Annotated in this window: 51 protein-coding genes (1 of these 51 cut by a window edge); 22 read left to right on the forward strand and 29 right to left on the reverse strand. The window is 63.0% G+C overall.

What is annotated here, in order from left to right; genetic code table 11:
* The first annotated feature begins 666 nt into the window (after positions 1–666).
* Positions 667–1,002, forward strand: a complete 336-nt coding sequence (locus QCE63_RS18270; protein ID WP_309834909.1) for an HdeA/HdeB family chaperone — start codon at positions 667–669, stop codon at positions 1,000–1,002.
* A 31-nt stretch (positions 1,003–1,033) separates the two neighbouring features.
* A complete protein-coding gene (locus QCE63_RS18275) occupies positions 1,034–1,510 on the forward strand; it encodes a cupin domain-containing protein (protein WP_309834912.1) in 477 nt (158 codons plus the stop codon).
* Positions 1,511–1,567: 57 nt separating this feature from the next.
* Here the strand turns inward: QCE63_RS18275 and QCE63_RS18280 are convergent, their stop codons facing one another.
* The 3 genes from QCE63_RS18280 to QCE63_RS18290 form a co-directional block, all read right to left on the reverse strand.
* On the reverse strand, positions 1,568–1,711 hold the full coding sequence (locus tag QCE63_RS18280; RefSeq protein ID WP_309834915.1) for a hypothetical protein: 144 nt from the start codon (positions 1,709–1,711) through the stop codon (positions 1,568–1,570).
* A 2-nt stretch (positions 1,712–1,713) separates the two neighbouring features.
* Positions 1,714–3,003, reverse strand: a complete 1,290-nt coding sequence (locus QCE63_RS18285; protein ID WP_309834917.1) for an MFS transporter — start codon at positions 3,001–3,003, stop codon at positions 1,714–1,716.
* A gap of 233 nt (positions 3,004–3,236) precedes the next feature.
* Positions 3,237–4,133: a LysR family transcriptional regulator gene (locus QCE63_RS18290; RefSeq protein ID WP_309834919.1), complete on the reverse strand. Its 897-nt coding sequence runs from the start codon at positions 4,131–4,133 to the stop codon at positions 3,237–3,239.
* A gap of 105 nt (positions 4,134–4,238) precedes the next feature.
* On the opposite strand from QCE63_RS18290, the gene QCE63_RS18295 reads away from it, so the two are divergent.
* The 10 genes from QCE63_RS18295 (at position 4,239) to QCE63_RS18340 (ending at position 14,820) form a co-directional block, all read left to right on the forward strand.
* Positions 4,239–5,417, forward strand: coding sequence for a TauD/TfdA family dioxygenase (locus tag QCE63_RS18295; protein WP_309834920.1), 1,179 nt, complete (start codon positions 4,239–4,241; stop codon positions 5,415–5,417).
* A complete protein-coding gene (locus tag QCE63_RS18300; protein ID WP_309834922.1) occupies positions 5,404–6,288 on the forward strand; it encodes an isocitrate lyase/phosphoenolpyruvate mutase family protein in 885 nt (294 codons plus the stop codon). Before QCE63_RS18295 ends, QCE63_RS18300 begins: the two co-directional genes overlap by 14 nt.
* Before the next feature lie 97 nt (positions 6,289–6,385).
* Complete coding sequence (locus QCE63_RS18305; RefSeq protein ID WP_309834924.1) at positions 6,386–7,753, forward strand: MFS transporter; 1,368 nt, start codon at positions 6,386–6,388, stop codon at positions 7,751–7,753.
* A gap of 10 nt (positions 7,754–7,763) precedes the next feature.
* Positions 7,764–8,366 (forward strand): carboxymuconolactone decarboxylase family protein, encoded by a 603-nt coding sequence (locus tag QCE63_RS18310; RefSeq protein ID WP_309834926.1) that lies wholly within the window; start codon positions 7,764–7,766, stop codon positions 8,364–8,366.
* A gap of 434 nt (positions 8,367–8,800) precedes the next feature.
* The gene (locus tag QCE63_RS18315) at positions 8,801–9,892 is read left to right on the forward strand and encodes an ABC transporter ATP-binding protein (protein ID WP_309834927.1); all 1,092 of its coding nucleotides are present in this window, start codon (positions 8,801–8,803) and stop codon (positions 9,890–9,892) included.
* Positions 9,879–11,003 carry an ABC transporter ATP-binding protein gene (locus QCE63_RS18320; protein WP_309834928.1) on the forward strand — a complete coding sequence of 375 codons (1,125 nt, stop codon included), beginning with the start codon at positions 9,879–9,881 and terminating at the stop codon, positions 11,001–11,003. Before QCE63_RS18315 ends, QCE63_RS18320 begins: the two co-directional genes overlap by 14 nt.
* Positions 11,000–11,896 (forward strand): sugar ABC transporter permease, encoded by an 897-nt coding sequence (locus tag QCE63_RS18325; protein WP_309834931.1) that lies wholly within the window; start codon positions 11,000–11,002, stop codon positions 11,894–11,896. Before QCE63_RS18320 ends, QCE63_RS18325 begins: the two co-directional genes overlap by 4 nt.
* Positions 11,886–12,698 carry a carbohydrate ABC transporter permease gene (locus QCE63_RS18330; RefSeq protein ID WP_309834933.1) on the forward strand — a complete coding sequence of 271 codons (813 nt, stop codon included), beginning with the start codon at positions 11,886–11,888 and terminating at the stop codon, positions 12,696–12,698. Before QCE63_RS18325 ends, QCE63_RS18330 begins: the two co-directional genes overlap by 11 nt.
* The gene (locus tag QCE63_RS18335) at positions 12,698–12,979 is read left to right on the forward strand and encodes a DUF2160 domain-containing protein (protein ID WP_309834934.1); all 282 of its coding nucleotides are present in this window, start codon (positions 12,698–12,700) and stop codon (positions 12,977–12,979) included. The genes QCE63_RS18330 and QCE63_RS18335 overlap by 1 nt, the downstream gene beginning before the upstream one ends.
* Before the next feature lie 101 nt (positions 12,980–13,080).
* Positions 13,081–14,820, forward strand: a complete 1,740-nt coding sequence (locus tag QCE63_RS18340) for an ABC transporter substrate-binding protein (RefSeq protein ID WP_309834935.1) — start codon at positions 13,081–13,083, stop codon at positions 14,818–14,820.
* A gap of 326 nt (positions 14,821–15,146) precedes the next feature.
* Here QCE63_RS18340 and QCE63_RS18345 read toward each other — a convergent pair whose 3' ends face one another.
* The 4 genes from QCE63_RS18345 to QCE63_RS18360 all read right to left on the reverse strand — a co-directional run bounded on the left by QCE63_RS18345 (position 15,147) and on the right by QCE63_RS18360 (position 18,791).
* Positions 15,147–15,980: a hypothetical protein gene (locus QCE63_RS18345; protein WP_309834936.1), complete on the reverse strand. Its 834-nt coding sequence runs from the start codon at positions 15,978–15,980 to the stop codon at positions 15,147–15,149.
* Between the two features lie 53 nt (positions 15,981–16,033).
* Entirely contained in the window at positions 16,034–17,161 is a 1,128-nt protein-coding gene (locus tag QCE63_RS18350) for a TlpA disulfide reductase family protein (protein WP_309834938.1), read from the reverse strand.
* Positions 17,162–17,850: 689 nt separating this feature from the next.
* Entirely contained in the window at positions 17,851–18,354 is a 504-nt protein-coding gene (locus QCE63_RS18355) for a substrate-binding domain-containing protein (protein WP_309834939.1), read from the reverse strand.
* 104 nt (positions 18,355–18,458) lie between these two features.
* Positions 18,459–18,791 (reverse strand): LysR family transcriptional regulator, encoded by a 333-nt coding sequence (locus QCE63_RS18360; protein ID WP_309834940.1) that lies wholly within the window; start codon positions 18,789–18,791, stop codon positions 18,459–18,461.
* A 388-nt stretch (positions 18,792–19,179) separates the two neighbouring features.
* On the opposite strand from QCE63_RS18360, the gene QCE63_RS18365 reads away from it, so the two are divergent.
* On the forward strand, positions 19,180–19,521 hold the full coding sequence (locus QCE63_RS18365) for a hypothetical protein (RefSeq protein WP_309834941.1): 342 nt from the start codon (positions 19,180–19,182) through the stop codon (positions 19,519–19,521).
* A 131-nt stretch (positions 19,522–19,652) separates the two neighbouring features.
* On the opposite strand, the gene QCE63_RS18370 is transcribed toward QCE63_RS18365, so the two are convergent.
* The 3 genes from QCE63_RS18370 to QCE63_RS18380 all read right to left on the reverse strand — a co-directional run bounded on the left by QCE63_RS18370 (position 19,653) and on the right by QCE63_RS18380 (position 22,105).
* Complete coding sequence (locus QCE63_RS18370; protein ID WP_309834942.1) at positions 19,653–19,982, reverse strand: YciI family protein; 330 nt, start codon at positions 19,980–19,982, stop codon at positions 19,653–19,655.
* A gap of 161 nt (positions 19,983–20,143) precedes the next feature.
* A complete protein-coding gene (locus QCE63_RS18375) occupies positions 20,144–21,151 on the reverse strand; it encodes a LysR family transcriptional regulator (RefSeq protein ID WP_309834943.1) in 1,008 nt (335 codons plus the stop codon).
* A 204-nt stretch (positions 21,152–21,355) separates the two neighbouring features.
* Positions 21,356–22,105, reverse strand: coding sequence for an SDR family oxidoreductase (locus tag QCE63_RS18380; protein WP_309834944.1), 750 nt, complete (start codon positions 22,103–22,105; stop codon positions 21,356–21,358).
* Positions 22,106–22,358: 253 nt separating this feature from the next.
* On the opposite strand from QCE63_RS18380, the gene QCE63_RS18385 reads away from it, so the two are divergent.
* Together QCE63_RS18385 and QCE63_RS18390 are read left to right on the forward strand one after the other, a co-directional pair.
* Positions 22,359–23,483: an ABC transporter substrate-binding protein gene (locus QCE63_RS18385; protein ID WP_309834945.1), complete on the forward strand. Its 1,125-nt coding sequence runs from the start codon at positions 22,359–22,361 to the stop codon at positions 23,481–23,483.
* A gap of 26 nt (positions 23,484–23,509) precedes the next feature.
* Positions 23,510–24,688: a CaiB/BaiF CoA-transferase family protein gene (locus QCE63_RS18390; protein WP_309834946.1), complete on the forward strand. Its 1,179-nt coding sequence runs from the start codon at positions 23,510–23,512 to the stop codon at positions 24,686–24,688.
* 19 nt (positions 24,689–24,707) lie between these two features.
* On the opposite strand, the gene QCE63_RS18395 is transcribed toward QCE63_RS18390, so the two are convergent.
* From QCE63_RS18395 to QCE63_RS18470, 16 genes are all read right to left on the reverse strand, one after another.
* Complete coding sequence (locus QCE63_RS18395; RefSeq protein ID WP_309834947.1) at positions 24,708–25,775, reverse strand: Gfo/Idh/MocA family oxidoreductase; 1,068 nt, start codon at positions 25,773–25,775, stop codon at positions 24,708–24,710.
* Positions 25,772–26,965 carry an extracellular solute-binding protein gene (locus QCE63_RS18400; protein WP_309834948.1) on the reverse strand — a complete coding sequence of 398 codons (1,194 nt, stop codon included), beginning with the start codon at positions 26,963–26,965 and terminating at the stop codon, positions 25,772–25,774. The genes QCE63_RS18395 and QCE63_RS18400 overlap by 4 nt, the downstream gene beginning before the upstream one ends.
* Positions 26,962–27,801, reverse strand: a complete 840-nt coding sequence (locus tag QCE63_RS18405) for an IclR family transcriptional regulator (RefSeq protein WP_309834949.1) — start codon at positions 27,799–27,801, stop codon at positions 26,962–26,964. The genes QCE63_RS18400 and QCE63_RS18405 overlap by 4 nt, the downstream gene beginning before the upstream one ends.
* A 27-nt stretch (positions 27,802–27,828) precedes the next feature.
* Positions 27,829–29,043 (reverse strand): ABC transporter permease subunit, encoded by a 1,215-nt coding sequence (locus QCE63_RS18410; protein ID WP_309834950.1) that lies wholly within the window; start codon positions 29,041–29,043, stop codon positions 27,829–27,831.
* Positions 29,040–30,581, reverse strand: a complete 1,542-nt coding sequence (locus tag QCE63_RS18415; RefSeq protein ID WP_309834951.1) for a sugar ABC transporter ATP-binding protein — start codon at positions 30,579–30,581, stop codon at positions 29,040–29,042. Before QCE63_RS18415 ends, QCE63_RS18410 begins: the two co-directional genes overlap by 4 nt.
* Positions 30,581–31,537 (reverse strand): sugar ABC transporter substrate-binding protein, encoded by a 957-nt coding sequence (locus QCE63_RS18420; protein WP_309834952.1) that lies wholly within the window; start codon positions 31,535–31,537, stop codon positions 30,581–30,583. Before QCE63_RS18420 ends, QCE63_RS18415 begins: the two co-directional genes overlap by 1 nt.
* A gap of 46 nt (positions 31,538–31,583) precedes the next feature.
* Positions 31,584–32,042, reverse strand: coding sequence for a MaoC/PaaZ C-terminal domain-containing protein (locus QCE63_RS18425; protein WP_309834953.1), 459 nt, complete (start codon positions 32,040–32,042; stop codon positions 31,584–31,586).
* Positions 32,039–33,256: a CaiB/BaiF CoA-transferase family protein gene (locus QCE63_RS18430; protein ID WP_309834954.1), complete on the reverse strand. Its 1,218-nt coding sequence runs from the start codon at positions 33,254–33,256 to the stop codon at positions 32,039–32,041. The genes QCE63_RS18425 and QCE63_RS18430 overlap by 4 nt, the downstream gene beginning before the upstream one ends.
* A 60-nt stretch (positions 33,257–33,316) precedes the next feature.
* On the reverse strand, positions 33,317–33,484 hold the full coding sequence (locus tag QCE63_RS18435) for a hypothetical protein (RefSeq protein WP_309834956.1): 168 nt from the start codon (positions 33,482–33,484) through the stop codon (positions 33,317–33,319).
* Between the two features lie 484 nt (positions 33,485–33,968).
* Positions 33,969–35,669, reverse strand: a complete 1,701-nt coding sequence (gene aspT, locus QCE63_RS18440) for an aspartate-alanine antiporter (RefSeq protein WP_309834957.1) — start codon at positions 35,667–35,669, stop codon at positions 33,969–33,971.
* 178 nt (positions 35,670–35,847) lie between these two features.
* Entirely contained in the window at positions 35,848–36,612 is a 765-nt protein-coding gene (locus QCE63_RS18445) for a hypothetical protein (RefSeq protein WP_309834958.1), read from the reverse strand.
* 137 nt (positions 36,613–36,749) lie between these two features.
* Positions 36,750–38,717, reverse strand: coding sequence for an alkyl sulfatase dimerization domain-containing protein (locus tag QCE63_RS18450; protein WP_309834959.1), 1,968 nt, complete (start codon positions 38,715–38,717; stop codon positions 36,750–36,752).
* Between the two features lie 64 nt (positions 38,718–38,781).
* Complete coding sequence (locus tag QCE63_RS18455; RefSeq protein WP_309834960.1) at positions 38,782–40,803, reverse strand: cation-translocating P-type ATPase; 2,022 nt, start codon at positions 40,801–40,803, stop codon at positions 38,782–38,784.
* Positions 40,800–41,930: an SPFH domain-containing protein gene (locus QCE63_RS18460; RefSeq protein WP_309834961.1), complete on the reverse strand. Its 1,131-nt coding sequence runs from the start codon at positions 41,928–41,930 to the stop codon at positions 40,800–40,802. The genes QCE63_RS18455 and QCE63_RS18460 overlap by 4 nt, the downstream gene beginning before the upstream one ends.
* A complete protein-coding gene (locus tag QCE63_RS18465) occupies positions 41,927–42,985 on the reverse strand; it encodes a protease modulator HflC (protein WP_309834962.1) in 1,059 nt (352 codons plus the stop codon). Before QCE63_RS18465 ends, QCE63_RS18460 begins: the two co-directional genes overlap by 4 nt.
* A gap of 34 nt (positions 42,986–43,019) precedes the next feature.
* Complete coding sequence (locus QCE63_RS18470) at positions 43,020–44,534, reverse strand: SPFH domain-containing protein (protein WP_309834964.1); 1,515 nt, start codon at positions 44,532–44,534, stop codon at positions 43,020–43,022.
* A gap of 719 nt (positions 44,535–45,253) precedes the next feature.
* Here QCE63_RS18470 and QCE63_RS18475 point away from each other — a divergent pair.
* Both QCE63_RS18475 and QCE63_RS18480 read left to right on the forward strand, forming a co-directional pair.
* The gene (locus QCE63_RS18475; protein ID WP_309834965.1) at positions 45,254–45,766 is read left to right on the forward strand and encodes a hypothetical protein; all 513 of its coding nucleotides are present in this window, start codon (positions 45,254–45,256) and stop codon (positions 45,764–45,766) included.
* 172 nt (positions 45,767–45,938) lie between these two features.
* Positions 45,939–47,351 (forward strand): DUF2252 domain-containing protein, encoded by a 1,413-nt coding sequence (locus tag QCE63_RS18480; protein ID WP_309834967.1) that lies wholly within the window; start codon positions 45,939–45,941, stop codon positions 47,349–47,351.
* A gap of 103 nt (positions 47,352–47,454) precedes the next feature.
* Here QCE63_RS18480 and QCE63_RS18485 read toward each other — a convergent pair whose 3' ends face one another.
* Both QCE63_RS18485 and QCE63_RS18490 read right to left on the reverse strand, forming a co-directional pair.
* On the reverse strand, positions 47,455–50,622 hold the full coding sequence (locus tag QCE63_RS18485) for a PAS domain S-box protein (RefSeq protein WP_309834968.1): 3,168 nt from the start codon (positions 50,620–50,622) through the stop codon (positions 47,455–47,457).
* A gap of 178 nt (positions 50,623–50,800) precedes the next feature.
* Positions 50,801–51,295, reverse strand: a complete 495-nt coding sequence (locus tag QCE63_RS18490) for a VOC family protein (protein WP_309834969.1) — start codon at positions 51,293–51,295, stop codon at positions 50,801–50,803.
* Here QCE63_RS18490 and QCE63_RS18495 point away from each other — a divergent pair.
* The 4 genes from QCE63_RS18495 to QCE63_RS18510 all read left to right on the forward strand — a co-directional run bounded on the left by QCE63_RS18495 (position 51,294) and on the right by QCE63_RS18510 (position 55,485).
* On the forward strand, positions 51,294–51,998 hold the full coding sequence (locus tag QCE63_RS18495; RefSeq protein ID WP_309834971.1) for a YafY family protein: 705 nt from the start codon (positions 51,294–51,296) through the stop codon (positions 51,996–51,998). The two genes, QCE63_RS18490 and QCE63_RS18495, sit on opposite strands and share 2 nt — an antisense overlap.
* A gap of 259 nt (positions 51,999–52,257) precedes the next feature.
* On the forward strand, positions 52,258–53,274 hold the full coding sequence (locus tag QCE63_RS18500; protein ID WP_309834972.1) for a porin: 1,017 nt from the start codon (positions 52,258–52,260) through the stop codon (positions 53,272–53,274).
* A gap of 27 nt (positions 53,275–53,301) precedes the next feature.
* Positions 53,302–54,624, forward strand: a complete 1,323-nt coding sequence (locus QCE63_RS18505; protein WP_309834974.1) for an MFS transporter — start codon at positions 53,302–53,304, stop codon at positions 54,622–54,624.
* A 3-nt stretch (positions 54,625–54,627) separates the two neighbouring features.
* On the forward strand, positions 54,628–55,485 hold the full coding sequence (locus tag QCE63_RS18510) for an amidohydrolase family protein (protein WP_309834975.1): 858 nt from the start codon (positions 54,628–54,630) through the stop codon (positions 55,483–55,485).
* A gap of 19 nt (positions 55,486–55,504) precedes the next feature.
* Here QCE63_RS18510 and QCE63_RS18515 read toward each other — a convergent pair whose 3' ends face one another.
* Positions 55,505–57,316, reverse strand: a complete 1,812-nt coding sequence (locus QCE63_RS18515) for a diguanylate cyclase (RefSeq protein WP_309834977.1) — start codon at positions 57,314–57,316, stop codon at positions 55,505–55,507.
* A 328-nt stretch (positions 57,317–57,644) separates the two neighbouring features.
* On the opposite strand from QCE63_RS18515, the gene QCE63_RS18520 reads away from it, so the two are divergent.
* Positions 57,645–57,671, forward strand: partial view of an ABC transporter ATP-binding protein gene (locus QCE63_RS18520; protein ID WP_404990154.1) — the beginning only. Its footprint extends 789 nt past the window's final position; 27 of the gene's 816 nt are visible here — the first part of the coding sequence; its start codon is at positions 57,645–57,647; its stop codon lies beyond the right edge, outside the window.

The following is a 57,671-nucleotide window of genomic DNA, read 5'->3' on the forward strand; positions in this document are numbered from 1 at the left end:
ATTACACTTTGCTTGTACGCTACTTTACTTCCCAGACTGCAAAGCCTCGTTATAAAGCAATGAAGAGCACTCTTATCGTTCCACGGCAACGACGGCTTTATCTTCCGAACATAGGAAGCCATCGCGCACGAACGGTCCCGCCACGCGATGAACCCGAACTGGAACAGAAGAGTCTCTCCACGCGCCTGCCTTGAATGGTGGAAGAACCTCGGTAATTGCTCAGCAACGACACGAGCTTCGCGAACAACCAGCAGTACAGCGTGGGCACGTCGTACAAAGCAGATCTTCGGCGCGGGCCTCAACTACACCTTCGACCACGTCACCGTTGGCCTCTCCTGCTCGAATTCGAGTTATCGCGATCAGGTCAGGAGGGGCTACATCGGCGTGCCGCTCGCGTCGGACCGCAACACGCTCAGGAATCCGCGGTATCAGAAATTCAAAGTGACCCGCAGTACCCATTCACGCTGTCGTTTCATGTCGGCGCGCAGAACGTGTCATCCAACTCGGCGCAGCTGGTCGCGCGCGTGGCCTTGCGGCACGCGTTCTGATGCGGGGCGCTTGAACTCAACTGCATCCTTGATGGTAATTCCGGACTAAGTCTGCGTCGATACGATGCGCAGGCAGTCTCGAACTTCACCTCTTCAACCCACCATCAAGGATGTCCAAATGAACTTCGCCAAGAGCCTCGCAGCCGCCCTGTGCGCCCTCACCGTCGGCGTGTCCGGCATGGCCCACGCCGCCGAACAGAAAATCACCCCCGCCAGGATGACGTGCGCCGACTTCGTTCAGGTTGACGAAGCATACAAGCCGGCACTCGTCTACTGGGTTGCGGGCGTCGACAAGCTCGGCGTGTCGGGCACCGAAACCACGGTCGTCGATACCATGCAGCCGGTCGCCGCGACCGTCGCGCAAGAATGCCAGAAAGACCCGCAGACCAAGTTCATGACCAAGGTCCGCTCGATGATCAAGTCGAAGCAGATTGCCCTGTTCGACCATCATTGAACCCATGCGCTATCGACGAAGGACCGCCATCATGAAGCCGCAACTCATCGACACCTATCCGATCGCGGATAGCGCCATTTGCATTCCTGCGATCGGGCTGGAACTGACGGTCTGCATCGAGCCCTCGGAGACGGAGGGGCGCGCGACGCTCATCGAAACCCACGATGCACCGGGCTTCGGCCCGCCGCTGCACCGGCACCGAAATGAAACCGAGATCTTCCACGTGCTGCAAGGGCGCTATCTCTTCGAAGTGGATGGCATGCGTCGCATCCTGCACGCGGGCGAGACGCTGACGGCGCGGGCCGGCACCACGCATCGCTTCGTCAATATCAGCGATGACACGTCGCATATGCTGGTGCTGATCTCGCCAGGATTCGACGCCACCCGTTTCTTCTGCGAACTGCGCGACGTCATGGCCCGTGGCATTCCCGCCCCGGAGACGCTCGCGAAGCTGGGTGCGAAGTGGGACATCGAGTTTCTCGGACCGCCGTTGACGGTCGAGCAATGATCCGTTGGCCGTGGTGTCTGGGAGATGCGCCATCGCACTGATGGCGCGTCTCGCTTTTCAATCGGCTTGAGACAGGCTCGCGCCGCGGCCATGCAAGGCCGAAGTTGGTTCTGCGTGAGGAGCATCCTTCGGCTCGATGTCCTCCAGCGTTTGCGCTCGCGTGTTCACGCCCAGCACGAGCAACGCGAGAATCTGCAACACGATCAGGCCGATGAGGAAATTGGTGACGCCGAAGATCCCCCGATGCCGAAGATCATCACGATGCCGCCCTGCGCAGCGGCCGATGCAAGCCGCCCCACGGCAGCCGACAGCGACGACCCGCGCATCCGCAACTCGGTAGGAAAGAGTTCGGGGATATAGACCGCGAAGGCAAGCGACGTGATGCAGGACGAACACATCATGATGACGGCGCCCGTCGCCATCAGTTCGACGGGCGAGTGAACCATCGGATAGAGCGCCGTGGCGACCGCTTCGAGCACCAGCACGCCGACGATGCTCACGCGGCGTCCGATGCGGTCCGTCAGCGCCATGCCGATCAGGCAGCCGACCGGCGTGCCGAGCCCCATGACCGCCGTGTAGCCCAGCGTCGACGTGACCGCGATGCCCTGCTTGACGAGAAAGGTCGGAAACCAGGCAATCAGTCCGTACAGCACCGACATGTTGACCGCCGACATGATCATCGTGAGCACGGTCCGCGACAGCAGCGGATGCCGGAATAGTTCGCGATAGCCGGGTTTTGCCGCGACCGGCGCCGTATCGACCGCCTTCGCCGTCACGGCCGCCGACACGCTATCCCACGCCGGAAGCTGCGGAAAACGCGCTTCGATGGACCGCAACAACGCGTCCGCTTCTTCGTGGCGACCTTGCGATTCGAGCCAGCGCGGCGATTCAGGCATCGACTTGCGCATGAACCAGATGCCGATGGCGCCCAGACCGACGAGCGCGAACATCGAGCGCCAGCCGAGCGCGGGAATCGCCCAGTAACCGATGATCCCGGTGGCCGTCACGGACAGGTTGGTCAGCAGCGCCAGGATAGCGCCGAAACGCCCACGCGCGAGACTCGGCACGAACTCGCCGAGCGTCGCATAGCCGATGATCAGCTCGGCGCCGAGGCCGACGCCCATCACGAAGCGCAGCGCGATCAGCACCGTCATGTTCGGCGCGAACACCGCGGCGATCGAGGCCAGCCCGAAGACTGCAAGGTTGAACTGATAGGCCATGCGCCGCCCATAGCGGTCGCCGATATAGCCGCCGATCAGCGACCCCAGCCACATGCCGATCAACGTGCTGGAGATGAAAGCGGCGTTGCTTTGCAGCGTGGACCAGCCGCCCTTGACGAGCGTCGCCAGCACGCCGCTTTGCAGATAGATATCGAAGGCGTCGAGGAACAGGCCGGCCCCGATCATGCCCACGAGATGCCAATGGAACCGGCCGATCGGCAGCCTGTCGAGGCGAGCGCCGGAATGAGCGCGCAGCGTAGGGGATTGGCTCAAGAAACGTCTCCTTTTTTTTGGCCGTCGGAACCGTGTGGGCGTTCTCGTGGAATCGCTCTCCGTGTCGCTCGTCATGGCCACCGGTCGAGACAAGCGGCGATGATGAGCGCCCCACCCGGTCCGCATGCGAGGCTTTCATGCCATATTAAAGTGCGCCCGCGAAAACTTTTATTGAATAATCGTTAGATTTCACGTCAATTTTTTTGACTTAGCGACGGCGCACTTCTCTATGGTCAAGGCATGTCCGAAGCCGTGTCCCGCTCGGCCGCGCGCGTGGCGGCGAGCAGGATCTCCTGCAACGCGAGCAATTGCCGGCTTTCGATGTCCGTCTTGCGCGTGACCAGCGAGAACTGGAGAACCGGCGCATCGCGCAACGCAATGACCGTGACGGGATAGAGCGTGCAGATGGCCGGCTCCATGAGCGGCACAAGGGAAATCCCGAGCCCCGCGCTCACCAGCGGCGCAATCGCACGGACGCTGTCGAACTCCAGGTCTCCCGCCGGTTTGCCGCCGAAGCGCTGCTGAATATATTTGGCGGCCATCGCGCCCGAGATGGTATTGCGGTCATAGCGAATCCACTCGTAGCGCTTGAGCAGCGCGCTCAGCGACCGTTCGCGTTCCTGCGGCGGCACCATCAGGGTCAGCCCGCGTTTGATCAGCGGTTGCCAGTGCAGCCGCGACAAGCCGCGTTCCGGCTGCGCGACTACTGCTGCATCGAGATCACCCGCCTTGACCGCGTTGGTCAGCTCGATGCTTTTGCCACGCCGTGTTTGAAGATGCAGCAGCGGATAGCGTGTCTTCAGCCGCTTGAGCAACTCGGGCAGCACGACGGGCAGCATCGATTCGAGCATGCCGAGTTGCACATGGCCTTCAACCTGAAAGCTGGGCTGACGGCGAAACGCATCGAGGCGCGACAGCATGCCGTGCAGCAACTCCGACAACTCGTACGCAGCAGGCAGCGGACGCACTTCCAGGCCCGAGCGATCGAACAACTGCCGGCCGACGTAGGCCTCCAACTGCTTCATTTGCATGCTGACCGCGCTGGGTGTCAGATGCAGATTTTTCGCCGCGCCCGCAAGTGAACCGACATCGAGCACCGCCTGCAAGGTATTGAAGATTTCGATCTTCATCAGATTTTTTGTCGAGTTTCGTCAGCAAAACTCCATTTTATCTTACGAAGCGTTGCCCTATTCTTGCAGGCAAAGGGAGTCTATCCCTGCCCCAAGGAGATAAGCATGAGCGAAGCATCGGTGAAGCCGTCCGAGTCCGGTACGGCCCATCAGGGTAAGCCCGAGATATGGTACAGCGCTGACCTTGAACGCGACCCGTCGTGGACCCTTCGCATGAGCGACGAAGCAGCGGAGGGCTTCGACCGGGCCATGCGCCACGCGAAGGCGCTCGGCAAGCCGCTGCTCGACATGACGTCGGAAGACTTTCCGCTTGAGGCTGCATCCGCCGAGATTCTGCATCGCGCGTTCCGCGCCACGCAGCAACGCTTCGGCATGTGCTTGCTGAAAGGCTTCCCGGTCCACAAATGGTCCGTGGAGGAAGCGAAACTCGCTTATTGGGGACTCGGCCTGCACGTCGGGGTTGCGCGCACGCAAAATCGTGCCAGCGAAGTCATGAACGATGTGCGCGATTCGGGCGCGACCTATAAGTCGAAGAACGGCCGCGGCTACAACACCAATGCGGCGCTCGACTTCCATGCCGATTCGTGCGATGTCGTCGCCCTCCTCTGTCTTCATGAGGCCAAGTCGGGCGGCCAGAGCAAGATCACGAGTTCGTTCGCGCTGGTCGAGGAGATTCGCAAGCGTCGGCCGGAATTGCTCGATGCATTGAAAGGACCGGTCTTTCACAGCTATCAGGGCACGCAGGCGCCCGGCCGGCCGGGATTCTACAACTGCCCGGTGATCGGCTCGCTGACGGATCATTTCGCGTTGCGTGCGAATCGCAAGAACACCAATGCGGCGCAGGCGGATTTTCCGGAAGTGCCGCGCCTCGCGCCCGAACTGACCGAAGCGCTCGACTTGCTGGATGAACTGGCCGCCGATCCGCGCCTGTGCTTTTCCATGTGGCTCGAACAGGGCGATCTGCAATTGCTCAACAACTACGTGATGCTGCATTCACGTACGGAATTCGAAGACTTCGAAGACGAGGCGCGGCGTCGTCATCTGCTGCGCCTGTGGATGTCCGTACCCGATTCGGCGCCGCTGCCGCCCGAATGGGAGTACTACTTCGGCGATGCGCGTCCGGGTTCGGTGCGCGGCGGCGTTCGTGGCAGCTATATCACCGAGGCATTCGTGCGCTTCGAGAAACGCCAGGCCGAACGCATGAACATGCTTCTCAAGCCGGGGCTCGACGGATCCGTTCCGGCCGCCACGACGGCACAAGGAGATGCTCATGTCGTCGCATGAGGATGTGTCGCCGTCGGGCGCCTTGAAGCGCCGTCTCGCTGCGGGCGAAACCGTGCTCGCACCCGGCATCTACGATGCACTCACTGCGCTCATCGCGGAACAGGCCGGATTCCAGGCGCTGTATCTGTCGGGCGGAGCGGTCGCCTATACCTCGCTCGGGCGCTCCGATGTCGGCCTCACGACGGCCAAGGAAGCAGTCGACACGTTATGGCGTATCACCGACCGCGTGCGCACGCCGGTCATCGTCGATGGCGATACGGGCTTCGGCAATGCGCTGAACACGCAGCGCACCGTGCGCGACTTCGAGCGGGCGGGCGCGGCCATGATCCAGCTGGAAGACCAGGGCTTTCCCAAGCGCTGCGGTCATCTGGCGGACAAGACGCTGGTGTCGTCGGCCGAGATGTGCGGCAAGCTGCGTGCCGCGCTCGATGCGCGCCACTCCACCGATACGCTGATCCTCGCACGCACCGACGCCATCGCGGTCGAAGGCTTCGATGCCGCGATGGAGCGCGCCGAGGCCTACCTTGCATGCGGCGTCGATGCGCTCTTCGTCGAAGCCGTTCATACGGTCGAGCAGATGGATATCGTGTGCCGACGCTTCGGCGAGCGGGTTCCGCTGCTGGCGAACATGGTGGAAGGCGGCAAGACGCCGGTCCGAAGCGTCGCGGAATTGCGGCAACGGGGATACCGCATCGTCATCTTTCCGGGCGGTACGGCGCGCTTCGTGGCGCACGGGCTGCAAGGGTACTACGCGAGTCTGCTGAACCACGGCACGACTGAACCAATGTGGCCGCAGATGCTGACCTTCGACCAGTTGAACGAGCTGATCGGCACGCCGGAACTGCTGGCGGCGAGCAAGCGGTACGTTTGATCGGGGCGCGCGGGAGGACACCGTTCGCGTTCCCGCGTCTATGCAAAGCACAAACGATTGGTTAGCAACGCAACCAATCGATGCTCCAATTGCGCCTTTGCGTTCAAGTCCGTCACTACAGAATCATGGCATCCCCGCACGTCTCAACGACGCGCGCACCGGCACCGCGCGCGTCGCCTTTGCCGCCTTCATCGGTACCACCATCGAGTGGTACGACTTCTACATCTACAGCACAGCGTCCGCGCTGATCTTCAGCCACACGTTCTTTCCCCCTGCCACCCATCCGCTTGCCGGCATTCTCGGTTCCTTCGCCGCCTACGGCGTGGGCTTCTTCGCGCGGCCGCTCGGCGCCGTGTTCGCCGGTCACTTCGGCGATCGCATCGGCCGCAAGCGCGTGCTGGTGCTCTCGCTCGTGCTGATGGGCGTCGCCACGCTGCTGACGGGTCTGCTGCCGACCTACGCGAGCGCCGGTCTGCTGGCGACCGCCCTGCTGGTCACCTTGCGCCTGCTGCAAGGCGTCGCGACGGGCGCCGAATGGGGCGGCGCGTCGCTGCTGTCGGTCGAGCACGCGGCGCCGCGCCGGCGCGGTCTGCTCGGCTCGTTCACGCAGGTCGGATCGGCGACGGGCATGTTGCTCGCATCCGGGACCTTTCTCGCGGTGCGCTCGACGCTCCCGGTCGAAGCGTTCAACGACTGGGGCTGGCGTATCCCCTTCCTCTTCAGCGTCGTGCTGGTGGCGGTCGGCGCGTTCGTCCGTTCGCGTATCGACGAACCCGCGCCGTTCGTTGCGATGCAGAGCGAAGGCCGCATTCGCCGCGCGCCGGTCGCCGACGTGCTGCGCCACCACCGCCGCGCGTTGCTCGTCACGATAGGCTTGCGTCTGCTGCAACCGGCCATGTACGCGATCGTCACGACCTATGCCATCAGCTATCTGAACCTCAAGCGCGGTGGCGCCTCGTATGCGCTGACTGCGGTGATTGTCGGCTCGGCGTTCGCGGTGATCGCGACGCCGTTGTGGGCCGCGCTCACCGATCGCATCGGCCGACGCGGGCCGGCAATCTGGGCCGTGGTGGGCCTCAGCCTGCTGGTCTGGCCGTTCTTCTGGTTTCTCGATCATGGCGATCTGCGATATCTGCCGCTGGTCTTCGCGATCGAACTCGCCCTCTTCGATGCAGCCATCTATGCGCCTGGCGCTGCATGGTTCGCCGAGCAGTTTCCGGTAGAGGTGCGCTACAGTGGTATCTCGCTCGGCTATCAGATCGGCACGTTGATTTCGGGCGGCCTCACGCCGTTCGTCGCGGCCGCATTGCTGGCAGTGGGCGGCAACACGCCCTGGCTGATTTGCGCTTATATCAGCGCGCTCGGATTGCTGAGTCTCATCGCGGTGCTGGCCGCCGCCGATCCAGCTGCACGCGGCGCACTTCGCGCTCCGCAGCCGGCCGTCGATCCCGCCGTCATCACCTGAAGGGAAAGTCATGAGCCACGCCCGCACCCATACAGAAGAAGCACGCGTCCTGGCCCGGCTCGAACGCGAACATGCCGCGCCAAAAGCGTTTCGCGCGCTGTCGGCACCCGTCTGGAAGGCCGGCGCGCTGGGTGAGAAGGACAAACATCTGGTTGCTGTCGCGATCGCGCAGATCACACGCTGTGCGTTCTGCATCGAACATCACGCCGAACTGGCACGTCATGGCGGCGCGAGCGCGGCTGAATCGGTGGCGATCAGCTATCTGAGCGCTGCGCTCGAATCGCTCGGTGACAGCGTGGTAGCGATCGATGCGGGCGCCTTCGTCGTCCAGGATGACGACGCGGTCGCGGGCACGAGCATCGCCGAAGCGAGACGATGCTTCGTGCAACAGGTGTTCGACACCGACGCGCTGACGCCGGCTTTGGTCTGGATCGCGGCGGCCGCAGCCGCGTATGCGCAATCGAACGATTCGCGCCGCCGGGTCTTCCATGCACAGGCGCTTGAAGCCGGCGCATCGGGCGAGGCGCTCGACGAAGCGTATGCGATTGCTGTCGTCCTGCGCGCGGGGGCTGTCTATGCACACGTGCTGCATGTGGCGGACGCGTTCGCATAAAACCGGTTGAAGTCCCGGCAACGGCGTGCGGCACCTTCGTGACGCATGTCGATACGACGCGTTGTCTTGAACCGTCAAGTCTCTCCACGCTGAACCCCGTTCGAGCCGGACAGGCTCGCACGGCTGTTTGCCGATTGCCCGCATGGCCTCCTGCGTGGCCACCGCTGGCGGCTTGACCAGCAACGTCGCCAGCCGATCCGCCTCATCGACTCCCCACTCAGCCTCGAAACGAAAGCCCTCCGCCTCTCCGCTGACGCGCAAAACCGGTCTTGCGCCGACTGCTTCATCCTGTCGTAAGGTTTACCCCAATTTAAACGCCAACCAACAAAAGGGACATTTCGATTGCTGCACGTAATCCACGCGAAATCCAATTGACGCCACCTTGATGCGCCGCCGCTGCGACTGGCGTCGCGCACGCCGCGAAGGAGAGCGATTTGGTCCTGGAACTGGAACGGGTCAGTGTCGTTTCTGGCGGGCAACCGTATTTGTACGGCGTGGATTTGCGCCTTGTCCCAGGCGCCATCAATGTGCTGCTCGGACCCACGCAGGCCGGCAAGACAACGTTATTGCGCGTGATGGCGGGTCTGGACAGACCGAGCGACGGGCGCGTGCTCGTCGACGGCCAGAACGTGACAGGCGTCAGCGTGCGCCAGCGCAATCTCGCGATGGTCTATCAGCAGTTCATCAACTACCCGGCGATGACGGTTTTCGAGAACATCGCCTCGCCTTTGCGCCTGCAAAAGACCGACCCTGCTGAAATCCGCCGGCGCGTGCATGAAGTCGCGGCGAAACTGCATATCGATCATTTGCTGGAAAGACGGCCAGGCGAACTGTCAGGCGGGCAGCAGCAGCGCTGCGCGCTCGCGCGCGCACTGGTGAAGCGCACGTCGCTGGTGCTGCTCGACGAGCCGCTCGTCAATCTCGACTACAAGCTGCGCGAGGAATTGCGCATGGAACTGGCCCTGCTCTTCGCCGGCGGGAACACCACCGTCGTCTACGCGACGACCGAACCTCTCGAAGCATTGTTGCTGGGCGGCCATACGGCGATCGTCGATAAGGGCCGGGTTCTGCAGTTCGGTCCCACGCTCGATGTCTATAACGCACCGGTCAACGTCGCGGCCGCCGCCGTGTTCAACGACCCGCCAATGAACATGCTGACGAGCGACTGCGGCAACGGCCGCGCGCGTCTGCCGATCGGCGTGGAGGTTCCGGTCGAGCACGGTCCATCTGTGAGCGGCACATGCCGCATCGGCATCCGGCCGGGGCATCTGCGTCTTCAGCCGAAGGCCGCTGATGCGATCGCGGTGCCGTGCCGGCTCGAACTCGCTGAACTAAGCGGCTCCGAAACCTACCTGCACTTGCGCACGCTGACTGGCGCGGTCAACCTCGTGGCGCAGTTGCAGGGCGTGCATCAGATCGAGCTCGGCACGCAGCTCGACGTTTTCATCGACCCTCACGAACTGTTCGTGTTCGGCGCAGAGACCCAACTGGTGTCCCGCCCGGAGGCAGTTTATGGCGTGCATTGAGTTCAGGAATCTCGCTCACGCGTACCGGCCGAACCCCGCGACCGTCGACGACTACGCGCTTCAACCCATGAGCATGGTCTGGGATGACGGCGGCGCCTATGCATTGCTCGGTCCATCGGGTTGTGGCAAGACCACGCTGCTGAATATCGTGTCGGGGCTTGTCAAACCGTCGGAGGGCACTGTGTTGTTCGACGGACGCGACGTGACGGCGCTCAGTGCGCGTGAACGCAACATCGCCCAGGTGTTCCAGTTCCCCGTGGTCTACGACACGATGACCGTGTTCGATAACCTCGCGTTCCCACTGCGCAATCGCAAGCTATCAGCCGCCGAGGTCACGAAGCGCGTGCATGAAGTCGCGGATATCCTCGATATGACCCGCGACCTGCCACTCAAGGCGAACAACCTGGCCGCCGACGCCAAGCAGAAGATTTCGCTTGGGCGCGGCCTGGTGCGCAAGGATGTCGCGGCGATCCTCTTCGACGAACCGTTGACCGTGATCGACCCGGCGATGAAGTGGATGCTGCGCCGCCAGTTGAAGAAGATTCACCAGCAACTCAAGCTCACGCTGATCTACGTGACGCACGATCAGGTAGAAGCGCTCACCTTCGCCGACGAAGTCGTGGTCATGACCAATGGCCGCGTCGTTCAAAAGGGCGGCGCCGATGCGCTTTTCCTGCGGCCGGATCATGCTTTTGTCGGCTACTTCATCGGCAGTCCGGGCATGAACCTGTGTCCGATCGAGCTCGACGCCGACGGCGCCAGGATCGGCTCACAGCGCCTGCCGCTCGACGCCGGCACGCTGGCGACGCTACGGAACGCGCATCAGCAGGCAAGCGGCGCGCTCAAACTGGGGATTCGCCCGGAATTCGTTCGCCTTTCGCAGGAGGGAGGAGCCGGCGCCGTGAACGCGCAGGTGCTCAATGCGCAGCAGCTCGGCAACTATCAACTGGTCACCGCGCAATGCGACGGTCATGTTTTCAACGCGAGGATCGAGCCGCATGTGCGGGTTGTCAACGGACCTGCGTGGCTGCATCTCGTTGCGCCCGAAACCGTGTACTTCTGCAACGACGAAAGAATCGAAACACGCGTCTCCGAAGGGGCTGCGCGATGAAAAAGCCCGTCAATCAGAAAGCATGGCTGCTGGTCATTCCGGTGTTCATCTGCGTCGCGTTCTCCGCGATCCTGCCGCTCATGACGGTGGTCAATTATTCGGTGCAGGACATCATCGGCCCCACGCAGCATGTGTTCGTGGGTACCGAGTGGTTTCGCAACACCATGACCGATCCGGACTTGCGCGAGGCGCTTGGCAGACAGGTCATTTTCTCCGCATGCGTACTGCTGTTCGAGATTCCATTGGGTGTGGGCCTCGCCCTGTCGATGCCGGCGTCGGGATGGCGCGCATCGGCCGCACTCGTCGTGCTTGCCATGCCGTTGCTGATTCCGTGGAACGTGGTAGGCACCATCTGGCAGATCTTCGGGCGCCCGGATATCGGACTGCTCGGCTACTGGCTCAATCGTCTTGGCTTCGACTACAACTACACGGCGAGTCCCACGGCCGCATGGATCACCGTGCTGGTGATGGACATCTGGCACTGGACCCCGCTCGTCGCGCTGCTGTGCTATGCGGGCTTGCGCGCGATTCCAGATGCCTTCTATCAGGCCGCGGAAATTGACGGCGCAAGCCGCCTTGCGGTATTCCGCTACATCGAATTACCGAAGATGCGCGGCGTGCTGATGATCGCCGTGCTGCTGCGCTTCATGGACAGCTTCATGATCTACACCGAACCCTTCGTGCTGACGGGCGGTGGTCCGGGTGATTCCACAACGTTTCTCAGCCAGTATCTGACCCAGAAAGCGGTCGGTCAGTTCGATCTTGGCCCGGCTGCGGCTTTCTCGCTGATCTACTTTCTGATCATCCTGCTGCTGTGCTTCATTCTCTATAACTGGATGAGCCGCGTAGGAAAAGGCGGGGCCGCTGCGCAAGGAGACGGCCATGCAGGATAAGCGCCGCTGGATGCGAACCGTGATGCTCGTCGTCTATATGCTGTTCGCGCTGATTCCGCTTTACTGGATGTTTTCGATCTCGCTGCGCACGAACGAGGAGACCATGTCGACGTTCGCCACGTTGCCGCAGCACGTGACGTTCGATAACTACAAGGTCATCTTCACGGACCCTTCATGGTACTGGGGCTATATCAATTCGATCATCTACGTGCTGATGAACACGGTGATGTCGGTGTTGGTCGCGCTGCCTGCTGCTTATGCGTTCTCACGCTATCGCTTTCTCGGCGACAAGCACATGTTCTTCTGGCTGCTCACCAATCGCATGACGCCGCCTGCGGTATTCTTGCTGCCGTTTTTTCAGCTCTATTCGAGCATCGGCCTGACCGATACGTACATTGCGGTCGCACTGGCGCACATGCTGTTCAATGTGCCCCTTGCCGTGTGGATTCTCGAAGGCTTCATGTCGGGCGTCTCGCGAGAGATAGACGAAACCGCATACATCGACGGCTATACGTTTCCCGCTTTCTTCGTGAAGATCTTCCTTCCGCTCATCAAGTCGGGCGTCGGCGTCACGGCTTTCTTCTGCTTCATGTTCAGCTGGGTCGAACTGCTGCTCGCACGCACACTGACGTCCGTCAACGCGAAGCCGATCGCCGCCGTGATGACGCGGACCGTGTCGGCGGCCGGCATGGACTGGGGTGTGCTGTCGGCGGCGGGCGTGCTGACGATCGTTCCCGGTGCGCTGGTGATCTATTTCGTGCGCAACTACATTGCGAAGGGCTTCGCGATGGGGAGGGTGTGATGTTCACCTGGATGTACTGGACGCCCGAGGTAGCGATCTTCTTCGGCTGCATCGCCGTCATGCTGGGCGGCATGACGGTATGGGAACTGCGCTCGCCCACGCATGAACGAAAGGGCTTTCTGCCGATCGCGACGACGCGCGGTGATCGGCTGTTCATCGGCCTGTTGCTTGCCGCGTATGTAAATCTCGCGTGGCTCGCCATCAGCGCCGAGGGTTCGAGTGCGTGGCCCGGCTTCACCGCCTCGGTGCTGGTGTTGCTCGCGATCATGTGGAAGGGCTAGCACGCGGACGCATGCAATGAAGACTGGCAAGGCCGGCTCCGCTGATGCCCCCAGCGGGCGCCGACACGGTCGAAGGGGCACCGAAGACACAGGAGAAGACCATGCATCAGAGGAGACGGATCGTCGCGCTGGCATCGGCTGGCATCGTGTCAGGCGCCTTCGCGACCCAGGCTCTGGCGGGCACGCCCGAGGCGCAGAAATGGGTGGACAGCGAATTTCAACCCAGCACGCTGTCGAAACAGCAACAGATGGACGAGATGAAATGGTTCATCGACACCGCGGCGAAACTCAAGTCGCAAGGCGTCAAGGAGGTTCATGTCGTGTCGGAAACGATCGACACGCATATCTACGAATCGAAGACGCTTGCCGCCGCGTTCAGTGAAATCACCGGCATTCAGGTGAAGCACGACATCATTCAGGAAGGCGACGTCGTCGAGAAATTGCAGACCTCGATGCAATCCGGGCAGAGCATTTACGACGGCTGGATCTCGGACTCGGACCTGATCGGCACGCATTATCGCTATGGCGTGATCGTGCCGCTCTCCGATTACATGGCGGGCGAAGGCAAGGAATTTACCAATCCTGGTCTCGACCTGAAGGACTTTATCGGCACGAGCTTTACGACCGCGCCCGACAAGAAGCTCTATCAGCTTCCAGACCAACAGTTTGCGAACCTGTACTGGTTCCGCGCGGACTGGTTCGCACGCAAGGATTTCCAGGACAAGTTCAAGGCGAAATACGGTTACGATCTCGGCGTGCCGGTCAACTGGTCCGCGTATGAAGACATCGCCGAATTCTTTACGAACGATGTGAAGAACATCGACGGCGAGAAAGTCTATGGGCATATGGATTACGGCAAGAAAGATCCCTCGCTCGGCTGGCGCTTCACGGACGCATGGCTTTCCATGGCGGGGGAAGCCGACAAGGGGATTCCGAACGGCATGCCCGTCGATGAATGGGGCATTCGCGTGACGCCTGACGGCTGCCATCCGGTAGGCGCGTCGGTGTCGCGCGGCGGCGGCACCAACAGTCCGGCGGCCGTCTACGCGACGACGAAGTACATCGACTGGCTCAAGAAATATGCGCCGCCGGAAGCATCGGGCATGACGTTCAGCGAAGCAGGTCCGGTGCCCGCGCAAGGCCGCATCGCGCAACAGGTGTTCTGGTACACGGCGTTCACGGCGTCGATGCTCAAGCCGGGCAACGTCACGAATGCGGACGGTACGCCCAAGTGGCGCATGGCGCCGTCCCCGCATGGCGCTTACTGGAAGGACGGCATGCAGAACGGCTATCAGGACGTCGGCTCGTGGACCTTCTTCAAGTCGACGCCGGCGAATCAGCGGGCCGCCGCGTGGCTGTATGCGCAGTTCGTGACGTCGAAGAGCGTGTCGCTCAAGAAGTCGATTGTCGGTCTCACGTTCATTCGCGACTCCGATATTCATAGCGATTACTTCACGAAGAACGCGGACAAGTATGGCGGGTTGATCGAGTTTTATCGCAGCCCGGCGCGCATCGCGTGGACGCCGACCGGCAACAACGTGCCTGACTATCCGAAGATGGCGCAACTGTGGTGGAAGAATGTTGGTACTGCCGTCGCGGGTGAGAAGACGCCGCAGGCTGCAATGGATAACCTTGCGAAAGAGATGGATCAGGTGTTGGCGCGGTTGCAGCGGGCCGGGATGAAGGTCTGTGCGCCAGAGCTTAATGCGCAGAGTGATCCGTCAAAGTGGTTGTCCGACAAGAACGCGCCGTGGAAGCGGCTTGCTAATGAGAAGCCTAAGGGTGAGACGGTGAAGTACGAGCAGTTGTTATCGGCGTGGAAGGCGGGGAAGGTACGGTAGCGCGTTCTTGTGAGTGGGCGGCGCTTGATTGGCGCCGCCTTTTTTTTGTTGCTGTGGGTTTGGCATGCGGCCGAAAGCGGCCATGAGCAGGCACGTGACAGCGGATTTTTTAACGCCGTTCATGGCGTTCGCCAGCCGTGGGTCGATCTCTATTCGTAAAGACATCAGTGCGTCGATCAACGCGTTACAACGCCAGCCTGCCTGAATTGATTCAGCGAGTGAGACCGGCAACGATGTCACTGTTGGGGCGGACCACTGTTTAAGATCCCGGCATCGATCATGATGTCTTGATTAAGGACATGGATCTCATCAGCGCGTACGAACGCTCAGGGAAGGCACATGTTGAAGTGCGCAAGCCTTTTGTTCAACACCAAGGCGCCAATTTCGTAGGAACCGGTAGGCGCGCCTTCGTACAGGATCGTACCGTTGCCTCCGGTGGCGACCGTGTTCTTGCAGTTCTCGAAGAAGGAAGCCTGGCACGGATAAGGGCCAAAGATCTGGTGGCCTACTTTGGCCGCCGAGCCTGACGTGCCGGTCGCTATTGGACAGGAACACACGATCTGATCTTGTCCGAGGCGGCCGAGGCCCGGGAACGATTGACCTCGTGTGCTCGCGAAACAGATGCCGCCATCGCACGAGGCATAGGCACCGGAGTTTGAAGTTGGGGGGCAGAAATAGAGCGCCCGATCTCCGGATTGCCCTACGCTTGCCGGGGGAACGCTGAAGGTGCTCACCACATAGCCGTTGCTCGAGCCTTGGGCGTTGAAGGTGCAAACATCCCCGCCGGAGTATGACAACGAACGGCTGACGCTGTCGCCATACAGCACGTTGCAGCGGCAATAGGCGACGTTGTTATAGACGAAGCAGCGGACACCCGCGCAGAGCGCGTACTCCTGGTTGCGGCAGATCGAGAGCCCCTTCTGCGCCGAGGCGGTCGCGATGTCGTCTTCTGCACCGAATGAATTCGAGGCGCGGGCAGCGGCGACGGTCGTGCTGCTCGCGGCCCAGCTTCTCCACCCGAGCGAGGTCAGGAACGCACCACACAGGCCACGGCTCATCAGTCGCAGAGTCTTGCGCCGGGTCGGCCCGTGCGCGACGGCCTTGGTCCACTCATCGAATTGATGGTCCATTGCATTCGGGTTGACGGAGCGGATTTTCATGGCGGCGTCCTGGAATCTGCGGGCATGGGGTCCCGGAGGAATGACTCGTGCAATCACAAAGTACGTTCAGTATGAAGCTCGGCGTTGCCGGAGGGCGCGCTTTGGCTGGCCGCTAAAGCCAGAATGGCGTCGGATCCTTCGGCCACGTCGGATCCCAGTACTCCACGCTCATCAATGAGGTAACCCACTGGTGTAGCGAACGTCGCATACTGGAGCGAGACCTCCCAGTTTCTTTGCAGCACCACCAGAAGCGTCAATCCGAGCATGGCCACTTTCTGGCGGTTAGTTTCTGGGTCTTGGCGGCTCACCATGAGGACCAGGAGATCTTTCTGCTCACGATGTATGCGTTCCAGGTGCGGGGCCAGAAGCTGGCATGGGCCACAACCTGGATCCGTGAAGACGAGCAACACCCGTCTGCCCCGAAAATCCTCCAGGGCCAGTTCATCTCCATCCACGCTTGGTAGACGAAAATTGGGCGCCGGCGTTCCGGCTTTGAGCCCGCTTCGGTTGAGCCGGCTTTTGTCTATCGGTTTGTTTCCTCGGGCGGCTGACTCAGCCGGGCGACTGTGGTTCGGTTCCGGTGTGGCTTCAGGAGTCGGCGACGCTGCTAACGCCACCAGGGCTGCCGCGCCCATGGCCAACTCACTGACGACGCTTCCCTTCTCGTCGATGAGATAGCCCACCGGCGTGCCATGCGCCTGGTATTGCGCAGCCACTTCCCTATCTTTCTGCAGCAGAACCGGGCATCCAATACCGTGCGTCTGGAAGAGCTGGCGGTTTGTTTCGGCTTCTCCTGTGCTTATGACTAACGGCATTGGCTTGCCGTTTTTGCCTTGAAGCTCGAAGACCTTCAGCTCCGGCATCATGCTCATGCAGAAACTGCAGGCAGGGTTAAAGAAGATCAACAGGACAGGACGGCCCCGGAAATCCGAGAGCCGGTGAAGACCCCCGGAAAAGTCAGGCAATTCGAAGTCCGGAGCGATAGAGCGTGAAGGCAGGCCAATCAAGGCATTCGATGCAGGATCGGAAGGCTCAGCCAGTCCACCCCGAAACCCATTCTCGAGCGCTTCCAGGCTCAGCAAGATTCGCCCATGTTGACGCACCAGTTGATAGCCCAGCCAGCAGCCAAAGACGATGAGCAACCACGGCAAGGCTATAGCGAAGACCAAGAGTGTCGTCATGGGGAATTCATGCGTGGCTTCGGGCGGCAGATTCGAGCAGAGGAACAGGCGCAAATTAAATGCTAATAATCCTGGGGAGTGGTGTCTGTCAAGAGTTTGCGATCTTCGTTCGAGTCTGCTTTGAACCAGTTTGCCTTGTTGTCGACTGGAATCAGCCGCAGTTCGTTTGACCGTGAGATTCAACAGAAGGATGCGGTTTGAGAATTGCCTATCGGTTCGCTATCGCCGGGTTCAGCGAGGGAACGCGTTGTTCAGCCTGGCAGGTCGATTTCGAGTGTGCGCGGCAATAGGTGATCCCACGCCGCAGTCAGTCGGGGCTGGTGAGTCAGGTTCATGTCCGCGAGAAAAGTTTCTGTTCTGTCTCTGGACGACGCGGCTCGCCCGAGCGTCTCCTTACGAGGCGCGACGGCCACTCGCTCGTTGTCGCCGACGCCGCGTCGTCGGCAATCGACCGTGAGGAGCCTCGCCGCTTCACGTGGCGACGGCGCAGCCCGTAGATTTTTTTCCGTGGCAATGCGACGAAACCGGGAGTCGCAGCAGAAAGTCACCGGCGCTGCGCTGATCGGCTGCGGTCAAAAAGATCGAGGAAGTGATCGATACATCGATGAAGCGGGCAGCGCGATGACGTTAATCAACAGAGCGGCGCAGCGCCTGACCGACATCATGGGCGCGATCGCGGCGGCGGCGAATCAGGCCATCTTGCCGCACTGCCCCTTCATCCGCGCCTCCAAATACCTCACCGCCCGCGCGCAGCGCGCGGGCAACGGCCATTCCGCGCGATGAATGAGCCACGAGGTTTCGACCACGGGTGAACCGCATTCCATCACCTCGATCTTATGCTGCTGCGCGAACGCCACCCGCGCATAACGCGGAATGACCGTGAATCCCAGCCCGCACGCCACGAATTCGAGGATGTGCGCGAACTGGTTGCTGAAACCGTTGCGCGGCAGGTCCCCCATGCTCACGTTCTTCCGAAACCGCCGGCTCAGCAAGCGATTGGCCATCGCCGGCCCATCCGGATGATCGATGAAACCGAGCGCTTCGAGATCGCTCCACGCACGCACCTTTGCGCCCGCTGGCACGACGAGTTCCAGAGGCTCCTGCATGAATGTGCGCGCGGTCAAACGCGTGTCATCGGGTTTGAGTATGACGATGCCAAGGTCGTATCGATTGGTCAGCACGGCGTCGAGCACGTCCGGATCCGGCGCGACGCAGTGACGAATCTTCCATTGCGGATGCTACGCCTGCCAATCCAGCATTAACGGAAGCAACGCCAGCCCGATACCTCCCGGCGTGATCATTCCAATCTCTCCGGCCTCTTTTGCAGGACCGGACACGCGCGCATCAAGCCGCCGGCGCGCCTGTTCATCGCTTCACAATAGTCGAGCAGCGCGCGCCCCGCAGGCGTCAGTTCGATGGCGCGCGATCGGCGTATCACCAGCAGGCAGAGCGCATCTTCCAGATGGCGCACATGTTGAGAGACGGCGGCCTGCGTCAGATCGAGCCGTTTCGCGGCGCGCGTGAAATTGCCGAGTTCGGCCAGCGCCGCGAACGTTCGCAGCCATTGCGGGTTGAGCATAATGGGTTGTAGCCGGACCATGGCCCGTTCGCCGATCAGGGCTTCGTTCAACGGCCGATCACCTTACCGGCGACGGTTTCTGATCGACTTGGAGCGGTCCACCATCGGCACTGACGATAGGCCGCCGGTGACTGAGGCAAAAGGCAGTCGCACATGCGACGCGCAGCCGCGCCCGACTATGCTCCCTTTGGTTTCCATGTGCGAGCCCCCAGACAAAGCACCGTTAGCTGGCGCTGACCTCACTTGAGTGATCAGCGGCTGCGGGCCGCTTCTGGTTCCTCAAATAGAATGCGCCCCTTGCCGGCCTGCTCCCAAAGGCGGCCGGGCGTCGCCTCATGGCCGTCCCCGGTCCGTGCAGCCCGGCGGGCTCAGCGCCGCGCGGATGTCATCAGCTGCGAGCAGTTCCTTCCGATAAATCGGTATCCGAATCCGGGGTCTGTTGCAAGCTGACGCCGGCTACGTCTCACGCCTGCTGGTCGCGCAGATCGTGATCGGCATCGTCAGCGCCACCTTCCTTGGCGTCTATTGCACGACGCTCGCGGAAATGTTCCCCAAGCGTTCGCGCGCGACGTCGCTCGCCGTGGTCAACAACGTGGTCGTGCTTGTCTTTGGCGGCTTTGCGCAGACGTTCGTCACGTGGCTCATCGCGCTCACGGGTTCGCCGTTGGCGCCCGTGCTGTACGTGATGATAGGCATTGCGCTCAGTCTCATCGCCGTGATGGCGCTCAAGCCGGGCCACTTCACGCGAGGTCGGGCCGGCAGTGCGCAGACCACGGGATGACAGGGCCGGGCTCGTCGTGCGGAGGAAGGCGGCGGGCCAACGTGGCAAGTCTCATACAGGCTGCGATTCGTTAGCCAACGCGCGATGAATGACGCCCGGTCTTCTGCTCCCGCCAAGGTACCAAGCGCCTGTCAAGTGTGAAAGGGAACCCAGAGCATCTTGACTTCGACGTTGAGCAACCCTGACTGCACGGTCGGATCGTCCGTTGCGATCCTTTTGGCTTCCTCGAGATCGGCTGCCTTGAAGATCGTCATTCCTCCATCAGCCAGAACACCGGCGAGGCCACCGGCCTTTTCCATGAACGGGCCGCTCAACACCGTGAGCCCTTTCTCCTGCATCTCGATCATGTAAGCCACGTGCTTCATGAAGTCGGGTTGCTCGTTGTACCGGACACCGCGAATCCAGTTCGGTCCCGGGGTCTGGAATGCCACGAAATAATGAGGACCATTTTCGTCAACCATGATTGCTACTCCTTTGGAAAGTCTGTGTCAGTGAAACCGGCTGGTTCCAGAATGAATCAGCGTGGTGCCTTGAGAGCAAAGATAGGCCTCGCGACGGACCTCGGGAAGGAGTGGGAATGGCATACGTGCCATGCCGTGCGAGCATAGGCCCGCGACCGCGCCTAGCGTATTTTCAGAAGAGGATTCTCAGCGAACAACTCAGCCAGAAAATCGATGAAGGCCCGAGTCTTCCCTGCGAGCCGTCGGCTGCCCGACCAGACGGCATGGATCGGGAATGGAGGCGGCGCATATTCCGCCAGCAATGGAACGAGACGGCCGTCAGCGACATCACGGGCGTAGAGCCAGCCCGCGTTGTGCCCAATGCCGAGGCCCGCCAGTACGGCCGCACGCACGTATTCCGCATCGTTGCTGCGCACGTGTCCTTGCGGGATGAACTCGACGGGACCTTCGGGCCCGACGAACCCCCACGGCCGGGCTGCGTCGCGCGACATGAAGGCAATGCAGGCGTGCTTTTTGAGGTCGTCCAGCGTGTGAGGCACGCCGGCCTTCTCAAGATACGAGGGTGCGGCGGTCGTAAGATATCCCATGCTGCCGATGCGCCGCGCCACTAACGCCGAATCGCTCAAGGGACCTACGCGGATCGCCACATCCAGTCCTTCTTCGACCAGATTGACATAGCGTTGGGACACATCGAATTCCACGCTGATGTCGGGATAGCGAGAAAGGAAATCGGGGAGATGCGGCACGATCTCCATCCGACCGAAGGCCGGCGAAAGCGCAACCCTGACCAAGCCCGACGGCGATGCCTCCTTGTTGCCGACCCTTGCCTCGACCTCATCCACGCTTTCCACGATAACGCTTGCCGAGTCATAGAAATCCTGGCCGGCATCGGTCAGACTCAGGCCACGCGACGTGCGTCGCAGCAATTGCACACCCAACCTGGCTTCCAGCCCGGCAATCAGCTTGCTGACAGTCGGCTGGCTGACGCCCGTTTCCCGGGCAACCTTCGAAAAATTTCCGGAGTCGGCCACCCGGATGAACATGCGCATCACATCAATCCGATCCATTTGAGGTCGATCCTTTGGAATGGGTTGCGGCGGAGCGGCGTGACGCCGGGCGTTTTGCGTTTTGCGTTTTGCGTTTTGCGTTTTGCGTTTTGCGTTTTGCATGCTCTACACCGCGCAAAGCATCGACTGGCAAGGCAGACTCACGAAACAAATGATCGTGAATGAGCCGCGCTGCATGATTGTGATGTCTCCGTTAGCGGATACCGGGCGACGCCATGCGCACAGCGCCCGACGACACGGATCAAAGCCATCACAAGCGCAACATGGCATTCCAACCTGCCCGTTGCGCCAACCTCCGCTTCCAGTCTACAACTGGGTGATGCCCCCGTCCGCGATCAGGTCGATGCCTGTGCTGTAGCTGCTCTCATCGGAGGCGAGAAACAGCGCGGCTGCGGCCATCTCTTCAGCGCGACCAATACGGCCCAGCGGCGTGATCTGCTCGAACAGTGCGCGGGCATGATCCGCCGCCTCCTTCGAACCGAAGATGCCGTCCACGATGGGTGTTTCGATCATTCCAGGGCTCAGCGTATTGACGCGAATGCCGCGAGCTTTGAATTCCGCTGCCCATGTCCGCGTGAACGAACGAATGGCTGCCTTGGTCGCCGCATAAACGCCGAAGTCCGCAAAGCCCTTCATGTGCATCCCGGATGCGACAACAACGATGGAGCCGCCATCGCGCAGCAGCGGCAACGCTTTTTGCACCGTGAAGAACGTACCGCGTGCGTTGACGTTGAAGGTCTTGTCGAAGTGTTCAGGCGTGACGGACTCCGTTGGCAATGACGCGACGTATCCGGCGCTTGCCACGATGATGTCCAACCCGCCTTTCTGCTGCTGCACCGCTTCGTAGAGGCGGTTCAGATCATCGAGGCTGGAGATATCGCCTTGAACGGCCGTCACGTTCGATCCGATGATCTCTTGTGCCTTGTCCAGTTCTGATTGACGCCGCCCCATGATGAAGACATAAGCCCCTTCCGCGACGAATCTCCTGGCAGTCGCGAGCCCGATCCCGCTGCTTCCGCCCGTGATGACTGCAACCTTGCCCTGAAGCTTGCCCATGCTGACTCTCCTGGTACGTGGATGATGCTCGACGCGAAGCAGCGCGTGAACGCGGGCATCGCGGCAAGCGGAGGCAAGAGAATGGGGTTTGCCGGAGGGGCTGAACAGAGAGCGTAACGGCATGGCATGTATGCCGGGAAGGCATGGCCAATGTCCCCGACCCCATGGCTGCTGAAAACCCTGATCGACACCCTCTTGCTCGTCGCGCGATCATTACGCCTATAAACGTCTAATTCACCTGAGTAACTTCCCGATGACGATCGTCCTGAAAGGCATGACCTGGGATCACGCGCGCGGCTACGATCCGCTCGCGCGCTGTTCGGCCGAATGGCGCACGCGGACCGGCGTGTCAATCGAATGGGACCGGCGCTCGCTGCAGGACTTCGAATCCTTCCCTGTCGATGAACTCGCGCGCCGCTACGATCTCATCGTGATCGATCATCCGCATGTCGGCCAGGTGACGCGCGAAGGCTGTCTTCGCCCACTCGACGGCGCCGCGGCGCTCGGCGCTATCGAAGCGGGCACGGTGGGCGAATCGTTTGCGAGCTATCGCTGGGAAGGCCGGCAATGGGCGCTGCCGATCGACGCCGCCACGCAAGTCCTCGCGTGGCGGCGCGACCGCCTCGCTGCCCCTCCGCGTACCTGGGACGACGTGTTGCAACTCGCCCGCAACGGACGCGTCGCGTTGCCCCTGCGCGCCCCGCATTCGCTCATGGGCCTTTACACGCTCGCGGCGCAGCTCGGCGCGCCGGGCACGGTCGCGGGTCCTGATCTGTTCGATCGCGTCATCGCCCCCCGCGCTTGCGAGCATCTGCGGGAACTCGTCCGCCACGTCGAGCCGCGTTGCTTCGACGACGACCCCATCGCCGTGTACGAACGCATGGCGCAGCCCGGGGCGACCATCGATTGCGTGCCGCTCGTCTATGGCTACGTGAATTACGCATGGCGCGATTTCAGGCCGGTGCGACTCGCGTTTGCGGACATGCCGGTTATCGGCGATCGCGCGCCGCTCGGTTCGGCGCTGGGTGGCACGGGCATCGCGGTATCGGCGCGCGGCACGCATCAGGAAGAAGCGCAGGCATTCGCGCTATGGGTGGCAGGCGCCGAAGCGCAGCGCGGACCCTTTGCGGCGGCCGGAGGCCAGCCGGGTCACGCGGCGGCATGGGAAGACGACGCCGTCAACGAAGCCGCCGGCGACTTCTATCGCGCAACTCGCGCCACGCTCGAAGGCGCATGGGTCCGGCCGCGCCACGACGGCTACATGGCGTTTCAGCAAGCCGCATCGGCACGGCTCAATCGCGGCCTGCGCGACGACGAGCCCGCCCACGAGATCATCGACGCCATCAACGCGTTGTTTCGCGCCAGCCTGCCCGCATGAGCAAGAGCAAGAGCACGACCATGAGCATGAGCGCCCTGCCTCACCACACGAAGGGTGCGCGCGCGCCGCTCGAAGGCCTGCTCGTGCTCGATATCGCGCAGTTTCTGTCCGGCCCGTCGGCGGCGCTGCGGCTCGCGGATCTCGGCGCGCGCGTCATCAAGGTGGAGCGTCCGGGAACGGGCGATATCTGCCGCACGCTTTATCTGACCGACACCGACATCGCCGGCGATTCCACGCTGTTTCATGCGATCAACCGCAACAAGGAAAGCATTGCGCTCGATCTGAAAGACCCGCGCGATCTCGTCGCGCTCAAGGGACTGCTCGCACGCGCGGACGTGATGATCCAGAACTTCCGGCCCGGCGTGATCGAGCGGCTCGGGCTCGGTCATGAAGCGGTGCATGCGCTCAATCCGAGGCTGGTCTATGCGAGCGTGTCGGGCTATGGCGAAACCGGACCATGGGCGAGCCTGCCCGGGCAGGATCTGCTGGCGCAGTCGCTATCGGGCATCACCTGGCTCAACGGCCACGAAGGTGACGGACCGGTGCCGCTCGGCTTGTCGATCGCGGATATCCAGGCAGGCCACATCCTCACGGAAGGCATTCTCGCGGCGCTCGTGCAGCGCGGCGTGACGGGCGCGGGCGCGCGCGTGGAGACGAGCTTGCTGGAGGCACTCATCGACCTGCAGTTCGAGATGCTGACAACCTATCTGAACGATGGCCGACGCATGCCCAGGCGCGCGGACTTTCGCAATGCCAACGTGTATCTGGCGGCGCCCTACGGACTCTACCCGACCGCCGACGGCTATCTCGCCCTGGCGATGATGCCGCTTGCGCAACTCGGCCAAACGCTGCCCTTGCCCGCGCTCACAAGCTTCACCGCCGATGAAGCCTTTACGCGACGCGATGAAATCCGTCGGCTGATTGCGCTGGAACTCGCTCGGCAACCGACAGCGTTCTGGCTGGCGCGTCTGCGTCCCGCCGATGTCTGGTGCGCGGAAGTGCTCGACTGGCCGCGCCTCATGGAAACCGAGGCGTTCGCGCGGCTCGGCATGCTGCAAACGGTGGAGCGTCGCGACAGCGCCGCTGTGTGGACGACGCGCGGGCCGTTGCGCATCGACGGACAGCGGGCTGTGAGCCGGCGCGGCGCGCCGCGCGTCGGAGAAGATACAGAAAAAGTATTGGCGGAGTTCGGACTGAGCCGATGATGCCGGCCGCCCGCACGGCTCACGCCGGGCTGTGCGGAATCGGCTCCGCTGGCCTCGCTTCGCTGCGGTAGCACGCTTCCACGAGCGCCATCGTCCGCCAGGCATCGGCGACATCCGAAACCAGCGCCGTATCCTCGCCGCTCACGTAGCGCTGCAGGTTCGCCATCGTGCCGATGAACGCATGCGGGAACCATGCGCCCGTCAGCGCGATCTGCGACCACTCGCCGCCACGCGCGCAGAACCACAACTCGTCCGGCTCGCCCTTCGGATAATCGAGCAGCGCGCCGAGCTTCACGACAAGTACGCCGTCCAGCCCTTCGAACCGAAACCCCGCGTCCTGAAAGCGCGTCCCGAAGTCGTGGTGATGATTGAGCGACAGCGTGCATCGCAAGGTCGCGCCGTAATCGAGGATCGCGCTCGTGCGCGTGTCGGCGAGACCGCTGCCGGGATAGGCATAACCGCGCGCCATGACGCCTCGCGGCTCGCCCACCAGCAAGCGAATCAGGTCCAGGTAATGAATCGAATGCGAGACCACTTCGACACGCGGGTCCGCCTTCAAATGCGGGAACAGATGCCACGGTGTCGCGAGATTCAGATGCACTTCGACATCGACAAGCTCGCCCAGCAAGCCGCGCTGGATCGCGTCACGAACGGCGAGCATCATCGGAGCGAAGCGCAGCTGGAAGTTGACCGCCGCCTTGAGCCCTTTCGCTTCGCACAGTGCGCGCATACGGCTGGCCTGCACGAGATCGAGACCAAACGGCTTCTGCAGCAGGACCGCCGCGCCGTCATGCACGCGCTCGACTATCGAAGCATGCACGGCTGCGGGCGCGGCGATATCAAAGATCACGTCTTCGGCATCGAGTGCCTCATCAAGCGATGCGTGGACCTGTGCGATCGACCATTGCCGCGCCAGATCTTGCGCACGCTGGACGTCGAGATCGAACACGCCTTTCACCTCGAAACCCGCCTCCCGATACGCCGGCAGATGCGCATCCCGGGCGATCCCGCCCGCGCCGATCAGCACGATCGGCGCGGGCACGGCGGGCATGGGCCAGGATTGCTGCAAGGTCGCGAGCGAAGTCATCGCGCGATCTCCTCGATGCGCGCCTGCGCGGCGACCAGCAAGGCGTCGGACGGCTCGTCGCTGTTGACGGCACGCGCGAGCATGGCGTCGATGACATGCGAGATGTCGGCGAGACGCGCAAGGCGCGGCAATTCGCGTGCGTCGCGATGCAGCGTCTCCAGTTGATGGAAGAACGGGATGCGCCGGTTCACTTCTTCGTCGCGCCAGGTCGACATGCGCGTGCCGATGGCGCCTTCGAGCGTCGTCAGCCGGTCCATCGGCGCGCTGGCGCAATGGCGCATGAAACGCCACACGAGGTCTTGATGGCGCGAGCCCGAGGCCATGGCGAGCATCCAGAACACATTGAGCGAGACGCTCTTGCCGCGCGTGCCACGCGGGATCGGCGCAACGGCCACGCGGCCCGCGACGCGGCTTTCTGGCGCCGTCTGCGCATAGGCCGCGAAGCCGAACCAGTTGACCATCATCGCAATCTCGCCGGCGGCGAACATCAGGCCCGAGCGCACGCTGTCGAGCGCTTGCGGATCGGGCGCGATGGCCGAGATATCGCGTGCGAGGGTGCGAATGAAATCGAGCGCATCGCGCGCGGCAGCGCCGGGCAGCGTCGGCGCGCCCTCTAGCGTGAACAACTCGCCGCCTCGCGTCCAGACGTGCATGCAGAAATCGTAGAAGCCGTTGTGGCCGTCCGGGAACAGCGCGAGCGCCGTGCCGTACCGGCCTTCGGCGGGCGCATGCAAACGACGCGCCGTCGCGGCGAAATCGTCCCAGGTCGTGGGCGCAGCGAGCCCCGCCGCATCGAACAAATCCTTTCGATAAACGAGACACTCCGGGCCATCGTGATACGGCATGCCCCAGAAACCGTCGGCAAAAGTTTGAAGGCCGAGCAGCGAAGGACTCCACGCCGCCGGGAAATCGGCTATCGGCTCTTTCGCCTGAAACGGCAGCAGATTCTCGACGAGCCCGAGCGCCACGACTTCCGCGATCCAGTCGGTCGACAGGAACGCCAGGTCCCACGCGCCGCTTGCGAGTTCACGCCGCTGAACCAGCGTGTCGTGCAGCGGATTCAGATCCAGCGCCGCGATCTCGATACGGGCCTCTTCTCCCGTGCTTGCGATGAAATCGTCGAACTGCCTGACGACGGCACTTTCGAACGGCCCGAACTGCCGCACGGCGACCCGCAACGTGATGCTCAAGTCGTGTCTCCCTTGATAATGCCCGCCGCCGCGCCGATAGCCTGCGCGCACGCCTGCAACGCGGGCAGCACGTCGGCGAGCGTCGGGCCCTCTCCTTTGCGGCGCAGCGTCGCCATGACGAGCGCCGCCTTGACGCGCGATTGCGGCGAACCGATCGGCACGCCGAGATCGATACCGCTCTCGAACCACTCGCCCTCGCTCCATTCGTAGCCCTGCGTGCGAATGCGCGCGAGCCGCTCGCGCAAGGTCTGGCGCCCGGCGGCGGACAACTGCCGGTGCGTCGCATCGCGTTTGAGGAGTGCGGCGACTTCATCGTCGGGAAGATGGGCGAGCAGCACCCGCCCCGACGTGGTCCCCGCCACCGAATGCAGCGTGCCGACTTCCACCGACAGCCTGAACGGCTTCGGGCTTTCTTCCTGCGCGATGACCATGACCTGGTCGCCATGCAGCATGGACAGATGCAGCGACTCGCGCAACTGCGCCGCGAGCGCGCGCATGTGCGGTTCGGCCACGCGCAACAGCCCTTCATAGGGTGAATGCGTGCGGCTCAGTTCGAACAGCTTGAGCGTCAGCGCATACGCATTCGAGCCCGAATCGCGCCACAGATAACCGCGCGATTCCAGACACGTCAGCATGCGGAACAGTTCCGGCGGCTGACGATTCAACGCGCGCGCGAGCTGGGCGCGCGTCATCGGCACGCCTTCGGCCGCGAGATATTCGATGATGTCGAGCGCCTTCTCGACGGCCGGCACCGAGTAGTTGGGCTTGCCGGACGAGGTTGCAGCGTCGCCTTCGTCGAGATCGTCGGCGAGCGCGTTGGTTTTGGTGCGAGGCATGAGAAGGTCCCTTGGCGTATCGGCGTGTCAGCGTGTCCGTGCGCGGCGGCGGGACCCTCCCACGGTATAGATCGCCGCGGCCGTGACGACGACCGTGCCTTCGATCACGCCCTGGTAGTTCGCGCCCAGGTTCAGGATGTTGAACCCGTTGCTCAGCGTGAACAGCAGGAGCGCACCGACCAGTGTCTTGATGACACTGCCCGCGCCGCCATAGAGCGACGTGCCGCCGAGAATCGCCGAGGCGATCACGGTCAGTTCCGCGCCTTGCAGTGCCGTGGGGTTGATCGCGCCGAGCCGGCTGCCGAACAGAATGCCGCCGAAACCCGCCGCCGCGCTGCACAGAATGAATCCGGCCATTTTATAGCGCCCGACGTTGATACCCGACAGACGCGCCGCTTCCGCGTTGCCGCCGACGGCATACAAGCGTCGGCCCGTATTGGTGAAGCTCAACACGAACCATACAATCCCCGTGAAGATCGCCATGTAGATCACCGGCTTCGCCACGGCGAGCCGCGCGCCGCCGATCCAGCCGAGCGCCAGCACGACCACGCCGCCCGCCAGCATGCCGAACGCGGCGGGCGCGGCGTTGCCGAGCGCACGCCCGGCGCGTTTTGCCCGCATCGCGAGCAGCCCGCTCGCCGCGATCAGGACGATGCCCAGCACGATGAAGAAGCCGCCGAGCGGCACGCGGCCGGATTCGAACACGCGCATGGCGGCGATGGCGTCGACCGATTCGACCGACAGCGAACGCCCGTCGGTGACGATCAGCACGACGCCGCGTATCGCCGTCAGCGTCCCGAGCGTCACGATGAACGCGTTGATGCCGAGCCATTGCACGATCGCGCCGTTGAGCACGCCCGCGAGCACGGCGACGAGCATCGCGACCAGCGCGGCGGGCACGAAACCGATGGAATCCGCGAGACCGATCATCACCGCCGCCGACAACGCCGCGACCGACGCCACCGAGAGATCGAAATTGCCGGTGATCAGAATGACGGTCATCGCCACCGCCATGATCGCGATCAGCGACGACTGGTACAGCACGTTCGTCACGTTGACGATGCTGAGGTAGTTCGCGCGTCCCGTGTAGGCCGTGACGGCGGACAACACGAGCACCAGCAGAATGAGCGCGTAGTACACGCCCATTTCGCGCAAGCCGAAGACGCGCCGCCAGTCGACACGCGTTTTCGGCGGACGCTCGGGCGCGACCGAATGACCATTGGAAGAAGTCGAAACGTTCATGTTTTTTCGCCTGAGATCGCTACCGTGGCTTCGTCTGCCTGAGTCGCGGGGGCGCGGCCGCCCGCCAGCAGAATGAGTTCGTGCTCGGACGTCGCTTGCGCGGCGCGTGTCGCCATGCAGCGCCCATCGCGCATCACGATGATCCGTTCGCTCACCGCGAGCAGCTCTTCGAATTCGGACGACACCACGATCACCGCCTTGCCCGCCGCCGCGAGTTCGCGCACGAGCAGGAGAATGTCGGTCTTCGCGCCGATGTCGATGCCTGCGGTGGGTTCATCGAGCAGAAAGACCTTTACGTCGCTGAACAACCATTTCGCGATGGTGACCTTTTGCGCGTTGCCGCCGGAGAGTTCGGTGACGAGTTCGTCGGGCGACTGCGCCTTGATCTGCAAGCGCCGAATGGCTTCCTCGCCGCGCCGGGTCTCGCGTTCGCGCATGGGCAGCCAGCGCCGCCACGACACGCTGTCGAGCGCAGGCAGCGTCGTGTTGCGCCAGATTTCGAAGAGCGGAATGAGCCCTTGCCGCATGCGGTCTTCCGGCACGAGCGCAATGCCCGCCTCGACCGCCGCGCCCGTCGAACGGCGGATCGCGCGGCCGGCCACGCGGACTTCTCCGCTCGCCTGCGAATCCGCGCCGAAGATGGCGTGCAGCAATTCGCTGCGGCCCGAACCGAGCAGCCCCGCAATCCCGACGACTTCTCCCGCCGCGACCTTCATCGACACCGGCGCGAGCTTGCCCGCCGAAGCAAGCTGGTCCAGTTCGAGCAGCACGGGAGCATGCGCGGCGCGCGGCGCCGGCGTGGCGCGTTCGAGCGCGACGATCTCGCGCCCGGCAATCGCTTCCGCGATGCGCGATTCGTCGAGTGAGGCAGTATCGGCGTGCATGACCGCGACGCCGTCGCGCAGCACCGTGACGCAATCCGTGAGCGCGATCACTTCATCGAGAAAGTGCGAGACGAACAGGATCGCCTTGCCTTCGACGCGCGACAGATGCCGCACCGTCCGATACACGATCTCGCGCTCTTCGTTGGCAAGCGATGCGGTGGGTTCGTCCATCACGATCAGTTCGGCGCCCGTGCCGAGCGCCTGGAAGATGGCGACCATCTGGCGTTCGCCGATCGACAGGTCGCTAACGAGCGCATCGCCATCCAGCGCATAACCGATGCGCTCGCACAATGCGTCGAAGCGCGCGCGGTAAGCCGGGTCGCGCCGCCAGCGGCCGGCATCGCCGAGAAAGACGTTTTCGAGCACGGAGAGCGTGGGCACGAGCGGAATATGCTGATGGATGGTCGCGACGCCCATTGCGTTGGCTGCTCTCGGGCTCGCCCATTGCACCGCTTCACCGCGCCAGACGACGCGCCCGCCCGAGGCCGCGAATGCACCCGAGAGAATCTTGATGAGCGTCGACTTGCCCGCGCCATTCGCGCCGAGCAAGCCGTGCACCTTGCCGCGTTCGACCTCGAGATCGACACCGCGCAACGCCACGGTGCCGTTCGGAAAGACCTTCTCGACGCGCTCGAAGCGCAGCAGCGCGTCCATCACCATTGCGGCACGCAGCCCGCGAGGTTGGCCTTCGTGATCGGCGGCGTGTCGTAGGCGACGAACACCGCCTTCGTCACGTTCTTCTTAGTCACGGTGCCGTAGAGCGCGTCGAACGCGAGCTTGCCGATCTCCTCGGGCTTGTAGCAGACCGTGCCGGTCACGTCGCCGAGCTTGATCGCGTTGATGGCGAGCTTCGAGCCGCCCATGCCGATCAGCTTCGCGCTCGAACTGCCGTTGCGCACGGCGAGCGCGCAGCCGACCACCATGTCGTCGGACTGGGCGAAGAACAGGTCGACGTCCGGATGCGAGGCCAGGATGTTCTGGCACGTGGACTCGCCCTTTTCCGAGGTCCAGTCGCCCGGCTGCGATGCGGCGATGGTGTACTTCACCCCGGCCTTGTCGAGCCCTTGCTTGAAGCCCTGGGAGCGTTGCGAGACTTCGGCATAACCCGCCGCGCCCTCGACGATGGCGATCTTGGCCACCTTGCCCTTGGGCAACATCGAGGCGGCCATGGTGCCCGCGCGTTCGCCCGCCGTCACTTCGTCCTGCGTGACGAGCGCGGTGAGCTTCTCGTAGACCTGCTTGATGGGCCGCTTGTGCGGATCGCCGATCTCGGACGCGACGCCCACGGTCGGGATATCGCGTGCGACGGCGCGATCGACCCAGCCTTGCGCGACAGTCGAATCGAGCGGCATGATCGCGATGCCATCGACCTTCTGTGCGATCAGATCGTCGATATCGTTGGCTTGCTTCTGCACGCTGCCCTTGGCATCGAGCACGACGGTCTTCACGCCGGCTGCCTTGGCCGCATTCTCGAAACCTTTCGCGATGGCGGCCGCGAACGGATAGCTCAGGCCCACGCTCGAATAGCCGAGGGTGATATCTTTTGCATTCGCCGCACCGGACGCGCAGACGAGCGCCACCGCGCCCAGCGTCGCAAGAACTTTCCGCATGATGTCTCCGTCATTGTGATGCGGGTTCAGGGTCCCGCTGTTGGGATCACGATTCGATGCCGGGCGTGCGCCGCTCCACCCGATACAGGTGATCGCACACGAGCACGGTGTCGCCACGCTGATTGGAAATCTCGATACGCTCGATCACGATGCCATGTGTGTCGCGCTTCGGATGCGCACGCTTTTCGGTGATGCTCGCCGCGACCGTGATCGTGTCGCCGATGAACACCGGCTTCACGAAGCGCACGCGGTCATAACCCGTGGACATCGCGCGCGGATTGACCGTGCTCGCCGTCATGCCGATCCCGACGCTGAAGACGAGCGTGCCGTGCGCGATGCGCTGCTTGAACTCCTGCGTGGCGCACCATTGCGCATCCATGTGATGCGGAAAGAAATCTCCCGTCTGCCCCGCGTGCATCACGATGTCGGTCTCGGTGATGGTGCGTCCGAACGTGCGTCGCGAGAAGCCGACCTCGTAGTCTTCGTAGAACTGTTCGTGAATCACTGCGCTGTCTCCTTGCCGTCGAGCCCGAATGCGGCGGCGATCTCGTCGGTGTGTTCGCCGAGCGTGGGGGCGGCGCGCGATGACTTCAGCACGGCGCCGTCGATGCGAATCGGGCAACGCAACGTGGTCAGCCCGTCGCCGGCCGTGGTGACGATACGCTGCGTCATGTCGAGCGCGGTGAAGCCGGGATGCGCGATCAGTTCTTCGTAGTTCTGGACGCGGGCGCACCAGATATCGGCGGGTTCGAGCACGTCCAGCCATGCAGCCGCCGTGCGCGTGCGCAGATGCACGCGCAAGGTCGCCTTGATGTCGTCACGGCACGAGAAGGCGAGCGCGGGATCGGCGAAGGCTTCGAGCGCCGGACAGTCGAGCAGTTGCGCGAGTTGCGCGGCGGGGGCCATTGCGATCGCGAGAAAACCGTCGGCCGTTTCGTAGATGCCGTAGGGCGCCGCGCCATAGACACTGGCGTTGTTGACGGCGGAGCGGCGTGGCAGCGAGCCGTCGCCGCGCAGGTAGGCGGTGAGTTGCTCGAATTGCATGTCGAGAATGGATTCGAGCAGGCTGACTTCGACCCGCGAACCGCGCCCGGTTACGCCGCGTCGCACGAGCGCGGCGAGCACGCCTTGCGCGAGATGCGCACCGGTCACGATATCGGCGACGGAGACGCCCACGGGCACGGGTCCTTGCGCGGCATCGCCTGAAAGCCAGGTGATGCCGGACAGCGCTTGCGCCAGCAGATCCTGACCGGGTTTGTCGCGCCATGGCCCACGCTCGCCGTAGCCGGTGACGTTCGCGTACACGACACGCGGATTCCACTCGCGCACCGTGTCGTAGCCGAGGCCGAGACGCTCCATGACGCCAGGGCGAAAGTTGTGGATCAGCACGTCGGCGCGGGTCACGAGCGTTTTGACGCGGGCGAGATCGGCTGGCTGCTTGAGATCGGCGGCGAAGCTGCGCTTGTTGCGGTTGATCGTATGAAACAGGACGCTGTCGTTGTCCAGGCGCTGGTCCGAGATGCTTAGCTGGCGGCAAAGGTCGCCGCCTTGCGGCCGCTCGACTTTGATGACGTTTGCGCCGAGGTCAGCCAGGCGCAGCGAACATGACGGGCCTGCCAGGAATTGGCTGAAGTCCAACACCAGCAAGCCTTCGAGAGGCATTGCTTCGGGGGTGGTGGAATGGTCGGTGGCTTTGCCGGTTCGGATTGGTTCGTTCATGCAGGAACTATATGTTTGCAGATGAACGAACTCAATTTAGGGGATTCCCGCAGAGGGGGGCTAAATGAACCGGTGCTTCTCCGCGATAGACGCGATTAAGCTCGCGAACGCCAGCGTGTGGAATGGCATCGTTGGCCGTCCGGGCATCAGATCGGTGGTGCGCCCGGCCAGCATGGTGGTCGCGGTCGTGAGTTTGCTGCGCACGGCCGCACGTTGATTGAGCGGCATGAGCGCGACTCGCAGCCTCCTCATTTCGCGTTCGCACGGTCGAGCAAAAGAAGCCGTTGCGTATGGATGAAGGTTGTGGTGCGGTGCCAGCCTGTCGTCTCTTGTCCGGCCCTTGGCGGACGCTCGACGAGATGACTCTTGATGTTCGCAGTATTGCAGCTTGCCGACGGTATCGCCGCCGGAGCGGCATGGTCGCTTCAGGCATCTGCCAACCTGCACTCCCGATCCAACCCCGCCATTCAACACCTGCCGTCACCAGCGTGTCAAAGCGGTGAGTTCACGTCATTCACATCTGTATGACGTCCAGCCGTGATGTTTTTCTCGATGTATGTAAAACGACTATCGTCAGCCTTCCGGCTTGAAAATGGCAGCGCGAATCCGGCTAACGCTGAACGCAAACACATTGCACTCCGGTTTGGCCGCATATGACGTTGTCGAGGTCGCAGCCCCGCTCTCCGCGCCCACAATGCAAGCGTGTTTCCTGTCAAGTCACCAGCGTCACGATCACTGTTCCCCACAGCGCGAACAGCACATTCCCCACCGCATAGGCCACGCCATAGCCCAAGGTCGGCACCGCGCTTTTGGCTGCCTCCTGCACCGCTGCCAACGCCGGCGTGGCAGTCAAAGCGCCTGCGCACACCCCGAGCATGACACCCGCATGCATTTTCATTATCTTGTGCCCGACGAATACGCCCACCAGCATCGGAATACTCGAGGTCAATATGCCTGCAAACAAAAGCGAAAGTCCGCTTGATTGCAGTCCTTTAACGAAGTCGGGCCCTGCGTTCAAGCCTACGATGGCGACAAAGCCCGTCAACCCGATGGATTCGAAGATCCACAATGTCGGCCCGGGAATACGCCCGAAGAGGCGCGGCTCCACTGAACGCAGCCAGCCACACACTAATCCTCCCAATAGCACGCCCACGCTGAGAGACAGGCCGATTTCCACACCGCCGACAAGCAGCGCAGGGACGCCAATCAGCGCACCAGCCACGATGCCGAGCGACACGAGAACCATGTCCGTCGCATTGGTCGCGCGGTCGGCTACGCCGATTTTGTTGACGACCGCCTCCACGCGGGACGCGCTGCCCACGAGCGTAAGCACATCACCACGGTTGATCACGGTCTCGGGCGAGATCAGCACCGGCGTGCCCGCGCGCGCGAGGCGCAATACGAATACGCCGCGTGCACCCTGCTCTCGCGCCAACTCGCCGAGCCGGTGGCCGTCAATCGCCTTGGATGTGACCACCACATCGAGCGATTCGGCTTCCATGTCGAGCAACTCGCGGTCGTCGATCTCACGCACGCCCGAAGTCGGCCCCAGCATGCGCTCGACCAATAATGTGCGCCGCCCGGCGGCGCTGATGGTGTCGCCCGCGCGTAGTACGGTGTCAGGGGCGGCGTTCATGACCACGCCGTCGCGCCGTATCCGGTCGATGAAGAGACGCTGATCACCCATGCTGGCCTCCATCTCCGATATCGACGCCCCCGCCAGTGGCGAACCTTCTTCGATGGTGTAGGCGCGCAACTCGAACTCCCGTCGCCCGGGAATGCCCTGCGCGCCGGTGCCTTGCATCTTGTCTTCGAGTTCGCGGCAGGCCGCGGGCAGGTCCACCTTCATGAGCTTGGGCGCAAGTTGACTCAGGATCCAGGCCGCGCCGATCACGCCCACCAGATAGGTGACAGCAAAGGCGACCGGGATCTGATTGGTCAGCATCTGTCGATCCGCGTCAGATAAGGCCAGCCGTGTGATGGCGTCGGTGGCAGTACCGATGGTGGCCGACTCGGTGAGCGACCCGGCCACCACGCCCGCCGCGGTGCCGGCCGGGTAACCCAGCAGCTTGCTCACGATGAACGCCACCACGAGACCCGTTGTCGCCACGATTGCAGCCAAAAGCGCCTGCTGCAAACCGTCACGACGCATGCCGCGAAAGAACTGTGGGCCGGTACGAAATCCGATGGAAAACAGAAAGAGCAGGAAGAAGCACTGCTTCACGTCGCCGGAAATCTTGAGTCCCAATTGACCCACCAGTACCCCCGCCAGCAACGTGCCGGTGACCGCGCCCAGCGTGAAGCTGCCGATCCTGAGTTTTCCCAGCGCATAACCCAAGCCCAGCACCAGGAAAAAAGTGACTTCGGGATGAAATCGAAGTATGTTCCGAAACCAATCGAACGCTACGCTCATTGGAATGTCCCTCACGTGGCTCCGCGCCAGTTGCAAAGCAAAGCACCCAACTCCATGACCCTGCAACTTGCAAGGGCCGGTCCCCGGCGTAGCGCCTCAGTGCCATCGCACTATCATCCGCTCCGCAGGGTTCGATCTTTCTATCCCCCAAATCGCCTTCCCGAGCGCCGATGCGCCGTCATTGCGCGATCGACTGCAGGAGCCGTGTAAGATCGCGCGGCTCGACACGGATGATCCCGCCCTTCGGGCTATCGATGTCCGCAATGAGTGCGAGCGAAAGCGCGACAGTCGCGGGCAGAATGGTGATGAGCAATCCTTTACGCAGGCTGCCCTTCGCGCCGTAACCTTGCACGACACACCCGAGCAGGGCGATGATGATCATCAGGTACCACGCTCCCAGCGGAATATGATTGATCCGCGCCGCCTCCGAGTAATCCTGGGAATTCAGAACATCGTTCATGCCTGCGACAACAAGCGCCCCGATGGGCGTCGGCTGCGCTTTCGCGACCTGGGTCGTGAGTTCCCAAAGTTCCGTCTCGGTATTCGCCATGTCGCGGTTGATCTTCGCCAGTTCCACCGGATCCCGCGTACGGTAGCTGGCGAGTCTCAGCCTTGTATAGTGAATCAAGGCGGTTTTGATCTTTCCACCGACTGCCGCATCGGCGAGATCCGCGCGCGAATACTCGGTGCCGATCGCATTGGCTTCACTTTCTTCCAGCGTCTTGCGAAGGTCGTAGCGGTTCACCGCCATCGAAAGGCTGAAACCGACCAGGAGCGCGAGCAACGTCAAGGTGGATGTCTGAATGATGTTGAAATCCTCCCGGTCCTCGGCAGGCAGCGCTGCCATGCGGCGCAACACGTATGCGCCGAAGGCCACCGCGCTGATGAAGATCGACAGAAGACCCACAAAAAGCAGAGCGGGATGATCGACGAATGCTGTCATTTCATGCCCCCGTCGCACAGGATAAGGTCGTGGTTCTGAATCTCGAGAAGCAAGCGGCGCTCACAATGGCTTACCTTGCCTGGTCCCGTGACGACGCGCCGGCGCGACCTCCATCGCAGCCGGCGCCCGTATTCACGTCACGGTCGTGGCGTCACGATCGGGAAGAGCGGATTGAAGGTGTCGGTCAAGGACAGCAACTCCGAGATCTTGCCGCGATCGCCATCCACTTTCGCACGGCCGGCCTCGACCTCTTTGTCAAGGTTCGTCTGATGCAGCATGATGTTGTCGAGACTCGACTTGGGCAGCGTCAACGTCACGTCGGCGTTCTGCAACTGCTTGCCTTCGTTATAGACGAGCACCGAGTTCTCCAGCCTCACCGCATAGCGTTTGTTGATGTCCGGGAAGATCCAGTTGACCGATATGGTCTTGCCGTCGGCCTTCTCGCCATCAATATGCATCGAGAGGAATTCCAGCGCCATCTCGGGCGTCATCGCCCGAATCGTGTCGGGGCTCGCGGTCTGCACGGCGGGAACCTTCGGAATGCCGTTGCGCAACTCGTACGCGCCCATCAGATAGACATCGCGCCATGGGCCTGACTCCGATTGATATCCCAGTTGCTCCAGCGCATCCGCTTCGAGGTTCTTCGCCTCCTGATTGTCGGGCTCGGCATAGACGGCCATATTCATGACCTGCGCCACCCAGCGGTAGTCGCCTTTCGCATAGGCATCCCGCGCTTTCTGCGTGACGGCAGGCACGCCGCCCATGAAGTCCATGGTGCGCTTCGCCGTGTCGACCGGCGGCAGTGGATGCAGGTCAGCCGGATTGCCGCTGTACCAGCCCATATAGCGCTGATAGACCGCCTTCGCATCGTGAACGACGGTGCCGTAATAGCCGTGGTTGTACCACTCCTTGTCGAGGCTGCGCGGCAGCTTCACCATGTCGCCGATCTCGTCCATCGTGTAGCCCATGTTGAGCAGGCGCAGCGACTGGTCATGCACGTACTTGTAGGTATCCCGCTGTTTCGACAAATAATCGTTGACGCGGGCGTTGTCCCACATCGGCCAGTGGTGGGACGCGAAGACGACCTGCACCTGCGGCCCGAACATCTCGATGGTGGTGTTGAGCGCCTGCCACCACTTGTTGGCGTCGCGCACCTGCGCGCCGCGCAGCGTATAGAGGTTGTGCAGCGTGTGGGTGGCGTCTTCGGCTGCGCACAATGCGTGGTACTTGGGAAAGTAAAACAGCATTTCAGCCGGTGCCTCGGTACCGGGCGCCATCTGGAATACGACGTCGAGGCCATCTATGGTGCGCTTCTCGCCTGTTTTTCTGATGATGTCGGTGGGCGGGATCAGTGTGACCGTGCCGTTCGAGGTCGTTTTGCCAAGACCGCCATCGACTTGCCCTTGCGCGCTGCGCGGCAGCAGCGCGCCGTACATGTAGATTGCGCGGCGGCTCATCGCGTTGCCGGCGAAGACATTCTCGCTGACCGCTTCTTCGAGGAAACCCTCTGGCGCGAAGATCTTCACCTTGCCGGCCTTCACGTCGGCCTCGTTCACCACGCCCTTGACGCCGCCATAGTGATCGACATGGCTGTGCGTATAGATCACCGCCACAACCGGCTTCTTCGGCCGGTGCTGATAGTAGAGGTCGAGACCCGCCTTCGCGACCTCGGTGGAGATCAGCGGGTCGATGACGATGACGCCGTTGTTCGTTTCGATGATCGACATGACGGACAGATCGAAACCGCGGATCTGGTAAATGCCGTCGGTGACCTTGAACAAACCGTTGTTCATGTTCAACTGCGAGTTTCGGTACAGGCTTGGATTCACCGTAGGCGGTGCGTCCTGGGCCTGCAGGAATTGATAGCCGTTGAGGGTCCAGACCACCTTGCCCTCGGGAGTCGTGATGTTGATGTCGGGCAGCGTTGCGATGAACCCGCGTTTCGCGTCCTCATAGTCTTGCCGGTCACTCATCGGCAGGGTCTTGAGCAGGTCGGCGTTGGCCTGCTGAGTCGCGGGCGTGGCGTCCTTGGTGGACTCTGCGGCGAGCGTCGCACCCAGGCACAGCGGCACTGCAAGCAGCGGCAGAAGATTGCGTACTCTCATGGCATCCTCATCAGGTGATGGCTGGTGTCGTTGTTACGTTCGATTCGTTATCCGTGACCGGACCTCAAAAGCCGCTCTGCGGCAGCTTCCCATCCTGCGTACTTACGGGCGGCGGTGAAGGCTCTTGCACGAAGCCGGGTTCCGCCACCCGCAGCAGTCTCCCGGCATTCGCCAGCACGATGAACGTGCCGAGGTTATGCAGCACCGCGATCCATACCGCACTCAGGAGACCGAGCGCCGCGATCGCGATGACCGCGGCCGTCCACGCCACGCCGATCGCAGCGTTGACGGCCGCGGTGCGGCGGCAGCGTCGCCCCAGCCGAACGCACGCGGTGAGCCGGCGCAGATCATCGCCGAGCAGCACCACGTCTGCGGATGCCACGGCGATGTCGACGCCGCGCCCGCCAATAACGACGCTGGTCGCGCCCGCCTTGATGGCAAGCACGTCGTTCACGCCGTCACCGACCACGAGCGGATGGCGACCGGCCGCCAGTTCCTGCTCGACGAAAGCGAGCTTGTCCTGCGGCAGCGCGCCCGCTATCACGGAGTCGATGCCCACCTCGTCCGCGACCGCGCGCGCCACGCTTTCGCGGTCGCCGGTGAGCAAGGTCTGGTGCGTGAAGCCGAGCGTGCGCAACTCAGTAAGCGTGGCCGCAGCCTCGGGACGCAAGGTATCGGCGAACATGAACCAGGCGAGCAGACGGCCGTCCAGCACGAGACCCGCGAGCGGTCCGTCGTGTGCCTGAGGCAGTGGGGGCAGCGCCTGTGCATGCTCGCGCAGCAGCGTCTCGCGCCCGAGCACCGCGCGCCCATTGGGGGTGTCCGCGATCACACCACGACCGCGCAGCTCGCGTACGGCGTCCTGATCCGCCGGGAGATAGCCGCGCTCGCGCGCGTGACGCTGCACGGCGCGACTCACCGGATGCGCGCTGCCGGCGCAGAGCTTTGCAGCCAGCGCGAGCACTCGCGCCTCATCGGCGCCCGGCTGAAGCGCCACGTCGACGACGCGGAGTTCGCCGTACGTGAGCGTGCCGGTCTTGTCGATGACGAGCGAATCAAGACCGGCCACCCGGTCGAGGAAGGCAGCGTTGCGCAGCAGCAAGCCGTGGCGCGCGCCCAGCGCGATGCCGGCGATCGCGGTGGCGGGCGCCGCGAGCACCAGCGCGCACGGGCACGCCGCCACGATCACGGCCAGCATCGCCGACGCATCGGCGCTCATGAACCAGACCAGCGCCGCGACGAGCAGCACCAGCGCGAGATAGCCGGCCATGTAGCGCTCCAGCGCTTCGGTGATCGGCGGCTTGACGCGCTCAGCGTGTTCCAGCAACTCGACGATGCGCCCGAGCGTCGACTGTTCGCCGACCTGCGTGACCTCGATGCGCAGCGCGCCGTCGAGGTTCATCGCGCCGGCATAGACGGGTGTATCGGCCGAGACCTCGAGCGGCAGCGACTCGCCGGTGATCGGACTGTTGTCGACCGCCGAGCGTCCGCTCTTGACGATGCCATCGGCGGGAATCCGCGCGCCGGCAGGCACTTCGAGCAGATCGCCGCGCGCGAGCATCTCGGCGGCCACGTCCTCGATCGAACCGTCCGTCCTGATGCGGCGCGCACGCGTGGCGGCGAGCCTGGCGAGCGCGCGAATCGCCTCCTGCGAGCCCAGCACGCTGCGCTCTTCCAGCGCATGACCGAACGTCATCACGATGGGAAGCAGCGCCGCGGTCGTCATGTCGCCGGTGGCCCACGCCGCGAGCATCGCCAGCGCGATCAGCCGGTCGGTCACGCCGTGCAGGCTCGGGGCGCGCAGACTGTGCCACGCGTTGACGAATACAGGCCCCGCGACGAGCAACGAGGCGAGACCCGCCAGCACGCTCGCGAGCACCGGATTCGGCGAAGGCACGAAGCGCCACGCGAGGGACAGCAGCAACAGACCGCCCGCCGCGAGGGCGAGCGCGATTTGCCGCGTAATTGCGCGACGCTCGGCCGGAGCCAGCGCATTGCCGGCGCCAAGCGACGGCGCGTGTGCCGGATACCCGGCTTCATCATGTGCGAGACCGGCATGACCGATGGATTGCGCATGCGTGCTCACGGTGCTTTCCCCGGTAGAACGAGACTTGACGTGTCGTACGGATCGATCGTCGTAACGTGCCCTGCTTTGGAAAGAATCTGCGTGATGCGCTCGCGATAGGCCCGGGCAAGCAGACCGTGATCACTGTTCGTGCTCAGCGCGGATTCGAGTTGCAGGATGGTCTGCGTTTCGGTCTGCGCTGTCGCCACGCGCTCCTTCGCGCTCGCCTCGGCCTCCTGGATGATCTGATCGGCGCGTTGCTGGGCGGCCTGAAGCGCGGTCTCCGCCGCGGTTCGCGCGTCGGCCGTATTGCGCTCGGCCATCTGCAGCGAACTCAGCACCGAATTGAAGGCATCGACGGCAGCGGCCGGGACGTTTGCCTGCACGTCCACGCGCGCAACCTCGACGCCCAGCCCTGCGTGCGCCGCTTCGAGCGCACGCAGGCGGTGCCCGATATCACGCGCGATGTCCCCACGCAGACGCTCGCGGCGCTCCGCCATGCGCGCATCGGCGGCAAGGAGTTCGGGACGCGCGACCAGAATCGCATCGAGATCGCGCGCCGCGCCAGCCTCTGCCACCGCCGCCGCCGTGATCCGTTCCAGCGCCGCGGCCAATATTGGCCGTTGCAATACATAGTCGATCGGCGAACTCACGCGGTAATAGAGCGTGGCGGCAAGCTGCACCACGGCGGCATCGCCCGTGAGCACGTAGCCCGAACCCGCCAGCGCGTCGGAGAACGGCGTGCCGCCCGCCCCCGTGGCCGCGTCCGGATGAAAGCCCCATGAGGACATGTCGTTGAACGGCAGCGTCGTGTCCTGCGGCGGCGCAGACGGCGAGGGATCGAGCGCGCGCGCACGCGGATCGCGCATCAACGTCACGATCGGTTGTTCGAGCACGCGTGCCGGGCCCGGCAACAGCATCACCGTCTCGAACGGCCGCGGCCACGCCAACAGCAGTCCGGCACGCTGCACGCGAACGGCCTTGCCGAAACGCATCACCACGGCCTGACTGTCCGGCGGCACGCGCTGCACATTCGAGAAGCTCGACACGAGCGCCGCCATGGCGACAAGCGCGACGATGAACCACCATGCCGCACGCGTCGCCTGTCCGGCGGGAGAACGGCGCAACGGGAACGCGGCGCTCGTCATCGCGTGTGGCGCGCACGCATGACCTGAGCGACCGGGCGCGACGCGGAATCAGCCGTATCGAGTCCCGCCGGTCCCTGCACCAGTGCGCGGAACGGTGCGGCGTCGGTGCGCAGAATCAGGCTGGTGTTGGCATTGACGACGCCCGCGAGCGTGTCGAGCGAGCGCAGCATCGTGTAAAGCTGCGGATCGTCCGCGTAGCTCTTGCCGTAGATCGCGGCGGCGTCGCGGCGCGACTGCGCTTCGATCCCGGCGGCCTTCGCGGTGGCGTCCGCGACCGCGATGCGCGCGTCGCGCTCCGCGTCGGAGCGGATCTGCGCGGCCTCCCGCTTGCCTGCCGCGGTGCGCTGCGCGGCCACGGTCTCACGCTCGGCGCGCATGCGCTCGACGGTCGCCGCAAGCGTCGCGGCCGGCAGGGTGAGACGCTCGATACCCACTTGCACGGCATGCACGCCATAGGTGGCATAGACCTGCGAATCGACTTGCCGGCGCAGTTCGTCTTCGAAGGCCGCGAGTTTTACCTGCGAAGGATCTGTGTTGACGAGCGAGGCCAGATCGAAACCCGAGGTAATCGTTTGCAGCGCCGAGCCGGCGAGCGAGCGAATCTGTTGCGCCGCTTCGTCGGGCTCGTTGCGCACGGCGCGCACGAAGCGGCTCACGTCAGCAACGTCGCCCGGCACGCGCCACGCAACGTACGCCTGCACGAGAATACGCAGACCATCGCGTGTGCCGACGTCCTGCAATCCGCTCGAGGTCGTGTGCAGACGCAGATCGACCGGCACCGTGGCTTCGATCGGCGCGGGCAGACGCCACGCGAGGCCTGGGTCAAGCAGCACGCGCACGGGGTCGCCGAAGCGCGTGACGACGGCGGCCTCGCCTTCGCGCACCTGCACCGCGCTCGCCACCAGCGCGGCGATGACAACGCACAGCAGCGCGAGCGCCACGCGCCACGCGAAGCCCCGGCCGCCATCCGCCGCCGGCGCGCCGTCGGGTCCGTGGTGATGATGATGGGCGTGCCCGGCATGACGCCCGTGCGGATGAACATTCGAACCGCTCAAGATCTGCTCCGTCGTGATGGACGTCGTTAGATGCTCAATACAGACGCTTCGCCCCTGCCGCGTCACCCGTGTTGTATGCACGCAGATCGATGGTCGCGCGATTGCCGCCGACGAGCCTGTCGTCAATCACGGTGAGGTTGGCGTTCTGCAATCCTCTTTGCAGCGCATGCAGGTAATACTCGAGCGGGAATGCCCGTCCGCCTGCCTGCCGGGCCGCGATATCCGCAGCAAAGGTGGTTTGCCGCGTCCGGGCGGCCGACACGGTTTCGGCGGCCCCCGCGCTTGCCGCGTCGAGGCTGGCCGCGGCCGTCTCCGCTGCACTGCCGACGACAGTGGCCGCGAGCCCACGTGCTTGCGCGACGCTCGCCGCCGCACGAATTTGCGCGGCCTGAACGTTGTGCCAGGCGGCCGACGCCCCCGCCGGCGGATGCACGCTTTCGATGACTACCGCGACGATTTCGATGCCACCGCCGAGCACATCGAACTGCTGTTGCACGGCGCGCCGGATGGCGTCGGCAATGATGGTCTGCCGGGTCTCGACGAGCGCGTCGAGTCGATGCGACGCCAGATAGCCGACGACCTCGCTCCCCGCGATGGCGCGAATGAGCGCTGGCGTTTCGCTGAAGCGGTATTGCGACGCACGGGCGGCGGCATCGTCCTGTCGGATGCGGTAGTCGAGCCGGACATCGGCGTTGACGATCTCGAAGTTCTGCCGCTGACCGCTGCCGCCCGCGATCACCTGGGTCGTCTCCCAAGGGTGCGCAACGTCCCATAGGCGATCCATCTGCGCGGGCGTGCGGGCATCCGCGGCGACGAGCGGCGCCACTCCGCCATCGCCGCCGGCGCTCGACACCACGAGCTGATGCACGGCGCCGTTCTCGAGCATGCGCGCGCGGCCGAAGGGCCACGGCATTCCGACATGCAAGCCCGGTTGCCAGACCGCCGCGGGCGCGCCGAAGCGCTCGTAGACGGCCCGCTGATCGGGTTGCAGCACGCTCACGCCACTCAGCAACCAGGCCACGAACGCGAGCCCTGCGCAAGCCACGGGAAGCAGGCGCAGTGTGCTGCGGATCACCCAGCTTTGCCGCATGTCGATGCCGTAACGGCGACGCAGGCCCTCGCCCACTTCCCCTGACGAGGCGAGCGGCGACGTGAGCATTCGGGCGATCGTGCCATGCACCCTTTCGGGCGGCGCAGCATGGCGCTCCGGTGGCGTGAACCACGTGCTCACGGCGCGCACCATCAATTCCAGGGCGATCGCCCCCGGCAGCAGCGCGGAGATCAGTGCGAGCGTTCGCGCGTCGATGCCTTGCCAGGCATTCAAGGCTGCCCCGGTCGCGCCTGCGAGCGTGACGAGGAGCAAGACGCGCAGCATGGCGGTGAGTGTTCCGCCCGACCGGCTATGCTCGGTCTCCGCAGCCCATACGCGTTCGACCAGCAGCGTCACGAACGCAAGCGCCAGCGCCGCGCCGCAAGCAAGGGCCATGATCTTGCGCTCACCCGCGCTTTCAGCGACCGGCCTGCGGTCGAACGCAAGCACTGTGGTCATGCAGAGAAGGAGCGCGAGCGCACCGCACAGAATCACAAGCCAAGGCCACCCGCGAATCGTGCGCAGCCGGCCGCATGCGCGAAGGACGGCCGTGCGCCAGAACGCAAGATTCCGTACGCGCCGGGCGCCGGGTTGCGCCATCGCCTTCGAGGGACGCGATTCCTGCGTGCGTCCTGGCCGTGCGCCGAGCGCGACGATCCCAACATTCAGGGAGGCCGCAGCAATGGGGGCGATCCAGCGAAACTCTCTCCACGTAGCAGGCACAAAGACGATCAACGCGAGCAATGCGGCAAGCGCAAAGCCTGCGCCCGCCAGAGCAGCAAGGATCTTCATCGAGCCTGACCCAGCGACCTCGGTATCGCTCCGTTGCATGCCAGATTGCCTCCAGCAGTCAATCATTCATCGTCGTGAATGAGTTGAAAGAAAATCGAGTACCGGTCACCGTGCGAGACAAACGCGATCTTGAGGACCGATATAGCTAACCCGTTGGATTAGCAAGGGGTTTTTATCGGGAAGGCTTTCCGCCCGTTCGTTGGGCACAGCCCGCTCGGGAACCGGCGCGCGATACTGACAATGCACCGCTTCACCCCATGTGCCTCGGCTACGTGGTATCAGAATGCAATGGTGCGATGGGCGTTGTCGAGCCGCCGCTTCGCCCCTTCGTCATCTCGGCGCGGTAGCAAGAAGGGCCTTCTCCTCGACCTATGGGAAATTCAGATATGGGTACCTTGCTCGAAAAGCTCAAACATGAATTCATGAAGGCGCTACCGCCAACCATTTTCTTCTTCGTGATTCTGCATATCGTCGCACTCATTCGCGCGCTGATGGTGCGCGGAAGCGGCATTTCCATACCTTCGTCAGCATCTGTTCTGATCGCCGCGCTGATTCTCGGAAAGTCGGTGCTCGTTGCCGACATGCTTCCCTTCATCAACCGCTTCCCCGATAAGCCATTGATCTGGAATGTCGGCTGGAAGACGTTGATGTACGCGATCGTCGCTCTGGTCGTCCACTATCTCGAACGCCTGTACGACTACTGGAAGGAGTCAGCCGGTCTCATCGCCGCACAGCACACTTTGTGGACAGAGATCAACTGGCCTCGTTTCTGGGCCGTCCAGATCTTGCTCGTCACGCTGATCTTCAACTACTGCGTCATCGCCGAGCTTGCTCGCGTGATGGGTCGCGGGAAACTCAAGGCGATATTCTTTGGCCCGTTGCCGCCTGCAAGCAATTGAGCCGTGGCATCGAGTCGTCTTCGGGGCATCGAGAGCGGACAAAAGATTGCAGGGCAGCTTGAAACTTATGTCCTAGACTGAATTTGAACTAGTGCTGCAAACCGACGAGAGACCCGTCGGAGGCAGTGTTGCACGGCTCACGCGTCAACGCAGTGTCACATAAGGTGCGCACATGGCAGACGTTCAAACCTTGACTGAGCGCCAGGCGGCGGGTCGCCACGCCCGGCAACACGCGAAGCGCTCGCTGCATGCCAAAACCGGGAACATCGATCGTGATCCCGTCCAACTGTTGAAGGAAAACAGCAAGGGCCGCGTGGAAGCGCTCGTGCCGCTACGCTATGGCCGCATGTCCGTATCTCCCTTCACGTTCTATCGCGGCAGCGCGATTATCCAGGCTCATGATCTCGCCGGCACGGTGAACAGCGGGATCACGTTTCCCATCTGCGGCGACGCCCACCTCATGAATTTCGGCGGCTTCGCCACACCCGAGCGGCAACTGGTTTTCGACCTCAATGATTTCGATGAAACCGCCACCGGCCCATGGGAGTGGGACGTCAAGCGGCTTGCGGCCAGCTTCGCGATCGCCGGCGAGCATATGGGCTTCAACCGCGGCGCGATCAGCGAGATCGTCACGGCGGCCATGCAAGAGTATCGGGACCGCATGTGCAACTATGCGAGTTGCAGCGCGCTGGAGCTCTGGCATGAGATCGTCACGTTCGAGCGGATGACCGAGGCCGCTGTCACCGCCGAGGGCCGTCAGCTCATCAGCAAGACGATGGAAAAGGCGGCAGGCCGCACACACGAAAGCATGCTCGGCAAGATGGCGGCACTGACCGATGGGCGCTGGACCATTCAGGATGCGCCGCCCGCGCTCTTCCATCCGGGCGGTCCCAATTCACTGCTGGGCCGCGATCAGAAATGGTCCAACACCGAAGAATGGAAGGGGAAACTGGCAGCCGCCTTCGACCGCTACATTCAGACGCTTTCCTCCGAGCGCCGCAAACTGATCGCGCAGTACGCGCTGCACGACATTGCGTTCAAGGTGGTTGGCGTCGGCAGTGTCGGCACCTTCTGTCTGGTGATGCTGTTCATCGACAGCCATGGCAAGCCACTCTTCTTGCAGGTCAAGGAAGCGCGTGGGTCAGTGATCGCACAGTTCTTTCAGGGCGACGAGCCGACCCACCAGGGAGAACGTGTCGTAAGCGGACAACGCCTGCTTCAGGCTGCCAGCGATTCGTTTCTGGGCTGGACCACCGGCCCCGCCGAGCGGCAATTCTACTTTCGCCAGTTGCGCGACATGAAAGTGTCGGCGGAAGTCGAACGCATGAGCGGCACGATTCTCAAAGGCTACGGACGCATCTGCGGCTGGGCGCTTGCGCGCGCCCACGCGAAGGCCGGTGGCCGGGCCGTGGAAATTGCGGCTTATCTCGGCAACGGCGATCGCTTCGCGGACGCGCTTACGCAGTATGCGTTCGGCTACGCCGAACAAAATCAGAAAGACTATGACGCCTTTATCCGCGCGTGTCGCTCAGGCAAGCTGGAGGCCAGAAGCGACGAGGACATGGCCGCCGATTTCCGCGTTTGACGGTGTGAGCGTTGGGGCAACGCCCCGATCCGATGTGCGTTGACCGCGCACCTCCCGCCAGAAGGGAGCGACCGCTCGGAACCACACGGCTGCACGCCTACTCTCACACGACCTTCTCTTTCCTCCCCACCTTCCTGCCGTCTTCCCCGCACCCCTCACCCTTGATCTTCTTCCTCGTCTCCCGCAGCACCGCCGCAAGCTCCGACGCTTTGACCGCATCGAGCACGACGAAGCTCCGCAGCGCCGCCGTAGCGTCGATCTCGAAGTAACGCTTGCCGCTTATCGTCACCTTGGCGTCCCCGGTTTCGACCCCAGCAATCTCCTCTGCAAGCGGATGCAGCTGTCTCTTGAGCAACGCCCCCAGACGCGCATCGACCATCACGCGATCCATGCTCCAGGAAGCCCGATTCGACAGCGCGTTTTCACCGGCAAGCGCGCTATCTGCCACCACTTGAAGACCCATTGCCCTGAGCTTGGCGAGATCGGCGCGAAGGCTTTCCGTATTCACGCGAGCGGTGCCGCGTTCGAGCCGCAGCTCAAGCCGGTTCGCGTCGATACCGCTCTCGCGCAGCGCGAGTGCCAGCGTCTCGGCAAAGTCGCTGGTCAGGAGCTGTTTGGGAAAGACCGGCACACAAACAGTGACCTCAGACAAGCGCGTCGCAAGCTTGCAGGCTTCACGCAAGACCCATTCTCCGAGCGGAACCACAAGCCCGCTCTGTTCCGCAACGCGCAGATAACTTTCCGTACCGAGCCGTCCAAGCGTCGGATGATTCCACCAAGGCTGAACCTCGACCGCAATCGCATTCGTCGCCGAGACGCGCACACTGCACGCAAGATCGAATTCACGCGCCTTGATTGCGATCAGCATGTCATGCGCGAGATGCCGTTCGGTCTCAGCGGAGGTTTCCGCATCCTCGGCATAGAACGTATAGGTACCGCGCTGGTTCCCCTTGGACCGATACAGCGCCACATCAGCGAAACGAAAAAGCTCATCCTCTTCCAGCGTATCTTGCGGCGTCATCGCGATACCGATCGACAGCCCCACCTCCAGCCACCGCTCACCATGAGCGATCGGCTGAGACACAGCCTCGATCAAGCGCTCAGCGAGCTCGACAACCTGCGGCCTTGCAAGATTCGACGCCGCGACAACAAACTCATCGCCACCGATCCGCGCAACCAGTTGCCCTTCCCTCATCTCGCCCGTCAACCGCGCGGCGACAGTACGCAACACCAGGTCACCCACATCATGCCCAAACGTGTCATTGATCGGCTTGAAGTGATCGAGGTCGAGATAGAACAGCGCGAGTTCACTATCAGTCGCCTTGAGCACCTGACGCATGAACATGCGCAGGCCGAGCCGGTTCGGCAGGCCCGTCGCCGGATCGTGCTGCACTTCCTTCTGTGCACGCGAGAGATCCGCGGCGAGAGAAACGTCGGCGGTAATGTCGGCGGCGATCTTGACGATCTTGAAAGGCTTGCCGTTCAGGTCATAGATCGGGTTATAGGATGCCTGGATCCACACCTCCGCCCCATTCGCCGCGATGCGTTTGAACTTGGAAGACAGAAACTTGCCCTCCCGCAGTTCACTCCAGAAGCGCGCGTAATCCGCATGCTCCGCGCCCTCCTTGTCGACGAACATGCGATGGTGCCTGCCCACCACCTCCCGCAACGTATAACCCATCAGGGCCAGAAAGTTATCGTTCGCTTCGAGCACATGACCATCCATGTCGAATGACACGACGCTCTGCGACTTGTTGATCGCCGCGATCTGGCCTTCGTAATCGCCTTGCCGCAGCTTCTGCTGGGTCACATCGACAGCGTTCTTGACTACCTTGAAGGTCCGTCCATTCATATCGAGGATCGGATTGTAGGAAGCCTGCAACCAGATCTCCCGGCCATCGCGGCCGAGGCGTTTGAACTCGCCCGCCTGATACTCACCCGCAGCAAGCGCCTTCCAGAACTTCCCATAGCTTTCGCTATCCCGCTCCTCCGGCGACACGAACATCGAATGATGGCGACCGATAACCTGGGACAACCGGTAGCCCACCAAATCGAGGAAGTTATCGTTGGCGTCGAGGATCGTGCCGTCCACATTGAAGGCGACCACACTCTGCGACTTGTGGATCGCGGCAATCTGGCCTTGATGGTCCGCTTGCCGGAGCTTCTCGCGCGTGACCACCGTCGCGTATTTGACGATCTTGAAAGGCCGGCCATCCTGATCGAGCACCGGGCTATAAATGGCCTGCAGCCAGATCTCGCGCTTGTCGCGGCCAATCCGCCGGAATTCGCCGCTGCGATGACGGCCTGCGGCCAGATCGCTCCAGAAGATCTCATAGTCGAGACTGTGCGCATAGGCCGGATCGACGAACATGCGGTGATGGCGGCCTTCGAGTTCCTCCATCGTATAGCCCACCGCTTCGAGGAAGTTGCGGTTGGCATCCAGAATGGTGCCGTCGGGCGCGAACGTCACGATGCACTGCGACTTGTCGATGGCCGCGATCTGGCCTTCGAAATCGGCGTTCTGCTGCTTCTCCGATGTCACATCGACCGCATACTTGACGATCTTGAACGGACGCCCTTCGAGGTCGAGGATGGGATTGTAGGTCGCGCGCAGCCAGACGGCCCTGCCGTCCTTGCTGAAGCGCCGATATTCGCCCGAAGCGTGCAAACCCTCGCGCAAACGCGCCCAGAACGCGGCATAAGACGGGTCGCTTGCCTCGTCGGCGGCAACGAACATCCGGTGATGCTGGCCGACGACTTCATCGAGCCCGTACCCGGTCGCATCCAGGAACTTCTCGTTGGCGTGAAGGATCGTGCCGTCCATCGCGAAGTGGATGACGGCCTGCGAGGTGTTGATGGCGGCGATCTGGCCGGCGTCGTCGGCGGCCGACATCATGCGGTCGGTCACGTCGCGCACCAGCATGACGATCTCGCCGACCGTGCCGTCCGCCGCCGCGAACGGTATGCAGGACACCTCGGTCCAGAAGGACGAGCCATCGCGTTTCAGTTGCTGCATCTCGCCGAAGAAGGCTTCAGCGGTTTCAAGGACCGTATCGATCTCGTCCCGCGCGGCTGTGCCCGCCGCGAGCGGCCGGAAGATGCTGCGATTGCGTCCGACGAGTTCCCATCCCTGGTAGTCGAACAGCGCCAGGAAGCGCTCGTTCACACGAAGGATGCTGCCGTCGGGCGCGAAGGCGATCCGCCCCAGGGTTCGCTCCATCGCTTCCGCATCGGCGGGAGTAAAGGAGGACTTGATCGAATTGTGCAGCATCTTCACTCCGCCAATATGAGTTGCGGCGACATGCGCTGATGACGGCTTGCAACGACGTTAGCCTGTGGACCAACACGATGGTCGCTCAACCTCTTCACTCAGCACGAACTTTTCGCTTATCGGCACCGAATGGAAAAAGTTGAGCGCAACGGCGTGAACAATTCGATCAGGATAAAAACTATTTCCTCGCAAACCTTTGCGTCGCTTCCCTGGACACCGGCGTAAAGAAGTTGATGAGATTGCCATCGGGGTCACGGAACAGCAGCGAGCGGTTGCCCCACGGCTGCGTGATCGGCGCCTGCTCGACATGAGCGCCCATTGCCTGCAGCTTCTTGTATTCGGCGTCGGCGTCCTCAACGCGGAATTCGATGATGACGGAACGATTGCTCGCCGCCACCGCAGCGCCAGCAAAGAACTGCTGCATCGTTCGCGTGGTGCCGATGGCCAGCTTGCAGGACGGCGTTTCGAGTTCTGCGAATTCGTCCCCCAGCCACGTGGCTTTCAGCCCGAGCCGCTCATAGAACTGGACGAGGCCGTGAATGTCGTCGGTGATAATACGGGTTGAAACGAAGTCCATGTTCTCCTCTCGTGATGAGTTCGCACCAAGGGTGTGCGATGTCACGGCCATCCTACAAAGGTGCTGTTGCCACCGTGCTGTCAGCAGCGAACGCATGCGCCGATCCGACCGCCTCTTTCAACTCATCCAGATTCTGCGACGCGCGCGGCGTCCAGTCATCGCCCGTAGTCTCGCCGAAGAACTCGAGGTGTCGACGCGCACGGTCTATCGGGATATCGCGGACCTGATGGCGCAGCGCGTGCCGATTCGCGGCGAGGCCGGAACAGGCTACGTACTCGATCGTCAATACGACATGCCGCCCTTGATGCTGACCGCCGAGGAACTGGAGGCGGCAGTGCTCGGCGCTCAATGGGTTGCGCAGCGTAGCGACGCCGTGCTCTCCCGGGCAGCGAATGACCTCATCGCAAAGATTGCGGCGGCCGTGCCCGACCACCTCCGGCCCTTCATCGCGGACCCGACAATCGGCGCAGTCGCACCGCTTACAGCCTCGGCAGACACGCTCGATATGAGCCAGTTACGCGAGTGGATCCGCAATGGCCGCAAGCTGCGAATCCGCTATCGCGACGAAGCCGAACGCATGAGCGAGCGAACGATCTGGCCCATTCTCATTGGCTATGCGGATGCCGCGCGTCTGCTGGCTGCCTGGTGCGAGTTGCGGCAAGCCTTTCGCCACTTCAGGACCGACCGGATCGTAAGCATCCACTTCCTCGATGAGCGCCACGGCGAACGAAGACTGCTTCTCGTTGCGCGCTGGAAGCGTTATATGAAGGAATCGCGTGGCGTTGATCTGTCCGGCTAGACACGGGATATCCCCAGCTTATCGCCCTCCTCTCCCTCCCTCCCTGAAGTCCAAGCCTTTACGGCGCAGTTAACGGACCCACGCGAATATTCAATGGACGCGCGTCTTTCAAGGGTTCATCGTTGCGCTCGTCTGAACCAAGCCTCATCCATTCAGCGCAAGCACGCGTTGCCCAATGCTTTCGCACGCGTTGGTCGTATCAAGGAGACATCTCTGCGCCCACGCATGGTGCAGGGAACACAACAACGAGATCAACTGGATGAACAGGAAATGGCATGTCTGTACGATCGCCGTCGGGGCGTTTGCATGCAGTGCGCATGCGCAATCGTCGGTCAGTCTGGCGGGAAATGTCGATGGTGGAGTGCGCTATATCAGCAACGGCAAGACGCATGACATCACGATGAGCTCTTATGGCTGGTACACGGCCAACCGGCTCGATTTCACGGGCCAGGAGATGATCGGCGACGGGTGGAACGTCCATTTCCAGCTCGAATCCGGCTTCAACACCGCGACGGGCGCGTTCGACAACACGACCGGCCTGCTGTTCAATCGGATGTCCTACGTGGGCGTCGCAAGCCCGTATGGGTCGCTCGACCTGGGCCGTCAGTACACGCTCGGTCACGACGTGCTGCATGACTTCGATCCGTTCTTCTTCGCCTATCCGGCCATCATCCCGCTCACGCCTGCCGTGGACGGCACGCACTTCAGCAACGACATCAAGTATTCGGGCACGTGGGGGCCGTTTCGTCTCGGCGCCGAACTCGCGCCAGGCGGCGTGGCCGGCGACTTCAACGACGGCACCGCGCGCGGCATCGGCCTGCAATACAAGGTCGGCTTCTTCAATGTGGGCGGAACCTATATTCACCGGACCGTGCTGGCAGGCGCCGCCTATGAACCGGACGATTACGTTGCCTTCGGCTCCGAACTGAAATTCGGCGCCTTGCGCTTCGCCGGCGGCTATATGAATGAAACCACCGCCAACGCAGCACCGGCTACGGCCTCGCGCACCGAAAACTACTGGGGCGGCATGACTTACAACGTCAGCTACGACATCAACCTCGGCGCCGGCTATTACGTAACGAATCTGCCCACCGCCAAGGGACGCAAGAACCTGGCGATCGTGAGCGCGGTCTATCTGTTGTCGAAGCGCACGCGCCTGTACCTCGAAAGCGATTACACGACCTATCACGGAACTTACATCAGCAACGCCACGCTGAATGCGGCCCATGCTTCGCATCAACTGGCTGTCACGACGGGTCTCAACATTCTCTTCTGACGTACACGACTAGCGGAGCAATACAGCTTGGAAAACCTACAGCGCGACAATGAAACGGCCAGCATCGCGGCCACGCAGGCTTCCCCATGGGTTGGATTGCGCACGCACTGGCAAGTGATCGCAGCCGCCACGGCAGGTTGGGCACTCGACGCATTCGACTTCGCGATGCTGCTGTTCCTGCTGCCTCATCTGCAAAAGGTCTTCGACGTCGGCCTGCCGGCCATGACCCTGATCGTCACCGCCACGGGCCTCGCCAAGATCGTCGGCACGATAGGCTGGGGTATGGCAGCCGACCGCTTCGGCCGCAAGCTCGTGTTCATGGCTGCGGTGCTGTGGTTCTCCTGCGCCGCGGGCTTGAGCGGTCTCGCCTGGAGCTATGCGTCGTTCATGGTCATGCGGGTTCTGTTCGGTGTCGGCTTCGGCGGCGAATGGACCGTGTCGGTTTCCCTCGTGATGGAGACCGTGCCCGAATCGATCCGGCCGTATGCGTCGGGCATCATGGTCTCCGGCTATGAGATCGGCTACATGGTCGCGGCGGGCGTGTTCCATCTGCTGTTCCCGGTGCTCGGATGGCGCTGGATGTTCGTGATCGGCGCGCTGCCCGCCTTGCTGACGCTCTTCATCCGCAAGAACATCGCTGAATCGCCGGAGTGGTTGCGCGAGCGGCGTGAGCGTCCGCAGCGCAAGCGCTTCGACGCCTTCGAGTTCAATCCCGCCGCCGTCCAGGCGTGGCTGTTCTCGGGTGCGATCAACTTCATGCTGTGGTCGGTGCAAGTGCTGTATCCCACGTTCCTGATGTCGGCGAGGCATATCGATGCGAGCCGCATCTATCCGTTCCTCGCCGCGTATTCGGTCGGCTCCATCAGCGGCAAGCCGATCTGCGGTTATGTCGCCGCGCGCCTGGGCGAACGCCGGACCATCGTGCTGTTTCTCTGCATGGTGATTCCGCTCACCATTCTCTACACGCTGATGTCGAACCTCTGGCTGCTGGCGCTGGGCGCCATCCTGATGGGACTGTTCGCGAGCGGACTCTTCGGCATCTTGCCGCTTTATCAGTCGATGCGTTTCTCGGTGCGTGGCCGCGCAACCGGCATCGGCATCAGCTATGCGATGACCGCCGCCAGTTCGGTTGCGCCTTACGCAATCGCTCGCCTTGCACCGTCGATTGGCTTGAACGTGGCCATCGCCGCGTTCATTGGCGGCAGCGCGGTGCTGCTGATGGCGATCGCGTCATGGAACACGAACCGATGGAAGCCGGGCCGCGAGCACGACAACCGTGGACCTGAAGCGACGGATCGCCCGTCGGCTCACACCCTCAGCGAGGCACGCGCGCCTCTTCAAGGAGCCTGAAACGTGACTGATTCCATCGAAGCAACGCGGCCCCGGTTCACGTTGCCACGCGGCGCATGCGATACGCACTGTCACGTGATCGGGCCTGCTCGCCGATTCCCCTACGCGGCATCACGGCCTTATACGCCGCACGAAGAAACCGACAAAACCGTGCTGAGCGCGCTGCATGAACGGCTGGGTGTCGACCGCGCCGTGATCGTCCAGGCCACGGTGTACGCGACCGATAACCGGATCGTGCTGGATGCCATCGCCGACCGGCCGCACGCGCGGCGCGGCATCGCACTGGTGGAGACATCAATCTCCGATCATGCGTTGCAAACGCTTCACGATGGCGGCATTCGGGGCGTGCGCTTCGGCTTCGTGCGGCATCTCTGGACGCCTCCCGATCCGGCTGAGTTCATGAGTCTGATGCACCGGATAGCCGACCTGGGCTGGCATGTGTCATTGCATCTTGACGCGACGGCACTAAGCGAACTGCAGCCGATGCTGGACGCCTTGCCCGTTCCATTCGTGATCGATCATATGGGGCGGATCGACGCTGGCGCCGGACTGGAACAACCGGGCTTCGCGCAGTTGCTTGAATGGTCACGACGCGATCACTGCTGGATCAAGCTCTCGGCGCTCGACCGCATCTCGGCAACGGGCGCGCCGTTCGTGGATGCCGCGCCGTTCGTGCGCGCTGTGCTGGAGGCGTCGCCGGAACGCGTCTTGTGGGGCACGGACTATCCGCATCCGAACCCGCGCCATGCGGTGCTGCACGATGAAAGTCTCGTCGACGTGCTGCCCCTGTGCGGCGAGGACGACGCGCTGCACAAGATGCTGGTGGCGAACCCGGCACGCCTGTATGGCTTCGTCGACTGAGCACGCGGAGAGCCGCGACCTACGCCACGTGCGCCCCTCGCCGGACTTGCGCTGAATGCCTCTCGACCCGGTTCCTGCCCTTGCGCTTGGCTTCCAGAAGCGCCGCGTCGGCGCATTGAATGAGCGACGCCCGTGCACATTCCGCAGGCGCACTCGCGACCCCGACCGATGCCGTGACCGGACCCAGCGGCTTGCCGTCGTGATCGACCACGAGCGCGGCGATCCCGGCGCGCAGCGCCTCCGCGCGTCGCACGGCTTCTTCAGCGTTCACCCCGACCATCAGAACGGCAAACTCCTCGCCTCCATAGCGGAACACGAGGTCGGGGTCATCCGTCGACTGCCGCAGCACGCCGCCGACGGCACGCAAGACGGCATCGCCCGCGTCATGCCCATGATCGTCGTTGAACTGCTTGAAGAAATCGATATCGACCATCGCGCAAGCTGTCTCCTGCCGCGTGCGCGCCGTCTTCGCAAGTTCATCCTGCGTCCACAGATCCAGTTGCCGGCGATTGCGCAAGCCCGTCAGCGGATCAGCCATGGCCAGTTCGCGTAGCGTGTCGCGCAGATGCAGGTTGTCCAGCGCAAGGCCGATATTCTCCGCCAGCATCCGCAGATATTCGTCGAGCGATCCATCGTGCCGCGTGCCCTCGCTGAACTCCAGGTACAACATGCCCAGTGCGCCATGTTGTCCTGCGAGCGGCAGGCAGCAGGTATCGGGCACGGCGCCATCGGCAAGCTGCAAGTGTGCGCACGGCACATCTACCTGCGCGCCCGCGGGACGATGCAGACTGCCCCGCCGGATGCCCCAGCACGCATCCGGAGAAAACGTCTCCGAGGTGTGTCTGGGCGACTTCCACGAACACGCCGCCAGCATCGCGGCGCGCTCGACGTCCAGCAGATAGAGCCGTCCGCGCGTATCCGGCAGAAGTTCAGGCGTGAAGCGTTCGACGACCCCGATCAGATCCTGAGTGTCATTGCATCCATGAAGTCGTTGCGTCATGCGCGACAGCGAATCGCGCATGACACGATCCGCTTCGCGTTCGCGTTCGAGGCGCTGGCGCACGAGTCCATTCTCGCGAAACACGCGCAGCGCTTGCGCCATGTCGCCGATCTCGTCGATGCGGTCGTAGCGCGGCGGCTCGACGGCGAAGTCCTGTGCGGCCAGGCGGCTCACCACATCGCTCAACTTGACGACGGGATGCAGAACGCGCCGTCGGAAGATGAAGTACAGCACGAACAGGAATACGAGCCCGGTGACGATGAGCATCGACTCCGCCACCGTGCGCCATACTCGCGAGACTTCCTCCGCGCGTTGCACGGCGAGGTCGGTGCGTTGATCGAGGCGATACTGGAATCGTTCGACATCCCGGCGCGCGCGTTCGAGTGAACGTCCGAAGTCAGCGGAGAAGGCGATGTCGATCGCTTTTGAACGGTCGCCCGCCTTCGCGGCAGCTAGCGCGGCCGCTTCGATGTCGCGCATGCCGTCCGCCTGCCGCAAGGCATCGTGCAGCGCGTCGAGTTCATCGGCGAGCGCGCCGGCGTCGCGGATATGGCGCGTGCGCTCCTCGACCGCGCCGAGCGACGACAACTCCCGTTGATAAGCGGCGAGATCGGCGGGATTTCCGCTCACCACATATTGACGCGCAAGCGAGCCCAGCGCGTTGACCTCGGTGTCGAGGTTCGACGTGGCCTGATCGAGCGCGTGGCGCTGCGCCACGGCTTCCCGCTCCGTTTCCTGAGCGTTCGATGCCAGCAGCATGGCGGCGCCCGAGGCAAGCGTGAGCGTCACGGTGACCGCATAGGCCCAGTTCGTTATCGTCGATAGACGCATGTTGTTCCTGCTGTTCAACGGCCGGCCAGATTCGTCTTTCCCGCGTGGCTTCGCAGAACGCCCGGCGGCGCGGAAGATAACGCCATTATCCGCGCATTTCTCATACCTTACGGAACACGCCGGTTCGGCACTCGCCACGCGTTGCACGCGCGAGCCCCATGTCTCCCGCGTAAACACCTACCCGCTTCTATTGACGCCCAACATACGCGTCAGTATGATTTCCCTCACGACATACTCATGAGTATGTCCTTGCAAATGCCACCTCGCCCGTCAGCCGGGCTTCTTCGTTGTCTGATGTTCAAGGAGAGCTTCCGCCGTCATGGATCGCATGCCCACAATGTCGCTCTCCGGCAGC

Source organism: Caballeronia sp. LZ065 (assembly GCF_031450975.1).
Lineage (GTDB): Bacteria > Pseudomonadota > Gammaproteobacteria > Burkholderiales > Burkholderiaceae > Caballeronia.

Bases quoted from the DNA above. Each gene is read 5' to 3' on its own strand.
- QCE63_RS18295 (WP_309834920.1), top strand. From the start codon at position 4,239: ATGAGCGAAGCATCGGTGAAGCCGTCCGAGTCCGGTACGGCCCATCAG.
- QCE63_RS18460 (WP_309834961.1), bottom strand. From the start codon at position 41,930: ATGACGAGCGCCGCGTTCCCGTTGCGCCGTTCTCCCGCCGGACAGGCG.
- QCE63_RS18340 (WP_309834935.1), top strand. From the start codon at position 13,081: ATGCATCAGAGGAGACGGATCGTCGCGCTGGCATCGGCTGGCATCGTG.
- QCE63_RS18290 (WP_309834919.1), bottom strand. From the start codon at position 4,133: ATGAAGATCGAAATCTTCAATACCTTGCAGGCGGTGCTCGATGTCGGT.
- QCE63_RS18335 (WP_309834934.1), top strand. From the start codon at position 12,698: ATGTTCACCTGGATGTACTGGACGCCCGAGGTAGCGATCTTCTTCGGC.
- QCE63_RS18270 (WP_309834909.1), top strand. From the start codon at position 667: ATGAACTTCGCCAAGAGCCTCGCAGCCGCCCTGTGCGCCCTCACCGTC.
- QCE63_RS18385 (WP_309834945.1), top strand. From the start codon at position 22,359: ATGACGATCGTCCTGAAAGGCATGACCTGGGATCACGCGCGCGGCTAC.
- QCE63_RS18395 (WP_309834947.1), bottom strand. From the start codon at position 25,775: ATGACTTCGCTCGCGACCTTGCAGCAATCCTGGCCCATGCCCGCCGTG.
- aspT (WP_309834957.1), bottom strand. From the start codon at position 35,669: ATGAGCGTAGCGTTCGATTGGTTTCGGAACATACTTCGATTTCATCCC.
- QCE63_RS18500 (WP_309834972.1), top strand. From the start codon at position 52,258: ATGAACAGGAAATGGCATGTCTGTACGATCGCCGTCGGGGCGTTTGCA.
- QCE63_RS18345 (WP_309834936.1), bottom strand. From the start codon at position 15,980: ATGAAAATCCGCTCCGTCAACCCGAATGCAATGGACCATCAATTCGAT.
- QCE63_RS18420 (WP_309834952.1), bottom strand. From the start codon at position 31,537: ATGCGGAAAGTTCTTGCGACGCTGGGCGCGGTGGCGCTCGTCTGCGCG.
- QCE63_RS18480 (WP_309834967.1), top strand. From the start codon at position 45,939: ATGGCAGACGTTCAAACCTTGACTGAGCGCCAGGCGGCGGGTCGCCAC.
- QCE63_RS18405 (WP_309834949.1), bottom strand. From the start codon at position 27,801: ATGCCTCGCACCAAAACCAACGCGCTCGCCGACGATCTCGACGAAGGC.
- QCE63_RS18350 (WP_309834938.1), bottom strand. From the start codon at position 17,161: ATGACGACACTCTTGGTCTTCGCTATAGCCTTGCCGTGGTTGCTCATC.
- QCE63_RS18485 (WP_309834968.1), bottom strand. From the start codon at position 50,622: ATGCTGCACAATTCGATCAAGTCCTCCTTTACTCCCGCCGATGCGGAA.
- QCE63_RS18415 (WP_309834951.1), bottom strand. From the start codon at position 30,581: ATGGACGCGCTGCTGCGCTTCGAGCGCGTCGAGAAGGTCTTTCCGAAC.
- QCE63_RS18515 (WP_309834977.1), bottom strand. From the start codon at position 57,316: ATGCGTCTATCGACGATAACGAACTGGGCCTATGCGGTCACCGTGACG.
- QCE63_RS18275 (WP_309834912.1), top strand. From the start codon at position 1,034: ATGAAGCCGCAACTCATCGACACCTATCCGATCGCGGATAGCGCCATT.
- QCE63_RS18445 (WP_309834958.1), bottom strand. From the start codon at position 36,612: ATGACAGCATTCGTCGATCATCCCGCTCTGCTTTTTGTGGGTCTTCTG.
- QCE63_RS18450 (WP_309834959.1), bottom strand. From the start codon at position 38,717: ATGAGAGTACGCAATCTTCTGCCGCTGCTTGCAGTGCCGCTGTGCCTG.
- QCE63_RS18390 (WP_309834946.1), top strand. From the start codon at position 23,510: ATGAGCGCCCTGCCTCACCACACGAAGGGTGCGCGCGCGCCGCTCGAA.
- QCE63_RS18495 (WP_309834971.1), top strand. From the start codon at position 51,294: ATGCGCCGATCCGACCGCCTCTTTCAACTCATCCAGATTCTGCGACGC.
- QCE63_RS18475 (WP_309834965.1), top strand. From the start codon at position 45,254: ATGGGTACCTTGCTCGAAAAGCTCAAACATGAATTCATGAAGGCGCTA.
- QCE63_RS18375 (WP_309834943.1), bottom strand. From the start codon at position 21,151: ATGCAAAACGCAAAACGCAAAACGCAAAACGCAAAACGCAAAACGCAA.
- QCE63_RS18435 (WP_309834956.1), bottom strand. From the start codon at position 33,484: ATGCCGCTCAATCAACGTGCGGCCGTGCGCAGCAAACTCACGACCGCG.
- QCE63_RS18310 (WP_309834926.1), top strand. From the start codon at position 7,764: ATGAGCCACGCCCGCACCCATACAGAAGAAGCACGCGTCCTGGCCCGG.
- QCE63_RS18325 (WP_309834931.1), top strand. From the start codon at position 11,000: ATGAAAAAGCCCGTCAATCAGAAAGCATGGCTGCTGGTCATTCCGGTG.
- QCE63_RS18430 (WP_309834954.1), bottom strand. From the start codon at position 33,256: ATGAACGAACCAATCCGAACCGGCAAAGCCACCGACCATTCCACCACC.
- QCE63_RS18300 (WP_309834922.1), top strand. From the start codon at position 5,404: ATGTCGTCGCATGAGGATGTGTCGCCGTCGGGCGCCTTGAAGCGCCGT.
- QCE63_RS18470 (WP_309834964.1), bottom strand. From the start codon at position 44,534: ATGACCACAGTGCTTGCGTTCGACCGCAGGCCGGTCGCTGAAAGCGCG.
- QCE63_RS18490 (WP_309834969.1), bottom strand. From the start codon at position 51,295: ATGCGTTCGCTGCTGACAGCACGGTGGCAACAGCACCTTTGTAGGATG.
- QCE63_RS18380 (WP_309834944.1), bottom strand. From the start codon at position 22,105: ATGGGCAAGCTTCAGGGCAAGGTTGCAGTCATCACGGGCGGAAGCAGC.
- QCE63_RS18330 (WP_309834933.1), top strand. From the start codon at position 11,886: ATGCAGGATAAGCGCCGCTGGATGCGAACCGTGATGCTCGTCGTCTAT.
- QCE63_RS18410 (WP_309834950.1), bottom strand. From the start codon at position 29,043: ATGAACGTTTCGACTTCTTCCAATGGTCATTCGGTCGCGCCCGAGCGT.
- QCE63_RS18370 (WP_309834942.1), bottom strand. From the start codon at position 19,982: ATGGTTGACGAAAATGGTCCTCATTATTTCGTGGCATTCCAGACCCCG.
- QCE63_RS18320 (WP_309834928.1), top strand. From the start codon at position 9,879: ATGGCGTGCATTGAGTTCAGGAATCTCGCTCACGCGTACCGGCCGAAC.